Source organism: Lachnospira multipara LB2003 (genome assembly GCF_000702205.1).
Lineage (GTDB): Bacteria > Bacillota > Clostridia > Lachnospirales > Lachnospiraceae > Lachnospira > Lachnospira multipara_A.
The window spans coordinates 288357-346027 of the sequence record NZ_JNKW01000001.1; the positions used below are offsets into that span (position 1 = coordinate 288357).

Annotated in this window: 54 protein-coding genes and 1 tRNA gene (2 of these 55 cut by a window edge); 53 read left to right on the top strand and 2 right to left on the bottom strand. The window is 32.7% G+C overall.

What is annotated here, in order from left to right:
- From T537_RS0101320 to T537_RS0101440, 25 genes are all read left to right on the top strand, one after another.
- On the top strand, nucleotides 1-600 hold the 3' portion of the coding sequence (locus T537_RS0101320; protein ID WP_027437564.1) for an FIST N-terminal domain-containing protein. 492 nt of this gene lie to the left of the window's left edge; the window shows 600 of its 1092 coding nt (coding positions 493-1092); its start codon lies beyond the left edge, outside the window; the stop codon is at nucleotides 598-600.
- Nucleotides 601-615: 15 nt separating this feature from the next.
- Entirely contained in the window at nucleotides 616-1581 is a 966-nt protein-coding gene (locus tag T537_RS0101325) for a methyl-accepting chemotaxis protein (protein ID WP_027437563.1), read from the top strand.
- Between the two features lie 136 nt (nucleotides 1582-1717).
- Nucleotides 1718-2587, top strand: coding sequence for a polysaccharide deacetylase family protein (locus T537_RS0101330; RefSeq protein WP_027437562.1), 870 nt, complete (start codon nucleotides 1718-1720; stop codon nucleotides 2585-2587).
- Between the two features lie 21 nt (nucleotides 2588-2608).
- Entirely contained in the window at nucleotides 2609-3310 is a 702-nt protein-coding gene (locus tag T537_RS0101335) for an ABC transporter ATP-binding protein (protein WP_027437561.1), read from the top strand.
- Nucleotides 3311-3319: 9 nt separating this feature from the next.
- Nucleotides 3320-6004: an ABC transporter permease gene (locus tag T537_RS12270; protein ID WP_027437560.1), complete on the top strand. Its 2685-nt coding sequence runs from the start codon at nucleotides 3320-3322 to the stop codon at nucleotides 6002-6004.
- A 127-nt stretch (nucleotides 6005-6131) separates the two neighbouring features.
- The gene (locus T537_RS0101345) at nucleotides 6132-6518 is read left to right on the top strand and encodes an Asp23/Gls24 family envelope stress response protein (RefSeq protein ID WP_027437559.1); all 387 of its coding nucleotides are present in this window, start codon (nucleotides 6132-6134) and stop codon (nucleotides 6516-6518) included.
- A 40-nt stretch (nucleotides 6519-6558) separates the two neighbouring features.
- Nucleotides 6559-6984, top strand: coding sequence for a transcription antitermination factor NusB (gene nusB, locus T537_RS0101350; RefSeq protein WP_027437558.1), 426 nt, complete (start codon nucleotides 6559-6561; stop codon nucleotides 6982-6984).
- A 17-nt stretch (nucleotides 6985-7001) separates the two neighbouring features.
- Nucleotides 7002-8207 (top strand): exodeoxyribonuclease VII large subunit, encoded by a 1206-nt coding sequence (gene xseA / locus T537_RS0101355; protein ID WP_031555807.1) that lies wholly within the window; start codon nucleotides 7002-7004, stop codon nucleotides 8205-8207.
- The gene (gene xseB, locus T537_RS0101360; RefSeq protein WP_027437556.1) at nucleotides 8188-8418 is read left to right on the top strand and encodes an exodeoxyribonuclease VII small subunit; all 231 of its coding nucleotides are present in this window, start codon (nucleotides 8188-8190) and stop codon (nucleotides 8416-8418) included. The genes xseA and xseB overlap by 20 nt, the downstream gene beginning before the upstream one ends.
- The gene (locus T537_RS0101365) at nucleotides 8405-9379 is read left to right on the top strand and encodes a polyprenyl synthetase family protein (RefSeq protein WP_027437555.1); all 975 of its coding nucleotides are present in this window, start codon (nucleotides 8405-8407) and stop codon (nucleotides 9377-9379) included. Before xseB ends, T537_RS0101365 begins: the two co-directional genes overlap by 14 nt.
- A gap of 46 nt (nucleotides 9380-9425) precedes the next feature.
- The gene (dxs, locus tag T537_RS0101370; RefSeq protein WP_031555810.1) at nucleotides 9426-11309 is read left to right on the top strand and encodes a 1-deoxy-D-xylulose-5-phosphate synthase; all 1884 of its coding nucleotides are present in this window, start codon (nucleotides 9426-9428) and stop codon (nucleotides 11307-11309) included.
- Entirely contained in the window at nucleotides 11291-12100 is an 810-nt protein-coding gene (locus T537_RS0101375; protein ID WP_027437553.1) for a TlyA family RNA methyltransferase, read from the top strand. The genes dxs and T537_RS0101375 overlap by 19 nt, the downstream gene beginning before the upstream one ends.
- Nucleotides 12101-12120: 20 nt before the next feature.
- A complete protein-coding gene (locus T537_RS0101380; protein WP_031555812.1) occupies nucleotides 12121-12966 on the top strand; it encodes an NAD(+)/NADH kinase in 846 nt (281 codons plus the stop codon).
- A 78-nt stretch (nucleotides 12967-13044) separates the two neighbouring features.
- Nucleotides 13045-13527 carry an arginine repressor gene (gene argR / locus T537_RS0101385; RefSeq protein WP_027437551.1) on the top strand — a complete coding sequence of 161 codons (483 nt, stop codon included), beginning with the start codon at nucleotides 13045-13047 and terminating at the stop codon, nucleotides 13525-13527.
- 14 nt (nucleotides 13528-13541) lie between these two features.
- Nucleotides 13542-15221 (top strand): DNA repair protein RecN, encoded by a 1680-nt coding sequence (recN, locus tag T537_RS0101390; RefSeq protein WP_027437550.1) that lies wholly within the window; start codon nucleotides 13542-13544, stop codon nucleotides 15219-15221.
- A 70-nt stretch (nucleotides 15222-15291) separates the two neighbouring features.
- Nucleotides 15292-16347 carry a C40 family peptidase gene (locus tag T537_RS0101395; protein ID WP_051554925.1) on the top strand — a complete coding sequence of 352 codons (1056 nt, stop codon included), beginning with the start codon at nucleotides 15292-15294 and terminating at the stop codon, nucleotides 16345-16347.
- A gap of 180 nt (nucleotides 16348-16527) precedes the next feature.
- Entirely contained in the window at nucleotides 16528-17970 is a 1443-nt protein-coding gene (gene glgA, locus T537_RS0101400) for a glycogen synthase GlgA (protein ID WP_031555818.1), read from the top strand.
- 142 nt (nucleotides 17971-18112) lie between these two features.
- Nucleotides 18113-18195, top strand: a tRNA-Leu gene (locus T537_RS0101405).
- 87 nt (nucleotides 18196-18282) lie between these two features.
- A complete protein-coding gene (locus tag T537_RS11890) occupies nucleotides 18283-18675 on the top strand; it encodes a zf-HC2 domain-containing protein (protein ID WP_034210238.1) in 393 nt (130 codons plus the stop codon).
- A gap of 9 nt (nucleotides 18676-18684) precedes the next feature.
- Nucleotides 18685-21360, top strand: coding sequence for a DNA polymerase I (gene polA / locus T537_RS0101415; RefSeq protein ID WP_031555823.1), 2676 nt, complete (start codon nucleotides 18685-18687; stop codon nucleotides 21358-21360).
- A gap of 51 nt (nucleotides 21361-21411) precedes the next feature.
- The gene (gene coaE, locus T537_RS0101420; protein ID WP_034244090.1) at nucleotides 21412-22005 is read left to right on the top strand and encodes a dephospho-CoA kinase; all 594 of its coding nucleotides are present in this window, start codon (nucleotides 21412-21414) and stop codon (nucleotides 22003-22005) included.
- Between the two features lie 69 nt (nucleotides 22006-22074).
- Nucleotides 22075-24444 carry a cell division FtsA domain-containing protein gene (locus T537_RS0101425; protein ID WP_031555828.1) on the top strand — a complete coding sequence of 790 codons (2370 nt, stop codon included), beginning with the start codon at nucleotides 22075-22077 and terminating at the stop codon, nucleotides 24442-24444.
- The gene (locus tag T537_RS0101430; protein WP_031555830.1) at nucleotides 24441-25238 is read left to right on the top strand and encodes an MBL fold metallo-hydrolase; all 798 of its coding nucleotides are present in this window, start codon (nucleotides 24441-24443) and stop codon (nucleotides 25236-25238) included. The genes T537_RS0101425 and T537_RS0101430 overlap by 4 nt, the downstream gene beginning before the upstream one ends.
- A gap of 215 nt (nucleotides 25239-25453) precedes the next feature.
- Nucleotides 25454-25726 carry an ACT domain-containing protein gene (locus T537_RS0101435; protein ID WP_027437544.1) on the top strand — a complete coding sequence of 91 codons (273 nt, stop codon included), beginning with the start codon at nucleotides 25454-25456 and terminating at the stop codon, nucleotides 25724-25726.
- Between the two features lie 69 nt (nucleotides 25727-25795).
- The gene (locus T537_RS0101440) at nucleotides 25796-27160 is read left to right on the top strand and encodes a PFL family protein (protein ID WP_027437543.1); all 1365 of its coding nucleotides are present in this window, start codon (nucleotides 25796-25798) and stop codon (nucleotides 27158-27160) included.
- A 138-nt stretch (nucleotides 27161-27298) separates the two neighbouring features.
- Here T537_RS0101440 and T537_RS0101445 read toward each other — a convergent pair whose 3' ends face one another.
- Nucleotides 27299-28528: a tRNA(Met) cytidine acetate ligase gene (locus T537_RS0101445; protein ID WP_027437542.1), complete on the bottom strand. Its 1230-nt coding sequence runs from the start codon at nucleotides 28526-28528 to the stop codon at nucleotides 27299-27301.
- Between the two features lie 223 nt (nucleotides 28529-28751).
- On the opposite strand from T537_RS0101445, the gene pta reads away from it, so the two are divergent.
- The 27 genes from pta (at nucleotide 28752) to pgeF (ending at nucleotide 56474) form a co-directional block, all read left to right on the top strand.
- Nucleotides 28752-29753 (top strand): phosphate acetyltransferase, encoded by a 1002-nt coding sequence (pta, locus tag T537_RS0101450; RefSeq protein WP_027437541.1) that lies wholly within the window; start codon nucleotides 28752-28754, stop codon nucleotides 29751-29753.
- A 112-nt stretch (nucleotides 29754-29865) separates the two neighbouring features.
- Entirely contained in the window at nucleotides 29866-31062 is a 1197-nt protein-coding gene (locus T537_RS0101455) for an acetate/propionate family kinase (RefSeq protein WP_027437540.1), read from the top strand.
- A 180-nt stretch (nucleotides 31063-31242) separates the two neighbouring features.
- Nucleotides 31243-31767, top strand: a complete 525-nt coding sequence (locus T537_RS0101460; RefSeq protein ID WP_027437539.1) for a YceD family protein — start codon at nucleotides 31243-31245, stop codon at nucleotides 31765-31767.
- A 4-nt stretch (nucleotides 31768-31771) separates the two neighbouring features.
- A complete protein-coding gene (gene rpmF, locus T537_RS0101465; protein ID WP_027437538.1) occupies nucleotides 31772-31954 on the top strand; it encodes a 50S ribosomal protein L32 in 183 nt (60 codons plus the stop codon).
- A 132-nt stretch (nucleotides 31955-32086) separates the two neighbouring features.
- A complete protein-coding gene (gene plsX / locus T537_RS0101470; protein ID WP_027437537.1) occupies nucleotides 32087-33094 on the top strand; it encodes a phosphate acyltransferase PlsX in 1008 nt (335 codons plus the stop codon).
- Nucleotides 33095-33166: 72 nt separating this feature from the next.
- Nucleotides 33167-33400, top strand: coding sequence for an acyl carrier protein (locus tag T537_RS0101475; RefSeq protein ID WP_027437536.1), 234 nt, complete (start codon nucleotides 33167-33169; stop codon nucleotides 33398-33400).
- Between the two features lie 81 nt (nucleotides 33401-33481).
- Nucleotides 33482-34189 (top strand): ribonuclease III, encoded by a 708-nt coding sequence (gene rnc / locus T537_RS0101480; protein ID WP_031555835.1) that lies wholly within the window; start codon nucleotides 33482-33484, stop codon nucleotides 34187-34189.
- A 14-nt stretch (nucleotides 34190-34203) separates the two neighbouring features.
- Nucleotides 34204-37794, top strand: coding sequence for a chromosome segregation protein SMC (gene smc, locus T537_RS0101485; RefSeq protein WP_031555838.1), 3591 nt, complete (start codon nucleotides 34204-34206; stop codon nucleotides 37792-37794).
- Nucleotides 37795-37816: 22 nt separating this feature from the next.
- Nucleotides 37817-38731 carry a signal recognition particle-docking protein FtsY gene (gene ftsY, locus T537_RS0101490; protein ID WP_027437533.1) on the top strand — a complete coding sequence of 305 codons (915 nt, stop codon included), beginning with the start codon at nucleotides 37817-37819 and terminating at the stop codon, nucleotides 38729-38731.
- A gap of 106 nt (nucleotides 38732-38837) precedes the next feature.
- A complete protein-coding gene (gene ilvA, locus T537_RS0101495) occupies nucleotides 38838-40055 on the top strand; it encodes a threonine ammonia-lyase (protein ID WP_027437532.1) in 1218 nt (405 codons plus the stop codon).
- Nucleotides 40056-40879: 824 nt separating this feature from the next.
- Nucleotides 40880-42877: a carbohydrate-binding domain-containing protein gene (locus T537_RS11895; protein ID WP_051554924.1), complete on the top strand. Its 1998-nt coding sequence runs from the start codon at nucleotides 40880-40882 to the stop codon at nucleotides 42875-42877.
- A gap of 92 nt (nucleotides 42878-42969) precedes the next feature.
- The gene (locus tag T537_RS0101510) at nucleotides 42970-44292 is read left to right on the top strand and encodes an AI-2E family transporter (RefSeq protein WP_027437531.1); all 1323 of its coding nucleotides are present in this window, start codon (nucleotides 42970-42972) and stop codon (nucleotides 44290-44292) included.
- A 107-nt stretch (nucleotides 44293-44399) separates the two neighbouring features.
- Complete coding sequence (gene ylxM, locus T537_RS0101515; RefSeq protein WP_027437530.1) at nucleotides 44400-44744, top strand: YlxM family DNA-binding protein; 345 nt, start codon at nucleotides 44400-44402, stop codon at nucleotides 44742-44744.
- 9 nt (nucleotides 44745-44753) lie between these two features.
- Nucleotides 44754-46106 carry a signal recognition particle protein gene (ffh, locus tag T537_RS0101520; protein ID WP_027437529.1) on the top strand — a complete coding sequence of 451 codons (1353 nt, stop codon included), beginning with the start codon at nucleotides 44754-44756 and terminating at the stop codon, nucleotides 46104-46106.
- A 36-nt stretch (nucleotides 46107-46142) separates the two neighbouring features.
- A complete protein-coding gene (rpsP, locus tag T537_RS0101525; RefSeq protein ID WP_027430724.1) occupies nucleotides 46143-46385 on the top strand; it encodes a 30S ribosomal protein S16 in 243 nt (80 codons plus the stop codon).
- Between the two features lie 25 nt (nucleotides 46386-46410).
- Complete coding sequence (locus T537_RS0101530) at nucleotides 46411-46641, top strand: KH domain-containing protein (protein ID WP_027437528.1); 231 nt, start codon at nucleotides 46411-46413, stop codon at nucleotides 46639-46641.
- A gap of 132 nt (nucleotides 46642-46773) precedes the next feature.
- Nucleotides 46774-47901 carry a metallophosphoesterase family protein gene (locus T537_RS0101535; protein ID WP_027437527.1) on the top strand — a complete coding sequence of 376 codons (1128 nt, stop codon included), beginning with the start codon at nucleotides 46774-46776 and terminating at the stop codon, nucleotides 47899-47901.
- Entirely contained in the window at nucleotides 47888-49627 is a 1740-nt protein-coding gene (locus T537_RS0101540; RefSeq protein WP_031555845.1) for an ATP-binding protein, read from the top strand. Before T537_RS0101535 ends, T537_RS0101540 begins: the two co-directional genes overlap by 14 nt.
- A 41-nt stretch (nucleotides 49628-49668) precedes the next feature.
- Nucleotides 49669-50193 carry a ribosome maturation factor RimM gene (gene rimM, locus T537_RS0101545; RefSeq protein WP_031555847.1) on the top strand — a complete coding sequence of 175 codons (525 nt, stop codon included), beginning with the start codon at nucleotides 49669-49671 and terminating at the stop codon, nucleotides 50191-50193.
- Between the two features lie 111 nt (nucleotides 50194-50304).
- Entirely contained in the window at nucleotides 50305-50655 is a 351-nt protein-coding gene (gene rplS / locus T537_RS0101550; RefSeq protein WP_031555850.1) for a 50S ribosomal protein L19, read from the top strand.
- A 111-nt stretch (nucleotides 50656-50766) separates the two neighbouring features.
- The gene (lepB, locus tag T537_RS0101555; protein WP_031555853.1) at nucleotides 50767-51327 is read left to right on the top strand and encodes a signal peptidase I; all 561 of its coding nucleotides are present in this window, start codon (nucleotides 50767-50769) and stop codon (nucleotides 51325-51327) included.
- Between the two features lie 271 nt (nucleotides 51328-51598).
- The gene (ylqF, locus tag T537_RS0101560) at nucleotides 51599-52483 is read left to right on the top strand and encodes a ribosome biogenesis GTPase YlqF (RefSeq protein ID WP_278244457.1); all 885 of its coding nucleotides are present in this window, start codon (nucleotides 51599-51601) and stop codon (nucleotides 52481-52483) included.
- Between the two features lie 15 nt (nucleotides 52484-52498).
- Entirely contained in the window at nucleotides 52499-53158 is a 660-nt protein-coding gene (locus T537_RS0101565) for a ribonuclease HII (RefSeq protein WP_031555859.1), read from the top strand.
- 40 nt (nucleotides 53159-53198) lie between these two features.
- Nucleotides 53199-54875, top strand: coding sequence for a flagellar hook-length control protein FliK (locus tag T537_RS0101570; protein WP_031555862.1), 1677 nt, complete (start codon nucleotides 53199-53201; stop codon nucleotides 54873-54875).
- Nucleotides 54876-54896: 21 nt separating this feature from the next.
- Nucleotides 54897-55232: an EscU/YscU/HrcU family type III secretion system export apparatus switch protein gene (locus tag T537_RS0101575; RefSeq protein ID WP_081823227.1), complete on the top strand. Its 336-nt coding sequence runs from the start codon at nucleotides 54897-54899 to the stop codon at nucleotides 55230-55232.
- Between the two features lie 3 nt (nucleotides 55233-55235).
- Nucleotides 55236-55577 (top strand): YraN family protein, encoded by a 342-nt coding sequence (locus tag T537_RS0101580; protein ID WP_027437518.1) that lies wholly within the window; start codon nucleotides 55236-55238, stop codon nucleotides 55575-55577.
- 3 nt (nucleotides 55578-55580) lie between these two features.
- A complete protein-coding gene (gene pgeF / locus T537_RS0101585) occupies nucleotides 55581-56474 on the top strand; it encodes a peptidoglycan editing factor PgeF (RefSeq protein WP_031555868.1) in 894 nt (297 codons plus the stop codon).
- Between the two features lie 53 nt (nucleotides 56475-56527).
- Here pgeF and T537_RS0101590 read toward each other — a convergent pair whose 3' ends face one another.
- The gene (locus T537_RS0101590; protein WP_031555871.1) at nucleotides 56528-57364 is read right to left on the bottom strand and encodes a hypothetical protein; all 837 of its coding nucleotides are present in this window, start codon (nucleotides 57362-57364) and stop codon (nucleotides 56528-56530) included.
- A 135-nt stretch (nucleotides 57365-57499) separates the two neighbouring features.
- On the opposite strand from T537_RS0101590, the gene der reads away from it, so the two are divergent.
- On the top strand, nucleotides 57500-57671 hold the beginning of the coding sequence (gene der, locus T537_RS0101595; protein WP_027437515.1) for a ribosome biogenesis GTPase Der. Its footprint extends 1157 nt past the window's final position; only the first 172 of its 1329 coding nucleotides appear in the window; the start codon lies at nucleotides 57500-57502; its stop codon lies beyond the right edge, outside the window.

The following is a 57671-nucleotide window of genomic DNA, read 5'->3' on the forward strand; positions in this document are numbered from 1 at the left end:
GGCACAGCTTATAAAAACACATTGGGATATATTGTAATTAAGAATACAGAGGGTAAAGTAGCATTATTTAAGGAAAATATCTATGGACCAGGTAATGGAGCTCTTCATATAGCTACTAAGGTAGACTTAAAGAAGAGAGAATTGATTTGCTTAGATGGAAAGCCAGCTGCTCAAGTTTATTCAGAAGAGACTGGTATTCCTGTAAATAAAGTATGTGAAAATGTATTATCACAGCCATTTGGACGTATCGTTGGCAGCGAAGTATATATTGCTTCAATGAAAGAGCCAGGAACTAATGGTGGCTTAATTAATTACAAAAAGATATATGAAAACGATGCTATTAGTATCCTAAACGTTCTTGATTACAAAGAAGTTGTGGAAGACACTAAGCGTGAGATTAGAGCTAAAATTAGTAAACCTTCGTGTATTATTTCATTTAATTGTATTTTTAGATACCTATTCTTTAATAATGAAAATTACACTATTGAATACCTTAAAAACATGGCAAGTGTAGCACCAAACTTTGGCTTTATTGCTGGTGGAGAGCAGTATATGAATCAGCATGTAAATCAGACAATGGTATGCGCAGTATTTGAGTAAAGGAGGAGGTTTACAATGTTTGGTTTTAAAAGCAATAAACAGGAAGAAAAAGAAGTTAAGACAAATAAGAAAATAGATCTTAATAAAGCATTTTGGCCAATTGCTCAGTCTTCAAATCATATTATGGCTTTAAAGAATAATTTGGTAAATGAAGAATTAGTAACATCTAGTAGTTTACATGATGTTACAGAAAGTTTCGTAGAAGTAAAAAAACAGTCAGATGAAATCAATGATTCAGTAGTACATTTCAAAGATGAATTTGATGATGTAAGAAAGGTATTAAACCACTTCGAAGAAATCATTGACAAAATGCTTGGAACAGTTAATGAAACTCATTCAAGTATGAACAATGTAAGAGAGTCATCACAGTCTGTAAATGAAACAATTAGAGCTGTACAGGAAGTTTTTGAGGAATTCCAGAAGAGTTTTGATGAAATCCTTGAGAAGGTTAATGCAATTAATGGTATTGCAAACCAGACAAACTTACTTGCTCTTAATGCTTCTATTGAAGCTGCACGTGCTGGTGAATCAGGACGTGGATTCGCAGTTGTTGCTGATCAGGTAAATAAGTTATCTTCAGATATTAAGACCTTAGTTGGATCAATTGGCGATAGTATGGATAAATTAAACCAGAACAATAGCCGATTAATGGATTCAATCGATGATACACGTTCAGCCATGAATGATTCTATGAATCATATCAATAAGACAGAAGAAGTTGTTGATAATATCAAGGTTGTAGCTGATGAAATTGAAGAAGGTAATAAGGGAATTGAAAGTGTAATTAATTCTTGTTCAGACCACATTGATGAAATTACAAATACAATTCTTTCTTCAGAAAAATACTATGATTCAGTTTCGCAAAATATTGAGTCAATGCAATTAAAAATTACTCAGAAGAGTTTCATTTTTGAGGAACTTACAAATATCTTAGATCAGTATCCTGAGATGATTAATATTATTAAGAAACGTATCGAATAGTTTTTATTGTACTCCTTTCTCGCGCCCTAATCTCTTAGGGCGCATTTATTTTCCTTAAAATATTCTATTATTTTCTTTTTTAGTTTAAATTATTATTGTATAATATAGAAGATTAAACTTAAATTAGGAGGCTTATATGAATAGAGTATATAAGGCATTTAAAGATGGTAAACATAAGTGCCTAACACTTAGTTATGATGATGGAAAAATAGAGGATTACAGGCTATTAGAACTTTTTAAAAAATATAATATAAAAGCAACTTTTAACTTAAATTCTAGTATAAAAGATTCAAAACACATTCCACAAAATGAATGGAGAGAGCTTTATAAAGATCACGAGGTGGCAGTTCATACAATGACTCATCCTACAATGGAGAGATGTTCAACTTACCAGATTTGTGAAGAATTAATAGAAGATAAGAATAATTTAGAACATATAATGGGAAGACCAGTTAGAGGCCTTGCTTTCCCAAATGGTTCATATAACGAAGAAATAATAAATATGGCTAAATCACTTGGCTTTAAATATGCAAGAGTAGCAGGGGATAAATACGCTAATATTTGTAGTGCTAAGTTTTTTGCTAAAGAAGCAGAAGGCCCTATTTTACTAGGGGATGAAACAGGCTTTGGTATGCCACAGGATTTCATGCATTGGTTACCAACATGCCACCACAATCATCATTTAGTATCTTTAGGAAAAGATTTTACCGAATTAACTAAGAAACAGTATCTATACATGATGTATGTATGGGGTCACAGTTTCGAATTTGAAAGAAATAATAATTGGGAAGTTATGGAAGAATTCTGTAAGATAATAAGTAACAGGGATGATATCTGGTACGCAACTAATTTAGAGGTAGTTGAATACGACGAAGCCTTTAAAAACTTACAGTTCTTTGATAGAAATGAATATGTATATAATCCTAGTGCGCAATCAGTATGGGTAGTAATAAATAACGAAAAAATAGTTGAGCTAAAAGGTGGTACAACTACAAAGCTTTCGTAACAGAATATAAAGGAGAAAAATATGAGTTTTATAGAGTTTAACAATGTAAAAAAAATCTATAAAATGGGCAATGTTAAAATTAAAGCCCTAAACGGAACTTCATTTTCAATAGACGAAGGTGAATTTGTAATTGTTGCAGGACCATCAGGGGCTGGAAAAAGTACAATTCTTAACTTACTTGGTGGTATGGATAGTCAAACAACAGGAACAATTATTGTAGATGATAAAAGAGTGGATCAATTTAATAATAGACAGCTCACAACATATAGACGTAACGATATAGGTTTTGTATTTCAGTTTTATAACCTGGTACAAAATCTAACAGTTAGGGAAAATGTTGAACTTGCAACACAAATTGTTAAGGATCCTCTAGATATTGATGAAACAATTAAAGCTGTAGGGCTTGAAGATAGAATCTCTAATTTTCCATCTCAGATTTCTGGTGGAGAACAGCAAAGAGTTGCCATAGCTAGAGCCTTAGCTAAAAATCCAAAGATTTTATTATGCGATGAACCAACAGGTGCACTTGACTATAACACCGGAAAGCAGATTTTAAAGCTTCTTTATGATACTTGTAAGCAAAGAAAGGTTACAGTTATTGTAATCACACATAACCTAGCAATTACAAGCATGGGAGATAAGGTCATTAAGGTAAAAAACGGTACTGTAGAATCCGTAACCATTAATGAAAATCCTGTTCCTATTGAAGAAATTGAATGGTAGGAGGAGCTTATGGGATTGATATTAATAAAGGACCTTTTAAGAGAAATCAGAAAAAGTTTTAGTCGCTTTTTTGCAATTTTTGCCATATGCCTAATTGGAGTTGCATTCTTTGCAGGTGTATCAGCATCCTCAGGAGATATGAAGGAATCAGCTAATACATACTATAAAAACACTAATTTATATGATTTAAGAATTGTATCATCCATTGGCTTTGATGATGTGGATGTTGAAAGAATCGGACAAATAGATGGCGTTAAAGATACCTTTGCCACAGTAAATTTAGATGCCTTAACTTATGTAACAGACTTAGAATCTGTTGTTAGGGTTTCTGAATTACCAAAGGAAGATGGCATTAATAAATTAACTCTAATAAAGGGACGTATGCCAGAAAATCCTGATGAATGTGTAATAAGAGTTGAAATGTCACAGCAAATGCCAGAACTAAATTCAGAAATTACAATAAAAGCTAGTGAAGGGGATATTACAGAGGATTTAGTAAATCAAACCTTTAAGGTAGTAGGTTATGTATATACACCTCTTTATATTTCTTATTATCTAGATCAAACTAACATAGGCAACGGTAACGTAGCTTATCAGATTTTTACTGATGGATCTAACTTTAAAAGCGAATATTATACTGATGTGTATGTAACTTTAAATGATTCTAAAAAATATAATACATACGATAAGGATTATTTTGACTATGTGGATTCCTTTAAAGATGAGATATTAAGTGTTGGTGAGGCTAGATTTGGTGAGAGAATCGAGAGCTTAATAGGAGAAGTTGAACAAAAAAGACAAGAAAGATTATCAACTGTTAATGATGAGATTAGGCTTCAAGTTGTTTCTAATTTAACAGACATATATCAGTCTTATTATCCTGATACAGATGTTTCTTCAATGATTGCACCATACATTGAGCAAAACTATCAAAACGCACTTCAAAGCTTTGATTATTCTCTAGTAAATGAGCCTTTTGATAAGGCAATAGAAGATATATATGATAGGGCTCAAAACTTTACCTGGAAGAGTTTAACAAGAAATGAGTTATATTCCTTTGTAGATTATAAGCAAAGTTCTAATAGAATGGGAGCTATTGCAACTGTATTTCCATTATTTTTTGTATTAGTTGCAGGCCTTGTAAGTCTAACAACCATTGCAAGATTAATTGATGAGCAAAGAGGTTTAATAGGAACATATAAAGCCCTAGGCTATTCAAAATCAGTTATTACGGCAAAATATGTATTATATGCCTTAATCGCATCAGTGCTTGGTGGAGTAATAGGCTGTGCCTTTGGCCTTAAATTTTTCCCATTTATAATTATTAATGCATGGAATATAATTTACCAAATACCAAAAATTGTATATGCAAGTCATGGATTACTTTCTGTAATATCCGTGCTTTCTCTTGCTCTTACAACAGTGGTTGTTACAGTTTATGTATGTATAAATGAGACAAGCGAAGTACCATCAGAACTTTTAAGACCTAAGTCTCCAGTAACAGGTAAGAAAATCTTACTTGAAAGAATAACTCCAATCTGGAACAGGCTTTCCTTTACAATGAAGGTAACTTTAAGAAATATCTTTTTATACAAAAAAAGACTGTTTATGACAATTCTTGGAATTGGAGGTTGCGGTGCTTTAATACTTGCTGGATTTGGCATAAAGGATAGTGTTCAAAGTATAATAGATAGACAGTTTAATGATATTCTTCACTATGATTTAGTAGTGACTTTAAATGAAGGCATAGAAGATGAGCAAAGAATAGAACTTGATAATGATATGTCCACAAATTTAGTTTACACAGACTACATTAAGGACTATAGTTATTCAGGCAATATTAAGGGCAGTAAAAAAAGTGAAAAATGTAATATTTCCGTTATAGGAGATGCTAAGGAATTTAATAATTACTATACATTTAGAGATAGAAAAAGCGGTAAAAAATACGACCTTAATGATTCGGGAGTAATCCTATCAGAAAAACTAGCCAAAGATCTAGATTTAGAGGTAGGCGATACCTTTATAATGCCAGATGCCAATGGAGTAGCTATTAATGTAAAGGTATCAAATATATGCGAAACATATGTAGGTCATTATCTTTATATTTCATCTTCTTATTATGAAAAACTTACAGGTGAGCACCTAAATCCTAATACTTTACTTGTAAAGCTACCAGATTCAGGAGATGACACCGTTTCTGTTGTGGGAAATGACCTTTTAAAGAGAGATTACATAAAGGGTCTATCCTTTGTAAAAACTAATAGGGAGCGATTTGAAAAAACTATACAGTCTATTGATTTAGTAACAGTTATTTTAATAATATCAGCAGCCCTATTATCCTTTGTTGTTGTATTTAATCTAATTGATATTAATGTATCAGAAAGATTAAGAGAAATTGCTACCATAAAAGTATTAGGTTTTTATGATCACGAAGTTGCTATGTATGTTTACAGAGAAATAACCATTTTAACCCTAATTGGTGGTTTACTTGGATTAGGACTTGGCGTATTATTACATAGCTACATAATGACTACTATTGAACTAGAGGATGTTATGTTTGGTACATATAGAAGCCTGTCATCCTTTATAGATGCTTATTTGATTACAATAGTCTTCTCTTTTGTAATAAGCTTAGTGATGTATCCTAGATTATCTAAGATAAAAATGGTAGAATCATTAAAGTCTATAGAATAAGTTTAAATTAATGGATGGTTTATTTTATATACAAAAAATCAAATTTTTTATAGCAATTGCAAGCTTTTCTTTGTTATGTTATAATGTTTGAAAAATAATAACTGCAATATCGATGGAGGTTAACGAAATGACTAAAGAGTTTGAGGATAGAGGAGCTAATTACACAGTTTCAGAGAATAACAACATAGGTGAAGTTAAGATTTCTGACGAGGTAGTAGCAATTGTTGCAGGTCTTGCAGCAACAGAAGTAGAGGGAGTTGTAAGCCTTGGTGGTAACATCGTTAATGAATCAGTTGCCAAACTTGGTATTAAGAACCTTTCAAAGGGCGTTAAGGTTTATGTAAATGAGCAGACAGTGTCTGTTAATTTAAATGTTAATATTAAATATGGTACATCAATTCCAGCTGTTTCTGAAAATATTCAGGACAAGGTTAAGACTGCTGTTGAAACTATGACTGGACTAGATGTAACAGAAGTTAATATCAAAATTTCAGGGATAAATATTGAGGGTTAATCAATATTTAACTAGATGTTAGGAGTTATATATGTCTAAGATGAAGAGAGCAGAAATCAGAGAACACATTTTTAAGATTCTTTTTAGAGTTGAATTTCATGATTCTGTAGAATTTGAACAGCAAATCGCATTATATATGCAGAATTTAAGAGAAGGTACTAAAGAAGAAAAGGGTATAGATGTAAGCGAGCAGGATTACAACTACATTCACGATAAGGCTGTAGCTATTAAGAATAACATTGAAGATATTGATGCTAAGATAAATGAAATATCTAGTGGATGGCCAACTACACGTCTTGGTAAAGCTGAATTATCAATTATGAGACTTGCAGTGTATGAAATAATTTATGATGAAGATATTCCAAGAAATGTAGCAATTAATGAAGCTGTTGAACTTGCTAAGAAATATGGTTCTGACAGTGCGCCATCATTCATTAATGGTGTTCTTGCAAAACTTGATAACTAATTTGGAGATAATATATTATGACCGGAGTATATACTGTAACTCAGATCAATTCCTATATTAAGAACTTGTTTAGGCAAGATTTCGTTCTAAAGAATGTTAAGATTAGGGGTGAGATATGGAATTGCAAGTATCATACCTCTGGTCATATTTATTTTACACTTAAGGACGAAGATTCAGCCCTAAACGCAATAATGTTTAAAACTAATGCAAATAATCTTTCATTTCGTCTTGAAGACGGTTTAGCTGTGGAAGTAACTGGACGAATTGATATTTATGAAAGAGATGGTAAATATCAGATTTATGCAGAAAGTATTGAAAAAACTGGAATTGGCGATTTAAATAAAAAATATCAAGAGCTTTTTAATATGTATGAGGAAATGGGATATTTTGATCAAGGATATAAGCGTCCTATTTCTAAATACGCTAAAAGAATTGGTATTGTAACAGCAAGCACAGGTGCTGCAATACGAGATATTATTACAGTTTCAAAAAGACGTAATAAATATGTTGATTTAATTCTTTTTCCAGCCCTTGTACAGGGAGACAAGGCAAAATATTCAATAGTAGATGGAATTAATACACTAGATAAACTAGGCCTTGATTGTATTATTGTTGGTCGAGGCGGTGGTTCAATGGAGGATTTATGGGCTTTTAATGAGCCAGAAGTTGTGGAGGCAATTTTTAATGCCAATACACCAATAATTTCAGCTGTTGGACATGAGGTAGACTTTACCCTTGCTGACTGGGTAGCTGATTTAAGAGCTCCCACACCATCAGCTGCTGCAGAGCTTGCAGTATGTGATATAAGTGAAGTGATTAACAAAATCGACTCAATGAATAGGCGAATTAATCTAGCTTTTAATAATACCCTTAGAGCTTATAAAGATAATTTAGACAAGTTAAGCATTAGATTAAAAACTAATGATCCCGCTGCTAAATTAGATAAAAATCGGGAAGATTTAATAAAACTAGAAGATGAGCTTAATCTAATTATGAATAACAAACTTAAGGAATATACTAATAATCTAAAGGTTCTTGCCACTAAGCTTGAAGGTCAAAGTCCACTAAAAAAGCTAAGTAGCGGATATTCATATGTTGATAATAATGGATTAAATGTATCATCAATAGATGATGTAGAAATAAATGATACAATAAATATCTATGTAAAGGATGGTACAATTAGTGCCGTTGTTGGAGGTAAACATGGACGAGAATATAAATAACAATAACAATATTGATGATGCTTTTGCTAGATTAGAAGAGATAATAGAAAGTATGGAAAAAAGAGACACATCTTTAGAAGAATCTTTTAATCTATACAAAGAGGGCGTTCTTTTGGTTAAGGAATGTAATGATAAATTAGATAAAGTTGAAAAAGAAATTAGTATTATAAATTCAAATGGAGAGATAATAGAAAGCGATGGAACATTTTAAAGAAGACTTAAATGCAGAAATAGATTTTGTAAATGATATATTACAAGAACGACTTCCAGAACTTGGCAAACTAAATGAAAGAGTTGTTGAGGCTATGAATTATAGTGTAAATGCTGGAGGTAAGAGAATAAGACCAATTATTATGCTAGAAAGTTTCAAGCTTTGTGGCGGTAATGATTTTACAGAAACTTATGACTTTTTAACTGCTCTAGAGTGCATACACACATATTCTTTAGTGCATGATGACTTACCAGCAATGGATAATGATGATTTTAGACGTGGTAAGCCAACTACTCACAAAGCCTATGGTGAAGATATGGCCATTCTTTCTGGGGATGGCTTACTAAATTTAGCAGCTGAGCTTATTCTTAATAGAATTAATGAGGTAAGCACTAACGCAAACTCTACAATTAATAACCTTTTACAGGGAGAAATTACAGATTCTGTTAAGGAGCAAATCAGTGCCCTAACAAAGAGAGTAGCTAATAACACCAATGCTGGCGCAATTATTTTAAAAAAAGCTGGTATAGATGGCATGGTTGGCGGACAATGCCTAGATGTATATTTAACTAACAAGGCTGTTAATGAAGATGAATTAAATTATATTTTTCTTAATAAGACTGCTGCCCTTATTGAATGCGCATTTATGGCAGGTGGTTATTTAGCAGGAGCAAGTAAAGAAACCATTGATAAGCTAGAAATGGCCGGAAGATACATTGGTCTAGCTTTCCAAATTCAAGATGATATTCTTGATATTACAAGTACTAAAGAAGAACTTGGAAAACCAATAGGTTCAGATGAGAAGAATAACAAGACAACATATGTTACTCTTTACGGAATGGAAAAAGCCATAAAAGATGTTAGCGATTACACTAACAAAGGCATAAAAATCCTTGAAGAAATAGGAAATAATGACTTTTTAATTGAACTTGCCGTTGTATTAATTGGCAGAAAAAAGTAGAATACTATAGATAATAAACTTTAAATGAAAGAGGACAAGATATATTATGATCCTTGAGAAGATTAATAAACCAGGTGATATCAAAAAATTATCACCGATTGAATATAATCAATTGGCTGAAGAAATTAGAGCCTTTCTTATTAACAACATTAGTAAGACAGGCGGTCATCTTGCGTCCAATTTAGGGGTAGTTGAGCTAACTATAGCCCTTCATGTTGCCCTTGATTTACCAAAGGATAAAATTATCTGGGATGTAGGACATCAATCATATACACATAAGATCCTAACAGGAAGAAAAAACAGGTTTGACCAATTGCGTAAATTTGGTGGAATGAGTGGTTTCCCTAAGCGTAATGAAAGTGATTATGACGCTTTTGATACAGGACATTCATCAACATCAATTTCTGCAGGACTAGGCTATGTGCAAGCAAGAGACTGCCAAGGTCAATCCTATAGCGTTGTTTCTGTAATAGGAGATGGAGCATTAACCGGTGGAATGGCCTATGAAGCCCTTAATAATGCCTCTTCCCTAAAGACTAATTTCATAATTTGTTTAAATGATAATGCTATGTCTATATCTAAGAATATTGGTGGTGTTTCTTATATGCTAAGTGATATAAGATCATCTGATTCTTACATAGATTTTAAGGAGAATTTAGCTAATAACCTATATAAGATTCCTGGTGGATCAAAGATGGTTAATGCCCTTAAAAAGACAAAGAATAACCTAAAGCAAATCATACTTCCAAATCAATTATTTGAAAGCATGGGAATTGCTTATTTAGGACCTGTTAATGGTCATGATACAGAAAAACTTATAAAGACTTTTAAGGTTGCCAAAAGAATAAACGGGGCTGTTATAGTACATGTTGTAACACAAAAGGGTCGTGGTTATAAAATGGCAGAAAGAAACCCTAGCAAATATCACGGAATTGCACCTTTTGATATAAAGACAGGAAAGGTTTTAAAGACACCTACTAATCCTACATATTCAAGTCTTTTTTCAGAATATATCTGCAGTTTAGCTAAAAAAGACAACAAAATATGTGCCATTACAGCAGCTATGCCAGATGGAACTGGGCTATCAAAGTTTTCAAAATGGTTCCCTGGTAGATTTTTTGATGTGGGAATTGCTGAAGAGCATGCCACAACCTTTGCTGCAGGCCTTGCTGCTGGTGGTATGAAACCAGTTTTTGCTGTATATTCATCATTTTTACAAAGAGCCTATGATCAGGTTTTACATGATGTTTGTATCCAGCAATTACATGTTGTTTTTGCAATTGATAGAGCAGGACTTGTAGGTGCTGATGGTGAAACTCACCAGGGAATTTTTGATTTGTCTTTCCTATCATCAATTCCTAATATGGTGATTTTTGCGCCAAAGAATGGAGTTGAATTAGGTGATGCCCTTTACTTTGCCCTTGAAAAACACAATGGTCCTATTGCAATTCGTTATCCAAGAGGGGAGGCATGTGTTGACTTTGCTGAATTTAGAGAGCCTATTCTTCTCGGAAAATCAGAAGTTTTATATAAAGAAAAAGATATTGCTATTCTAGCAGTGGGCAGCATGGTTAAAATTGCTAATAATGTGCGTTTACGCCTTAAAAATAAGGGCTATAACGTAACTTTAGTTAATGCAAGATTTGTTAAACCTATTGATGAAAAACTAATTTTAGAATTAAATAAGGATCACGATTTAGTAGTTACTCTTGAAGAAAATGTGGCAAGCGGCGGATTTGGTAGAGCTGTCTGTCAAATGATTAATGATACTAGATTGGATTTAGCATGTCTTGAAATTGCACTTCCAGATGATTATATAGAGCATGGAAGCGTAGATATATTATTAAAAGAAGCAGGAATGGATGAAGATTCTGTAGAAGAAAGAATTGAATCAGTTTATAAGGAGATAAAATGGCAAAAGAAAGATTAGATGTTTTATTAGTAAAAAGAAATCTAGCTACATCAAGAGAAAAAGCTAAAAGTATTATTATGTCTGGAATTGTCTATGTAGATGGACAAAAGGAAGATAAGGCTGGAACTACATTTGCAGATACAGTAAATATCGAGGTTAGAGGCAATACATTAAAGTATGTTAGCCGTGGAGGTCTTAAATTAGAGAAGGCCATGGAAAATTTCGATGTTACACCAAATGGCAAGGTCTGTATGGATATTGGTTCTTCAACAGGTGGTTTTACTGACTGTATGTTACAAAATGGCGCAGTTAAGGTTTATGCAGTTGATGTAGGACATGGTCAGCTTGACTGGAAATTACGTAATGATGAAAGAGTAGTTTGTATGGAAAAAACTAATATTCGTTATGTAACACCTGATGATATTGACGATAAAATAGAGCTTGCAAGTTGTGATGTATCCTTTATTTCACTTACTAAGGTTTTAGGTCCTGCAAAGGCTCTACTTACACCAGATGGACAAATGGTCTGTCTTATTAAGCCTCAGTTTGAAGCTGGAAGAGAACAGGTTGGTAAGCATGGTGTAGTAAGAGATAAATCTGTTCATGAAAGTGTAATTAAGATGGTTGCTGAATTTGCTATATCTATTGGATTTGAATGTTTAGACCTTGATTTTTCACCAGTTAAGGGTCCAGAAGGAAATATTGAATACTTAATTCACCTTCAAAATCACTTAGAAGGTAGCTATGAATCAATGCCTTTTGATATAGAAGAAGTAGTAAATAATGCCCACAATTCACTAGATAAATAGCTTAAAGGGAGATTTTTATAATGGATAGATTTTATGTTGTTGCCAACCCACAAAAAGATAAAGACGGAATTTATTCAAAAAAGATAAAAGACTATATAAATAACTTAGGCAGAAGCTGCGGTATATACACAATTAATGCAGAGAGAAACAAAAAGATATATACTGATTCAACTGCAATTCCAAAGGATGTTGAATGTGTAATTGTACTTGGTGGGGATGGTACCCTAATTCAAGCAGCAGATAATCTATTAAATTTAGATGTTCCCTTACTTGGAGTTAATATAGGTACTTTAGGATACCTTGCAGATACAGATATGGAGCATGTTTTTTCAACTATTGATTTACTTGTTAAAGATGAGTATTTAATTGATGAAAGAATGATGCTAACAGGAACTATTACAAGAGATAATAAGGTCCTTTGTCAAAAGACAGCACTAAATGATGTTGTAATTAACCGTAATGGAATTCTTAGCATTATGGAATTTGATGTATATGTCAATAATAAATACCTTACAACATACAATGCAGATGGTGTTATTATTTCAACTGCCACAGGCTCAACAGCCTACAGTTTATCAGCAGGAGGTCCAATTATTCAACCAACTGCCAAACTTTTATTAATGACACCAATTTGCCCACATAGTCTTAATTCAAGAAGCATAATTTTTGATGAAGATGATATGGTTTCAATTGTGATAAAAGATAGTAAAAAACTAAATGAGAAAAGAATAGTAACCTTTGATGGAGAGCATTTCTTTGAGGTTGTATCAGGAGATGTTATAAATATATGTAAAGCCAAAGAGGTATCTAAATTTATCAAAACAAATAAAGCGTCATTTCTTGAAAGAATCAGAAATAAATTGTAAAATAGGATTTGTGATTTATTTAGTGCAAATAGTTAAATTTTTATATAGAAACTAGATGTGTAAAAAGGAGAAAAAGAAATGAAAAACGCAAGACAACAAAAGATAGTGGAATTAATTAATTCATATGATATTTCTACTCAGGATGAATTAGCTAAGGCATTGTCTGATGCTGGCTTTAATGCAACTCAAGCTACTATTTCAAGAGATATTAGAGAACTTAACTTAACTAAGGTGGCAGCAGGGAATAAGTCTCAAAAATATGCCATTCCAACAAGTGATAATGTTCTTTTAAACGAAAGATTTGAGGGGGTATTAAGACAGGGATTTTTATCTTGTGATGTTGCAGGTAACATTCTTGTAGTTAAGACTGTATCAGGTATGGCTATGGCTGTTGGTGCAGCTTTTGACTCTCTTAAATGGCCAGAGATTATTGGAGCTGTAGCAGGAGATGATACAATCATTTGCGTAATTAGAACCGAAAAAGAAGCAATTGAGGTAATGAGCCGCATTAGAAAATTTGTTTCTGAGGCACCATCAAGAGATGGAAGAGATGCAAAGTAAAGAGAGGTAGTTGGGTGTTAGTAAATTTACATGTGAAGAATTTAGCACTTATTGAAGAAGAAAATATTGATTTTAGCGAAGGCCTTAATATTCTTACAGGTGAAACTGGTGCCGGTAAATCTATTATTCTTGGTTCAATAAGTGCAGCACTTGGCGCCAAGTGTAGCCCAGAATTTATACGAACTGGCTGCGAATATGGCTTGGCAGAGGTGACCTTTAGTATTGAAGATAATGCTAGTAAAGAGCTAATTAAGGATTTGGGCGTTCTTGATATTGATGAAGGTGAATTAGTAATTTCAAGAAAAATATCAGCTCAAAGATCACAATTTAAGGTAAATGGTCAATCATTTACAGCAAGTCAAACAAGACAATTAGCTAATCTGCTAATTAATATCCATGGTCAAAGAGACAATTTAATTCTAATAGATGAGAATAATCAGTTAAATGTAATAGATGAATACTGCATGGATTATATTAAAGATACATTGATTGATTTTAAAGAAGCCTATAAAAATTATAAATCCTTAAAGGCTGAACTTGATGAATTAGACATAAACGAAGATGAAAGACAAAGACAGATTTCCTTTCTAGAATATGAAATCAACGAAATTGAATCAGCAACTCTTACTATAAACGAAGATGAAGAAGTAGAGAAAAAATATAACAAAATGCGTAACTTCCAAAAAATTATGGAAGAATTAGACACAAGTTCTAATTTACTCTATTTAGGGGAAGATAATATTTCTGACATGATTTCTGAGATTTTTAGAGCGGTAACTAAGGCAAGCGAATATGATGAAAGCCTAGTTGATGCTAAAAACACTTTATCCTCTATTGAAGATTTAATAGGAGATGTGTCTCATCAGATTTCAAACTACATATCAGATCTAGAATTTAACGAAGAAGAATTTAATCAGTTAGAACAGCGTCTAGACCTAATAAATAACTTAAAAATGAAATACGGAAAGACTATTGAACAAATTCTTTTATCTCTAGAGGAAAAGCAAAACAAGCTAGAGGAGTTAGAAAATCTAAATTCTGTAGTAGAAAGAAAAAAGGAAGAGCTAGAAAAGGCTAAAGATAAGGCATTAAGTCTTGCCAGTACTTTAAGTGACACAAGAAAAGAAAAGGCAATGGCCCTTAAAAAAGAATTTATAAAAGCCCTTAAAGAGCTAAATTTCTTAGATGTTAAATTTGAAATTGAATTTAATAGTAAAGAAATGGGCACAAATGGTATTGATGAAATTACATTTATGATTAGTACTAATCCAGGAGAGGAATTAAAACCTTTAGCTAAAGTTTCATCTGGTGGTGAATTATCAAGAATTATGCTTGCAATTAAGAGCGTAATGGCATCTAAAAATGACCAAAAAACATATATATTTGATGAAATTGATGCAGGTATTAGTGGTAAGACAGCTTCCCTTGTGGCAACAAAACTTGCCAAATTATCTAATCATAATCAAATTATATGTATTACTCACTTACCACAAATCGCAGCCATGGCAAGTAAACATTTTATAATTGAAAAATCCCTAGCTAATAATAGAACTATAAGTAATATTAGAGGCTTAAATGAAGAGGATTCATTAAAGGAATTAGCTAGATTATTAGGCGATGGCGAAATAACAAAAGCAACTCTATTAAATGCCACAGAACTAAAAAGGAAAGCTAAAGACTTGATATTATTATAATATTAGAGTATACTGTTATGGTGTTAACGGAATTGTAATAATTCTGTAATAAATAATGGAGAGGAAGAGTATGCGCAAGAAGATTTTAAGATCAATGGCCGCTGCTTTAATAATTACATCAGTAGCTTCAACAACAGTTTTCCCTGTTTTAGCTGATGATGATGTTAATACTCTCAAAAATCAAAAGAACACAGAACAAAGCGAATTATCTCAATTAGAGAACGAATTATCATATGTTCTTGTTCAAATTGATAATTTAGAGAAGCAGGCCGCAAGTCTTACAGAAGAGATTGAAACAGTTAATACGCAGTTATCTGAAGCTGAAGAAAAGCAAAATCAGCAGTATGAAGATATGAAGCTTAGAATTAAGTATATGTATGAAGATAGAACAGCATCAATATCAGATGTATTCCTTTCTTCAGCTGACATGAGTGAAGTCCTTAATAAGACTGTATACTTACAATCAGTATATACTTATGATAGAGATAAGCTTCAGGAAATGGCTGATACAGCTAAAGAGATTTCTGATCTAAAGACTAAATTAGATGATGATAAAAAGGCTCTTGATACTGCACAGACTTCTTTAACAGAGAAACAGGCTGCGTTATATACTTCAATTGATAGTAAGAAGGCATCTATTGCAAACTACGATAGCTTAATTGCATCGGCTGCTGAAAAGGCTGCTGCGGCAGTTGCTGCTAAACAGCCAGCTACAAGTTCATCATCAAATAATAAAGCTGCAACAACAACAGTAGCAGCTGCAAAGGGTGATAATGCAACAGCTAACAGAATCGTAAGCTTAGCTTACAACTACATAGGTTATAACTATGTAACTGGTGGTGCTTCACCATCATCAGGATTTGACTGTTCTGGTTTAATATATTATGTATTTGGTCAGGCAGGAGTTTCAGTTGCAAGAACATCTTCAGCACAGGCTGCAGGCGGTACTAGAATTTCAAGTATTAGCGAAGCTCAGCCAGGTGATGTTATTTGTTATCCTGGACACGTAGGAATCTATATTGGTAACAATATGATGATTCATGCACCAGTTCCTGGTAAGCAGGTAACAACTATTAATGTTTATGGACTTGGAATGTCGATTACATCAATTAGAAGATATTGGTAATTTTTAAAGAATATCTTGTATTTAGCTAGTTTTGTTAAATTAAATATGTTACAATAAGTGTGGTTTGTTGCCACACTTATTTTTTGCAATAAACCTAGACTTTTTTATAGGAGAAGTATTAAAGTCTGGCCTTGGGGAAAGGCTTATATAACATATTTTATATGTTTTTAGGAGGGAAGGATGAAAAACGTATTGTTTATAGCATCAGAGGCTGTACCATTTATTAAGACTGGAGGATTAGCTGATGTTGTAGGATCTCTACCAAAGTATTTTGATAAGTCAGAATACGATGTTAGAGTTATGCTCCCTAAATATACATGCATACCTTGGGAGTATCGAGAAAAAATGGTATATAAGACACACTTCTATATTGATTTAGCTTGGAGAACTCAATATGTTGGTGTTTTTGAATTAGAATGGGATGGAGTTAAATTCTATTTTATCGACAACGAATTTTATTTTGGTGGACCAAAGCCATATAGCTGGATTCACGAAGATATCGAGAAATTCGCATTCTTTAGTAAGGCTGCACTTTCAGCAATTCCTGTAATTGGATTTAATCCTGATATTATTCATTGCCACGATTGGCAGACTGGCTTAATTCCAGTTTATCTAAAGGAGAGATTCTCAACTGGAGAATTCTATTCTGGAGTTAAATCAATAATGACAATTCATAACCTTAAATTCCAGGGAATTTGGGACTTAAAGAAGGTTAAGGATATAACAGGCCTTCCAGATGAATTTTTCACACCAGATAAGCTAGAGGCTTATGAGGATGCCAACTACTTAAAGGGCGGTATTGTATATGCTGACAGAATAACAACTGTTAGTGAAACTTATGCTGAAGAAATTAAGACTCCATTCTATGGTGAGAACTTAGATGGTCTTATGAATGCTAGATCAAATTGTCTTAGCGGAATTGTTAATGGTATTGACTATGAAACATATAATCCAGAGACAGATTCTAATTTAGTAGCTAACTATAATCAGATTACATTCCGCAAAGAAAAATGGAAGAACAAAGTAGCCCTACAAAAGGAATTAGGCTTAGTAGAAGATAAATCTAAATTTATGATTGGTATTGTTTCAAGACTAACAGACCAGAAAGGCTTAGATTTAATTGCCTATGTAATGGATGAGCTATGTAGTCATGAAGATGTGGAATTAGTTGTTCTTGGTACTGGTGAAGAAAGATACGAGAACATGTTTAGACACTTTGATTGGAAATATAACAACAGAGTATCAGCTAATATTTATTATTCAGAGGCTATGTCTCATAAGATTTATGCAGCATGTGATGCATTTCTTATGCCATCACTATTTGAGCCATGTGGCCTAAGCCAGTTAATGGCTCTAAGATATGGTACAGTTCCAATTGTACGTGAAACAGGTGGCTTAAAGGATACTGTAGAGGCATATAACGAATATGAAAGCAAGGGAACAGGTTTTTCATTTGCTAACTACAACGCACATGAAATGCTTGGAATTATTAATTATGCTAAGGATGTTTACTACAATCACAAAAGAGAATGGAATAAGATTGTAGATAGAGGAATGAAGGCTGATTTCTCTTGGAAGACATCAGCTAAAAAATACGAAGAATTATATAAGTCATTATATTAATTTTAGAATTTATCTTAGGCAATCTTAAATTAGATTTAGGATTGCCTATTGATAAAAATGGACATTTATTAAGAAACAAATTAAAAAGTGTTTAGAGTTTTCCTTGATTTATGTGTTAAAGTATGATATTCTAGTTAAGCACGCGGATGTGGCGGAATGGCAGACGCAGCAGACTCAAAATCTGCCGGTGGTGACATCGTGCGGGTTCAAGTCCCGCCATCCGCATTTGCTATCCACTTAAGTCTTAGGGCTTAGGTGGATTTTTTGTTTTTAAAAACCGTATGGATAAATGAGACAAAAAGAGGAATTAATATGGAATGCAAAGAAATTCAAAAACAAATTGAAGATTTCGATTTTTCAAGATTATCCTTAAAAGATAACGAGGAATTTCTTCGTCATTTAGAAACTTGTAAGGATTGTAGAGAAGAATTAGAAATTTATTACATTGTAAAATATGGACTTACAGACGATAAAATAATTCCTAATCAAGTATTTGGTTATGATGATAAAGAAGTTAAAGATGAAATGAGTCATTTATTTGATCGACTAGACTTTGAAGGCGTTGTAAATTATCGAATTAAAATCGAGAAAGAAAAAATTGACAAAATTAAACGTCTAATAAAGTATTCAAAATATAGTTTATTAGCTACTGACGCAATAATGATTTTGACAATTATTGCCCTTACAGTAATTAAATATCTATAGGAGGTTATAATGAGTAAGATAATGTTAATAGATGGTCATAGTATACTTAATAGAGCTTTTTATGGTGTGCCTGACCTAACTAATAGCGAAGGAATTCATACTAATGCCATGTATGGATTCCTTAATATTATGTTTAGATTCTTAGATGAGGAAAAGCCAGATTATTTAACTGTAGCTTTTGACTTAGCTAAGCCAACCTTTAGACATATTATGTATAAAGAATATAAGGGAACAAGAAAAGCTGCTGCTCGTGAATTTAGAGAGCAAGTGCCACTAATGCAGGATTTACTTAAAGCCATGGGCATTAATGTGGTAACCATGGAAGGCTTTGAAGCAGATGATGTAATTGGTACAATTGCAAAACAAAGTGCAAGAGAAGGCCTTGATGTAGTAGTTATATCTGGTGATAGAGATTTATTGCAGCTTTGCGAAGATCATATTAAGCTAAGAATCCCTAAGACTAAAAAGGGTGGCACAGAAGTAGAAGACTACTACCCAGGAGACGTAGTTGAAAAATACGGTGTTTCACCTCTTGAATTTATTGATGTTAAGGCTCTAATGGGTGATACATCAGATAATATTCCAGGGGCTCCAGGTATTGGTGAAAAGACAGCAACAAAGCTTATTAGTACTTATAAGACCTTAGAGAATGTCTTTGCTCATACTGATGAATTAAAGCCAAAGCAAAAGGAGAATATTGAAGCTAATATTGATCTTTTAAAGCAAAGCAAAATCCTTGTTACAATAAAGACTGATGTAACTTTAGGCTTTAAATTAGAAGATGCTAGTTTTGATAATATGTTTAATGCAGACTCCTTTGAGCTTTTTAAGCGCTACAACTTTAAAAACATGTTATCTAAATTTGATGGAAATATGGAAACTAAGGAGATAGAGGCAGTACAAAATTTCAAGATGATCTCTGATTTTTCTTTAGTAGAAGAGATTTTTAATAAAGTAACTGATAAGCTTGGGGACAATCAAAGAATCGCTTTAAGTGTAATTGCAGATAAAGAGCTTGTGGGAATTTCTATTTGCTTATCAGAAGAGGAAATTTATTATATTCCTTGCATGGGCTTTATTACTAGTGACTATTTAGTTAATAGACTAAATACTGCTATTAAATCCTGCAATAATCACTTAATTGTAACTTCAGAACTTAAATCTAGCTTAAGATTTTTAGATACAACCAGTCTTTACGAATATACAGATTTAAATGAGGATGCATTCCTTGATTTATCTGTGGGAGATTATTTATTATCCCCTAATAACGAAAGCTACGACTATGTAGCCCTTGCCCTAGCAAAGCTTGGAGTGAATGTAGCAACAAAAGAAGAGTTAATAGGTAAGGAGGATTTCGTAGCTGCTAGTGATAAGAATATTGATAATGTCACTAAATATGCCTGTTTACAGTCTTATGTATATTTTAAATCCGTTGATAAGATAATTGATGAATTAAAGGCAGCTAATATGTATGACTTATATAGTCAAATCGAAATGCCACTAATTTTTGTATTATATGAAATGGAAAAACAAGGCATTAGAGTTGATAAGCAAGAATTAATCGACTATTCTAAAGTCTTACAAAGTAAGATAGAAGTCCTTGAAGAAGAAATCTATGGCGAGGCGGGAGAAAAATTTAATATTAATTCTCCAAAGCAATTAGGTGTAATTCTTTTTGAAAAATTAGGACTTCCTGTAAAGAAAAAAACAAAGAGTGGTTACTCTACAGCAGCAGATGTATTAGAAGAACTTGCAAAGGATTATCCAATTGTAAATTCTATTCTAGAATATAGACAGTTAGCTAAATTAAAATCAACTTATGCTGATGGCTTAACTGAATATATCTTAGATGATGGTAGAATTCACTCTACATTTAACCAGACAATTACAGCTACTGGAAGAATTAGTAGTACTAACCCTAATTTACAGAATATCCCTATTAGAATGGATATGGGAAAATTATTTAGAAAAGTATTTATACCAAGAGATAATTTTAGCTTTATTGATTCAGATTATTCACAGATTGAGCTTAGAATACTTGCACATATGTCAGCTGATGAAAAACTGATTGAAAGCTATAACTCTGATATTGATATTCATAGAGCTACAGCTTCACAAGTTTTTAACACTCCACTTGAAGAGGTAACAGATCTTCAAAGAAGAAATGCTAAGGCTGTAAACTTTGGAATTATTTACGGCATTAGTGCTTTTGGATTAAGTAAGGACCTTAATATTTCTAAAAAAGAAGCAAGTGAATATATTGATAACTACTTTAAATCCTTCCCATCAATTAAGGATTATATTGATGGTTTAGTTGAATTTGCTAAAGAGCATGGCTATTCAATTACTATGTTTAATAGACGTAGACCAATTCCTGAACTTTCTTCATCTAACTTTATGCAAAGAAGCTTTGGTGAAAGAATCGCAATGAATGCGCCAATTCAGGGTAGTGCTGCAGATATTATAAAAATAGCTATGATTAATGTTTACAAAGAACTTAAGCAAAGAAAACTTAAGTCACACCTATGTTTACAGGTTCATGATGAATTATTAGTAGAAGTTGCCAATGATGAAATTGACATTGTTAAGGAAATTATTGAAAAGGGCATGAAATCTGCTGCTAATTTAAAGGTTTCACTAGAAGTTGATTTAAACGTTGGTAAAAACTGGCTTGAATGCCATTAATATATTATAAAGGGCCATAGATTTGGTCCTTTTTTTTAAGGAAAGGTTAATATGAAAGTAATAGGTATAACAGGAGGCGTTGGTGCCGGCAAATCTTTAGTTTTATCCCTACTAAAGGAAATGACAAATTGCGATATTATTATGGCAGATGACGTGGCTAAATCCATGTATCAAAAGGGATTTAAGGCATATGATGAATTAGTTGAATTTTTTGGAGAAACAATTCTTAATGAAAATCATTCTAAAATTGATTTAGAAAAATTATCAAAGCTTATTTATAAGGAGCCAAATAAACGAATGCTAGTAAATAGCATTGTTCATCCCCTTACTAAGGAATTAATTATTGAAAGAATCACTAAGCATAAAATTGAGGAAGATGTTGATTACTGCTTTGTGGAAGCTGCTCTTTTACTTGAAGATCACTATGATAATTTTTGTGACGAAGTTTGGTATATACATGCAAGCAAGGAAACTAGAAGACAGCGCCTTAAAAGCACACGCGGCTATAGTGACGAGAAAATTGATGCAATTTTTAATGCCCAGCTAAGTGAAGAGGAATTTAAAAGTAAGGCCCAACATGTAATCAATAACGAAGAATCTATTGATCTAGTCAAAGGAAAACTTGCGACTTTACTTAATTTGTGATATATTAAAAGAAATTTAAACGTGAAATTTAATACTAGTTGGCCTTAATAATCTTAGGGGGTAGAGAGGATGGAAGCACAAATTAATGTAGACAGCCTTGTGTTTGGTTTGGATATCGGCACAAGAAACGTTGTAGGCGTAGTAGGCTGCATGGAAAATGGTAATTTTAAAGTAGTTGCTATGTGTGAAAGGGAACATGAAAGCCGCTCAATGCTTGATGGTCAAATTCATGATATTTACAAGGTAGGAGAAAAAATCCTAGAGGTTAAGACAGAACTTGAAGCTCAACTTGATATTAAGCTTAAGGATGTATGTATAGCTGCTGCCGGACGTGTATTAAAAACAGTTAATACAAAGGGAGTTATGGAATTTGATGAAGAAACAAGAGTTAATAAAGACCATATTTTTTCTATGGAATTGTCAGCAGTTGAAAGCGCACATAAGAAGATAAATGAAGAGGATTCTAATGCAAAATTCTTTTGCGTAGGCCATTGTGCCGTTAGATATCTTCTTAATGGATTTGAGATTTGTAACCTAGATGGTCATAAGGCTAAAAAAATCGAAGTAGATTTAATTGCAACATTCCTTCCTGAAGAAGTTGTTGATAGCTTATATATGGCTGTTGAACACGCAGGATTAAAAGTTGCTAGTTTAACTCTAGAACCAATTGCTGCAATTAATCTTGCAGTTCCTGAGGATTTTAGATTATTAAACCTAGGACTTGTAGATGTGGGTGCCGGTACTTCTGATATTTGTCTTACAAAAGATGGCAGTATTATTGCCTTTGGCATGATTCCAGTGGCAGGGGATGAAATAACTGAAGCCATTGCAAAGCACTACTTAGTTGATTTTAAAACAGCTGAACAAATCAAGATGATTGCTAGTTCAAAACAAAAGGGCCAGGTTAAATTTAAAGATGTCCTTGGTTTTGAACATAAAGTCAATGTTAACGAAATAAATAAAATTGCCCTTGAGCCTATTAGTGAAATGGCTAAGGAAACTGCTAAACAAATTAAAGAATTAAATGGCGGTAAGAGTTGCAACGCTGTATTTGTTGTTGGTGGCGGTGGCAAAATGTCTGGCTATACAGAAACCCTTGCTAAGGAACTTGGTCTTCCTAAGGAAAGAGTTGCGATTAGAGGTAAAGACGTACTTGAGTCCATTGATTTTTCAGCTGTTCCATATAAAAAAGATTCCCTTTATGTTACACCTGTGGGAATTTGCACAAATTTCTTTAATCAAAAGAACAATTTTGTATTTATCACTGTTAATGACCAGAGAGTTAAGCTATATGACAATAATCACTTAAAAGTTAGTGATGCTTTAATTCAAATGAATTACCCTAACAAGGATATTTTCCCTAAGAGAGGTAAATCCCTTAATTTCTCTATTAACGGTGTTACAAGGCTTGTTAAGGGCAAATTAGGAGAGGGCGCAGTTATTAAGATTAATGGTAAGGTAGCAGGCCTTAATGCTAAGGTTTTACAAAATGACAATATTACTATTACTAAGTCAACAACTGGTAGCAATGCTAATCTTACCTTAAATCAACTTGAGGAACTATCAAGCCAGATTACAATTACACTTAATAATGACACTATTAGTCTACCAAAAATTGTTTATGTCAATGGCGAAATAAAGCCAGAAGACTACGACATTATTGAAGGCGATCACGTTAGAGTTGAAAGTTTTTACACTGTTAAACAGCTCTGCGATAGCCTTGGTATGAAGGCCCTTGATAACGAGATTTTTATTAATGGAGAAGAGGCAAATCCAATTAGTAAGATTTTTTCAGGAGATAATCTAACTGCATCTAAATATGAAAAGCTATCAAATGAAGTGGTTGCTAATCCTGATGATAAATATATTACAAAGACTAACGGCCTAGAAGTTTATAATCTCGAAGAAGATCTTGAAGAACTTGAAAAGGCTAAAGAACGTGGCAGAAAGAAAGCTATGGAAGAAGAGGAGGCTAAACTAAAGGAAGAGGAAGAAAATAAAATTGACCTCTCTAATATTAACGAGTCTGAAATTGGCAAGTTAACAGCCCACTTTTCTAAGAAAAATATTATTGCAAACAATGTTTTTATGCAGGAAGCTATGAAAAATCCTGCTATAAATAGTCTTAAATTTAACTCAGAAGATAATCTAGCACAGGTGGCAGCAGATACTACAGTTGTTTCAAAGCCAGACATTTCACAGACTTTAAAGCCTAGTCAAATGCCACATGGCATTACAATTTTTGTTAATGGCTCCCCTGTAAAATTATCTGGAAAAAGTGAGTATATTTTGGTAGACTTATTTCAGTTCTACGAATTCGACCTTTCAAAGCCAAAGGGAGTCGTAGTTCTAAAATTAAATGGTAATAAAGGTGAATATACTGCTCCAATTAAAGAAGGAGATAAGGTTGACCTTTATTGGGAGGATATTAAACAATGAGAATGATGCCAATTGCTAGTGGAAGTAGTGGAAATTGCGTATATATTGGCTCTGGTGATACACATATTTTAATAGATGCTGGTATAACAAGGAAAAAAATCGAAGAGGGCCTAAATAGCATAGACCTTTCCATTAAGGATTTAAGCGGAATTTTTATTACCCACGAGCACATTGATCACATTAAAGGTATTGGAGTTATAAGCAGAAAAGAAGGAATCCCTATTTATGCAACTTCTGGCACAATTAAGGGAATTAAAGAAACTTCTAGTCTTGGAAAAGTCGATGAAAGTCTTCTAAATAATATTGAGAAGGACATTCCATTTGTCTTAAAAGATTTATGCATTAAACCTTTCTCAATATCCCATGATGCTTATGATCCATGTGCCTATACTGTAACTAATGTTAACAAAAAAATAAGCGTATGTACTGACCTTGGTAAATATGATGATTACATCGTAGACAATTTGAAAAATTCGGACATAATGTTAATTGAGGCCAACCACGATATTAATCTATTGCAGGTTGGAAGTTATCCTTATTATCTAAAGCAGCGTATTCTTGGAGAAAAAGGACATTTATGTAACGAAGCCTCAGGCCAGTTAATAAGCAAAGTATTACATCCTAATCTTAAGAAGATTATTCTTGGTCACTTAAGTAAAGAAAACAACTACGAAAAACTTGCTTACGAAACAGTTAAACTAGAAATTGATTCATCAAATAATGAATTTAGTGCCAAGGATTTTGAGCTAGAAGTAGCCAAAAGATCTTGCCCATCTTTACTAAATGTAATATAAAAATGTAATATAAACTAAGCCCGTATAAGCTTTCATTTATCAGTAAGTTTGTATGGGCTTTTTTAATTTGTTTTGTAGTTGTTTTGTAGTTATTTTTTAGTTTGTTTTTTTCATAAAAGTTCTTAAAAGTGTCTAGTCTAAATTGACAGAGCCAAAGATTTAGAGTATTTTAAATAGGATTAAACCCTTTACGGGATAATAAGGAGAATGATTTTATGAAAAAATGTGTAATTACTGTTGTAGGAAAAGACACAGTTGGTATTATTGCTAAAGTATGTACTTACTTAGCTGAATCAAAGATTAATATTTTAGATATCTCACAGACTATCGTTTCTGGATATTTTAACATGATGATGATTGTGGATATTGCTAATACAAATAAAGAATACGATGATATTCTAGCTAACCTCGATAGCATTGGAAATGAAATTGGCGTTTCTATTAAATGTCAAAAGGAAGAAATCTTTGACATGATGCATAGAATCTAATTTTTAAACGCCTTATAAATTCTAAAACAGGAGGATAAATTAGGAACAACCTAATTTTTATATATATTTATGATTAATATAATGGAAGTCACTGAGACTAACAAAATGGTTGAAAAGGAAAACCTTGATGTAAGAACTATTACTATGGGTATCAACTTACTAGAATGTGCAAGTCCTGATTTAAAGACTACTTGTGACAACATCTATAACAAAATCACAACTCTTGCTAAGGACTTAGTAAAGACTGGTGAGGATATTGCTAAGGAATTTGGTGTGCCAATTGTTAACAAAAGAATTTCTATTACACCAATCGCCCTTGTTGGTGGTGCTTGCTGTAAGACAAGTGATGATTACGTTGAAATCGCAAAAACACTAGATAAGGCTGCACACACTGTTGGTGTTAATTTTATTGGCGGTTACTCAGCTATTGTATCTAAAGGTATGACAAGATCTGATGAATTACTTATTCGCTCAATTCCAAAGGCTCTTAGCTGCACTGAACTTATCTGTTCTTCAGTAAATGTTGGTTCTACAAAGACTGGTATTAATATGGATGCTGTTAGACTTATGGGTGAAATCGTTAAGGAAACAGCAGAACTTACTAAAGATCAGGACTCTATTGGATGTGCTAAATTAGTTGTTTTATGTAATGCACCAGATGATAATCCATTTATGGCAGGAGCATTCCACGGTGTAACAGAAGACGACGCTATTATTAATGTAGGTGTATCTGGTCCTGGTGTTGTTAAATATGCCCTTGAATCAGTTCGAGGCGAAAGCTTTGAAGTTCTTTGCGAAACAATTAAAAAGACTGCATTTAAGATCACTAGAGTGGGTCAATTAGTAGCACAGGAAGCTTCAAAAAGACTTGGTGTACCATTTGGTATCATTGATCTTTCACTTGCTCCAACACCTGCTATTGGTGATTCAGTTGCAGATATTTTAGAAGAAATTGGTCTTGAAAGAGCAGGCGCTCCAGGTACTACAGCAGCTCTAGCTCTCTTAAATGATCAGGTTAAAAAGGGTGGTGTTATGGCATCATCTTACGTTGGTGGTTTATCAGGTGCATTTATTCCTGTATCAGAAGATCAGGGTATGATTGATGCTGTTGAAGCTGGATGTCTTACAATTGAGAAGCTCGAAGCTATGACTTGTGTATGCTCTGTTGGTCTTGATATGATTGCAATTCCTGGAGATACAAAGGCTACAACTATCTCAGGTATTATTGCAGATGAATCAGCTATTGGTATGGTTAACCAGAAGACTACAGCTGTACGTATCATCCCAGTAATTGGTAAAAGCGTAGGAGACCAGGTTGAATTTGGTGGCTTACTTGGCTATGCTCCTGTAATGCCAGTTAATACATTTGACTGTTCAGCATTTGTTAATAGACAGGGACGAATCCCAGCTCCAATTCACAGCTTCAAAAACTAATATGCTTTTAGTAGATAAGGAATACAAATTTTAGGCTAATAATATAAAAGCTAATAATAGATAAGCAAATAATATAAAAGCAAAATAAGCGCCCGTTGCGGGCGCTTATTCTTTGTTTTTAATTTTTCACTATTGTTTTTAATTTTTCACAATTGATTTTTTAATATCACGTTTATATGCTTTCCCAATCTTTTTTGCCACAACAGAATTGTATAAATCAGACATATAACTTTCATCTAAGAATTCCTTTATATTCTTACCCTTTGAATTCTTACTAATTAAGGGAATGTCTAATTCTTTCTTTATATGGGATAATATATCCCTGCCTTTATTATCAAAGGATAGAAGATTAATAAAGTGTATTTCTTCTTTAAGGTCTTTTTTTCTAATTCCTAGAATTATGCTAAATAAACATCTAGATATACGCGAATATGTATAATTCTTAGATTTAAGAGAATTAATAAAACTAGTGATTTTAAAATCTTCTTCCCAGTTTATAAATTTAGTATATATACTTGCTGCTAAGAATTCTGACATATCGTTATAAAATAATAGTTTATCAATAGCATCTTGCTTTTGATATTTACATATATCTAGAAGCTTATAAAAAAGAATATCACTAAAATCATCAGTAAATACTAGGCTATTCTCATTATAAGCCTCCATAAGAAGCTTATAAGAAAAACTAGTGGTGCAATCCTTAAGTTTTGAAATATTATTATTAGATAAAGCATTTCTAATAGCCCTTGCACTTGTAAGCTTATTTGAAATTTCAGAATCATTATAGTTTTGACCTTGTCTTATAATTCCTTCATATGTGATTTTTTTATTAGATGATTCATTGTAAAGAAGGATATGTCTAATATATTCAATAGCTAATATATTATTAGATGAATTCATTTCTTCTATAAAGCTATTATTATAACAATCCTTAATTGCAAGCATCCTAGCCTTTGGATAAGATAGGCCATCTAAAAGATATGCCTTAATAAGCTCTTTAAATTCATCAGTTTCATGGTTTAAGAAAGTTGCGATTGCTGTAAGGTCTTCTAAATTGTTAGCTTCCATTCCAAAGATAATTTTATCAACCCCTAGCTTTATAAGGGTATTAATAGCCCCAAAAGCAAAATAATTTGCACTTGAAAGGGCAAAAACCGTTGGAATTTGGACAACCATGTTAACCCCAGCATCTATTGCCATGCTTGCTCTTTTATATTTATCAAGAATTGCCCCTTCACCTCTTTGAACAAAATCGCCACTCATTGCAATAATAATTGTGGCGTCTTTATATTTGTTTCTAATAGTATCAATTAGATATTTATGTCCATTATGAAGAGGATTAAACTCAGTAATAATTCCTATAGTCATGATATACCTCTTGTTAAAATTTAATATAAAATACAAGTTTATAATATATTTTTTCCTAAATCCTGTCAAAACTCTGCTTTTTAAGAAAAAATGTTAAAATCTTTTCTTGTATTCAAAAAAGAAAAGTCGTATAATTTTTAATAGTGTTCGAATTGTGTTTAAATAACTTGGAAATCATCGAACTAACATTAAAACAATTTAATCTAAGGAGGAGTCAGTAATCATGGCATTTATTGACGAAATTAAAGCAAAGGCTAAAGCTGATAAGAAGACTATCGTTTTACCTGAATCTATGGATAAGAGAACATTCGCTGCTGCTGAGCAGATTTTAAAGGAAGGTATCGCTAACTTAATCATTATCGGTACTAAGGAAGAAATCGAAGCTAATAGCGAAGGATATGATATTACAGGTGCAACTATCGTTGATCCTTTCAACGATCCTAACAAGCAGAAGTACATCGACAAATTCGTTGAACTTAGAGCTAAGAAGGGTGTTACACCAGAGCAGGCTAAGGAAATGATGGAAAAGGATTATATGTACTATGCTTGCCTTATGTGTAAGTGTGGAGATGCTGATGGTGCTGTTTCAGGTGCTTGCCACTCAACAGGTAACACAATCAGACCAGCTCTTCAGTTATTAAAGACAAAGCCAGGTATCTCTTCAGTTTCTGGTTTCTTCCTTATGGAAGTTCCTAACTGCGAACTTGGTGAAAATGGTTTATTTGTATTTGCTGACTGTGCTGTTAACCCAGATGTTGATTCTGAGAAGTTAGCTGAAATCGCTAAGTTATCTGCTGAATCATTTGAAACATTTGTTGGTAAGGAAGCTAAGGTTGCTATGCTTTCATTCTCTACAAAGGGATCTGCTAAGCATGACAACGTAGATAAGGTTGCTAACGCTGTAGCTATCGCTCACGAGAAGTATCCTGAACTTACACTTGATGGTGAATTACAGTTAGATGCTGCATTAGTTCCAGAAGTTGGTGAATTAAAGGCTCCAGGTTCTAAGGTTGCAGGTCATGCTAATACATTAGTATTCCCTTCACTTGAAGCTGGTAACATCGGTTATAAGTTAGTTCAGAGACTTGCTAAGGCTGGTGCTTACGGTCCTATCTTACAGGGTCTTTCACTTCCAGTTAACGATCTTTCAAGAGGTTGTTATGCAGAAGATATCGTTGGTACAGTAGCTTTAACAGCTGTTCAGGCTCAGAACGCTGCTAAGTAATTAACCAATTTTTATAGTGTTACATTTACAATCTAATTAATCACCGGGAGTTTTTTGCCTCCGGTGATTAGTTGAGTTTATAAAGAATTTTTTTAATTAAGGAGATTATCTAATGAATATTTTAGTTTTAAACTGCGGTAGTTCATCACTTAAGTATCAGTTAATCAACATGGATGACGAAAGCGTTATCGCTAAGGGTCTTGTTGAAAGAATTGGTATTGAAGGTTCAATTCTTACTCATAAGCCAACAGGTAAGGATAAGTATGTTGTAGAAACACCTATGAAGGATCACAAGATTGCTGTTAAGTTAGTTCTTGACGCTTTAGTAGATCCAGAACACGGTGTAATTAAGTCTACAGATGAAATCGGTGCTGTAGGTCATAGAGTACTTCACGCTGGTGAAGCTTACAAGGAATCTTGCCTTGTAACAGAAGATGTTAAGAGAGTTATTAAGGAATGCTTCGATTTAGGTCCTTTACATAACCCAGCTAACTTAATCGGTATTGAAGCTGTTGAAGCTGCTATGCCTGGTAAGAAGAATATCGCAGTTTGGGATACAGCATTTGGTGGAACAATGGAACCAAAGGCTTACCTTTACGCTATTCCAAGAGAATACTATGAGAAGTATCATGTAAGAAGATACGGTTTCCACGGAACATCTCATATGTTCGTTTCTGGTGAAACAATTAAGTTTGCAGGCCTTAATAAGGACAACGCTAAGGTTATCGTTTGCCACTTAGGTAATGGTGCTTCAATTTCTGCATCAATCGGTGGTAAGTGTGTAGATACTTCAATGGGTCTTACTCCACTTGAAGGTTTAATCATGGGTACACGTTCAGGTGATCTTGATCCAGCTATCCTTGAATACCTTTGCAACCATGAAAATATGACAATTTCTGAGATGTTAAACGTTCTTAATAAGAAGTCTGGTATCTTAGGTATGTCAGGTATCTCTTCAGATTTCCGTGACTTAATCGCTGAAGTTGATAATGGTAACCAGATTGCTAAGGATACATTAGATGCTTATGCTTACAGAGTTGCTAAGTACATCGGTTCTTATGTAGCAGCTATGAACGGTGTAGATGCTATTGCATTTACAGCTGGTGTTGGTGAAAATAACGCTAGAATCCGTAAGATGATCTTAAGCTACTTCAACTACTTAGGAATTGAAGTTGATGATGCAGCTAACGAAGAAGCAGTTGGTGTAACAAAGATGATTTCTACAGCTGATTCTAAGGTTAAGGTAGTAGTATTACCAACTAACGAAGAATTAGCAATCGCTAGAGATACATTAGCATTAGTTAAGTAATTATTATTTAGATAAATTATTATACGCTGTAAAGTATTTTTCCTTTACATTTTTAAAAAATTTGTTGACAAAAACCAAACATATGCGTATAATTGACAAAGTGTGAAAAGGCAAGTTATTTCCCTTCACGCCTAGTATATAGGATCGGGTCGTAACTAAAGTTTCGATAGGAGATTGTGTATGCTAATTGATTTAAGAGAACTTTTATCCGGTTCATCACAAGATTTAAATAAAACAGTTAAGCTTGAAGCTTCTGTTTTTGATAATGGTGTTGTAAGTTATGATATTACTAATAAAGAGGAGTTTACAGTAGTTATTACTAAGCTAGGCTCATCTAAGATATCTATTAAGGCTAACACATCTGTTACTTTGGATATTCCTTGTGATAGATGTCTTACTATGGTAAGTACACCAATTGATATAACAATTGATGAAATTGTTGACTTTGCTGATGGAGCTTCGGAAGAAGAGACTCAGTTAGAAAAAGACTACATTGATGGATACAACCTCGACGCGGATAAGTTATTATTTAGCGAATTGCTTGTTTCCATGCCAGGCAAGACCTTATGTAAGGATGACTGCAAGGGCTTATGCTTAATTTGTGGTAATAATCTTAATATTAAGGAATGCGGGTGTGACCGCGAAGTTCTGGATCCAAGAATGTCTGTTTTCAAAGATATTTTAAATGAGTTTAAGGAGGTGTAATAGTATGTCAATTTGTCCAAAGAATAAATCATCTAAGGCTAGAAGAGATAAGAGAAGAGCTAATTGGAAGATGAGCGCTCCTAATCTTGTTAAGTGTTCAAAGTGTGGTGCTTTAATGCTCCCTCATAGAGTTTGCAAGGCTTGTGGTTCCTACAACAAGAAGCAGATCGTTGAAGTTGAAGCTTAATATTTATTTAAGTTTAAGTATATGAAGAGTCCCTTTTAGGGGCTCTTTTTTACGTTTAAAGCTAAAATACTTGAAAAAAACACGTTTTCGTGGTACTTTAATTAAAGTTATATTTTTTAGACGGAGGATAATATGATTAAAGTAGCATTAGATGCAATGGGCGGAGATAATGCACCAAAGGAAGTTGTTAAGGGTGCCATCGAAGCTATTAATATTAGCAATGAAACTTTTATATATCTTGTAGGTAAGCAAGAGGAAATTAACAAGGAATTAAGTCAATACACATATAATAAAGAGCAACTTGAAGTAGTTGATGCAAGAGATGTTATTGAAACAGGGGAACCACCTGTAATGGCCATTAGAAAAAAGAAAGATTCATCTTTAGTTAAAGCTTTATATATGGTTAAAGAAAAGAAAGCCGATGCTTTTGTTTCAGCTGGAAGTTCAGGTGCAATTCTTGTTGGCGGACAGACTATTGTGGGAAGATTAAAGGGGGTTCAAAGACCACCACTTGCTCCTTTAGTACCAACAATGGATGGCGTTTTTTTACTTGCAGATAGCGGTGCTAACGTGGATTCAAGACCAGATTTCCTAGTTCAATGGGCTAAGATGGGATCAATCTATATGGAGAATGTAGTAGGTATTAAAAATCCAAGAGTAGCTATTGTTAACGTAGGTTTAGAAGAGGAAAAGGGTAACCAGCTTGTTAAAGAGACATATCCTCTTCTTAAGGCATGTGACGACATTAACTTTATTGGCAGTATTGAAGCAAGAGAAATTCCATATGGCGGTGCAGATGTTGTTATTTGCGATGCATTTGTAGGTAATGTTATCCTAAAGCTTTACGAAGGTTTAGCTGGGGGCTTATTAAAGAAGGTTAAGGGAGTATTAATGACTAATCTTAAGACTAAGATTGGAGCTCTTTTAATTAAGAAAAACCTTAAAAATACCCTTAAGACAATGGATGCCACAGAATATGGTGGAGCTCCATTAATTGGCTTAAATGGCCTAGTTGTTAAGACACATGGTAATGCAAAATCTAAAGAAATTAAAAACTCAATTCTACAATGTGTTAAGTTTACAAAAATGAATATTAATGATAAGATTGTAAAGTCATTAGAAAATATGCCAAATGCCTAATTTAGGCGTTTAATATGAATTTGCTATAAGCTTTATGCTATAGAGGGATAAATTTAAAGAAGGAGGCTTATTATGGAATTCGAGAAACTACAAAAAATAATAGTAGATGTATTAAATGTGGATCCTGAAAAAGTAACACTCGAAACAACATTCATCGATGATTTAGGTGCTGATTCATTAGATGTATTCCAGATTATTATGGGAATTGAAGATGAATTTGATATTCAGATAGCTGATGATGCTGCTGAAACAATCACAACAGTTGCTGATGCAGTAGAAGCTATTAAAAAAGCAACAAATAACTAATTTTTAATCAACCATATTAGGACTACTTATTGTTTAAGTAAGTAGTCTTATTTATTTGTACAGAGTTAAAGGAAGTAAACAATGAATAATAATTTAAATGAATTAATGGACAAAATTGGATACAGATTTAAAGATATTTCGCTTCTAAAAAATGCCTTAACTCACAGTTCTTATGCTAACGAAAAGAAGTCATTAAAGGTTAAGGATAACGAAAGATTAGAATTTTTAGGAGATGCAGTCCTTGAATTATCTAGTAGTGACTTTATCTTTAAGAATTACAAGATGGACGAAGGTAGAATGACTAGATTACGTGCAAGTATTGTATGTGAACCTACACTAGCATTATGCGCTAGAGAATTTGGTTTTGAACAATACATTAAACTTGGTAAAGGTGAAGAATTAACTGGCGGAAGAAAAAGAGATTCTATAGTTTCAGATGCCCTAGAAGCCCTTATTGGTGCAATTTACCTTGATAGTGATTTTGCTAATGCAAAAGAGTTTGTCTTAAAATTTATCCTAAATGATTTAGACAATAAACAGCTCTTTTTTGATAGCAAGACCATTTTACAGGAAGTGGTTCAAGGAATTGGTAAAGAAGTAACATATTCTCTAATAAGAGAAGAGGGTCCTGAACATGACAAGACATTTATTGTAGAAGTAAGTGTTGATGGTTTAATAAAAATTGAAGGTTCTGGACATAATAAGAAAAATGCCCAGGCTAATGCAGCATACGCTGCACTAGTCGAGCTAAAAAGCAAAGGGATAGAAATTATAGATAGATTAAAGTAACTAAGGGAGAATTTATGTATTTAAAGAGTATTGAGGTACAAGGTTTTAAATCTTTTGCTAACAAAATCGTCTTTGATTTTGAGAACGGTATTACAGGTATTGTAGGACCAAATGGATCAGGTAAAAGTAATGTCGCAGATGCTGTTAGATGGGTTCTTGGTGAACAATCAGCTAAACAGCTTCGTGGATCTAAGATGGAAGATGTAATTTTTGCAGGTACACAAAACAGAAAACCAGTAGGTTTCGCGTTTGTATCCATTACCCTTGATAATTCTGATCATGCACTAGCAGTGGATTATGATGAGGTAACTGTAAGTCGAAGAGTATATAGATCAGGAGAAAGTGAATACTTAATTAATGGTAATGCATGCCGTTTAAAGGATGTAACTGAGCTTTTTTATGATACAGGTATTGGTAAAGAAGGATATTCAATTATCGGTCAGGGCCAGATAGATAAGATTTTATCAGGAAAGCCAGAAGAGCGAAGAGAATTATTTGACGAGGCTGCAGGTATTGTAAAATTCAAAAGAAGAAAAGCTGCTGCCATTAAAAAATTAGATAATGAACGTGCCAATTTAGTACGTGTAAATGATATTTTATCAGAATTAGAAAAACAGGTTGGTCCATTAAAGATACAATCAGATAAGGCAAAGGAATATCTTAACTTAAAGTCAGATTTGAAAAAATACGACGTAAATGCCTTTTTATTAGAAACTGATAGAATTAGGGGAGAATTAGAGACCCTTGATGGAAAAATAAATATTGCAGATACTGATTTAGAGACAGCAAAAAAAGAATACGACACAATAAAATCAGAATATGAAATTGCTGAAAGCGAACTTGAAAATGTCAATTCATCAATTGAAAATTATAATAACGAAAAGAATGAATCTGAGCTTGAAAATCAACGTTTAGAAGGTACAATAAATGTTTATCAGGAACAGATTAAGACTTATGAGAATAATAATACAATTCATAAAGAGAGATTAAATACAATCACAGAAGAAATCGCATCTAAGAATGCTGCTATAACAAAGCAAGAGGGCGATTTAGCTGAGATTAAAGAAGATTTAGAAACTCACGATGAAAGACTAGATAGTGTTAATAAAGAAAGCGATGAAATCAAGGAAAAAATAGCATCAGTTCAGGAAAAAATCGATGAAAAGAATAAATCCATAATTGATGCCTTAAATGAAAAATCATCGATTAATGCTGAAAATCAGAAATATGTCACAATGCTTGAAAACTTAAGCATTAAAAAGGCAGAACTTAGTAGCAAAGTTATTAAGGATAAATCAGATGAAGCAGCACAGCAAAAGCTTATAAATACACTTAATGAAAGCCTTTTAGAAGCTGAAACAGAAGTTAATGATATAAACAAAGAATTAGTTAAAAACAACGAAGAAGTTACAAATCTTAAGGGCGAAAATGCCACAATTAACGCATCTATTGATAAGATTACAAGTAAGTATCATAGAGAAAAATCAAGACTTGAATCTTTAATTAATATTACAGAGCGTTATGATGGTTATGGAAACAGTATTAGAGAGATAATGAAACTAAAGGATAGCAATTCTGGAATCCTTGGTGTAATTGCTGATATTGTTAAGGTAGAACGCTCCTATGAAGTGGCAATTGAAACAGCCCTTGGTGGTACAATTCAAAATATTGTAACTGATAAAGAAGAGACTGCCAAAGACCTTATTGCCTACTTAAAGGAAAATAAACTTGGTAGAGCAACATTTTTACCATTAAATGCTATTAAGCCAAGAGAAACTCTCGAAAAGGATAATTGTATTAAAGAAGCAGGTGTAATTGGCGTAGCTTCAAACCTTGTTAAGGTGTCATACGAATACGAGAACTTGGCTAAATATTTGCTTGGTAGAATTCTTGTAGTAGATAATATTAACAACGCTTTACAGATTGCTAGAAAATATAGATATTCTCTTCGAATCGTAACTCTTGAAGGTGAACAGCTAAATCCAGGCGGTTCAATGACTGGTGGTGCCTTTAAGAATTCAAGTAACTTACTTGGTAGAAGAAGAGAAATCGAAGAATTAAAAAAGAGTGTATCAGAGACTTCTAAAGAAGCTAATGAACTTAAAAAGAGCATAAGCGATAATAGAGCTAAGATTGCAAGCATTAGAGAAGTTAATGAAGAACTTACAAAGCAATTAAGAGAGAGCTCATTAAGAAAAAATACAATTCAGGTTAACTTAAATCAGGAACAGAATAAATTAAAAGCTATTACTGAATTAGTGGCAAAGGATGCTCTTGAAATAAAGATTGCTGATGAAGAAATCAATAAGATAACTCAGAGTAAATCATTAGTATCTGATAACCTTGATGAATTAGATGTTCAAAATGAAAAGACAAAGGCTGAAATTGAGAGCTTAACAAAATATCTTGATGAATTAAAGGATGACGAAGTTAAAATTAGCGTTAACCAGGAAAACATCAAATTGTTATATAACTCATATACTCAAAAAATCACTTTCATTGAAGAGAATATCAAGCGACTAAATGAAGAAGTTAAGAAATTAGTTATGGAAGAATCGGACATTAAAGCTAAGATTCAAACAACTAAGACTGAAATCATTAATAAAAATAAGGATATATCAGATGTTAAAAAATCAATTAATCTAGCTAACTTTAGAATTAAAGAATGCCAAGAAAAAATTGAGGCTCTTAGAATTAAGAAGGATGAAATCTCTAAGAATCATAAATCATCATTTGATAAAAGAGACAAAATCAACAATACAATTGTTTCACTTGAAAAGGAAAGCATGCGTCTTCATACACAACACGAAAAACTCGATGAAGCTAATGACAGCTTAGTAGATTATATGTGGAATGAATATGAATTAACTTATAGTTATGCCCTTGAGTTAAAAAATGAAGACCTTACTAACCTAAATGATATTAGAAAGCAGATTAATATCTTAAAATCATCAATTAAAAAACTCGGTGATGTTAATGTTAATGCCATTGAAGAATACAAGGGCGTTTCTGAAAGATATGAATTCTTAAAGGGACAGCATGATGACATGATAGAAGCTGAAAATGCTCTTATGCAGGTAATTGATGAATTAGATACTGGTATGAGAACTCAGTTTAGTGCTAAATTTGAAGAAATCAAAAAAGAATTTGATCAGGTATTTAAAGAATTATTTGGCGGTGGTAAGGGTACAATTGAGTTAGTAGAAGGAGAAGATATTCTAGAAGCTGGAATTACAATTATTTCTCAGCCACCTGGAAAGAAGCTTCAAAATATGATGCAGTTATCCGGTGGTGAAAAAGCACTTACAGCAATAGCACTTCTTTTTGCTATACAGAACTTAAAGCCATCACCATTCTGTCTACTTGATGAAATTGAGGCTGCACTTGATGATTCTAACGTAGGAAGATATGCAAATTATCTTCATAAATTAACTAAACATACACAGTTTATTGTTATTACGCATAGACGAGGAACAATGGCAGCAGCAGATAGATTGTTTGGTATTACAATGCAAGAAAAGGGTGTATCAACACTTGTATCTGTTGACTTAATTGATAAGGAACTAGAGAAAGAGAAAAATCAAAAGAAAGAAAAAACAGCTTAAAATTATATTGTGAGGATTTTTTATGGGATTATTTGACAAATTAAAAGCCGGTCTTAATAAGACAAGAGAAAATATCGTTTCAGGAATAGACTATATTTTTAACGGATTTACAAACATTAACGATGACTTTTATGACGAACTCTACGAAACTTTAATTATGGGAGATATCGGTGTTAGAACAACCGATGAAATAATAGAGAATCTTAAAGAGAAGGTTAAGGAACAGTCAATTAAAGATCCTAAAGATTGTAAAAACTTACTTATACAATTAATAAAAGAGCAGATGGACTTAGGTCCAAATGCCTACGATTTTGAAACTAAGAATTCAATCGTGTTATTAATTGGGGTAAATGGTGTAGGTAAGACAACATCAGTTGGTAAATTAGCAGGACTTTTAAAGAGCCAAAATAAAAAGGTTATTATGGCTGCAGCAGATACATTTAGAGCTGCAGCTATAGAGCAATTAACTGAATGGTCTAATAGAAACGGATGCGATATTATTGCACAAAACGAAGGTTCAGATCCGGCAGCAGTTATTTTTGATTCAATTCAGGCTGCAAAAGCTAGAAAAGCTGATGTTTTACTTTGCGATACAGCAGGAAGATTACAAAACAAAAAGAATCTTATGGAAGAATTAAGAAAGATTGATAAGGTAATCTCTAGAGAGTATCCAGAAGCCTACAGAGAAAATTTAATAGTACTAGATGCAACAACAGGACAAAACGCCTTATCACAGTTAAGAGAATTCAAGGATGTAACTGATATAACAGGTATTATCCTAACCAAAATGGATGGTACAGCAAAGGGAGGAATTGCCGTAGCTATTCAATCTGAGTTTGGTATTCCAGTTAAGTATATTGGAGTTGGAGAACAAATTGAGGATCTACAGAAATTCAACTCTGAAGAATTTGTTAATGCATTATTTGATGTGAATTAAGTTAAAGGCTTGCAAATAAAAATAAAGCGGACTATAATTATTTTCAACTTGTCAGACAACATTTGTAGTTGGCATGACAAATTCAAAGGACTTAAGGAGAAGGAAAATGGAAGAATTAACACTTAAATGCTTTGAAGAGGCAGCTGAAAAAGTTAAAGAAGCTACCCTTCCAACTAATTTGGTTTATAGTGAATTTTTTAGTGCAAGATCAGGTAATAAAGTTTATTTAAAGCCAGAAAATATGCAGTACACAGGTGCTTATAAGGTTAGAGGAGCCTATTATAAGATAAGCACAATGTCAGAAGAAGCAAGAAAAAAGGGCTTAATCACTGCATCAGCAGGTAATCATGCACAGGGTGTTGCCTTTGCTGCTAAGAAATATAACGTACCTGCAACAGTTGTAATGCCTACAACAACACCGCTTATTAAAGTAAATCGTACCAAGGGATATGGCGCCGAGGTTATACTTTATGGCAATGTATATGATGAGGCATGTGAATATGCAATGAAGCTAGCTAAAGAAAAGGGACTAACATTTGTACACCCATTTGATGACTTAGAAGTAGCTACAGGACAGGGCTCAATTGCAATGGAAATTATTAAAGAGCTACCAACAGTTGATTATATCTTAGTTCCAGTAGGTGGTGGCGGACTTGCAACAGGTGTTTCTACACTTGCTAAGTTACTTAATCCTAACATTAAGGTAATTGGTGTAGAGCCAGCAGGTGCTAACTGTTTACAAGAATCAATTAAGGCAGGTAAGGTAGTTACATTACCAGGTGTTAATACTATTGCTGATGGTACAGCAGTTAAGACACCAGGTTCAAAGCTATTCCCTTACTTAGTTAAGAACTTAGATGATATTATTACAGTTCCAGATGAAGACTTAATCGTATCATTCCTTGATATGGTAGAAAATCATAAGATGGTTGTAGAAAACTCTGGACTTCTTACTGTAGCCGCACTTAATCAATTAAATGTAAAGGATAAGAAAGTTGTTTCTATTCTTTCAGGCGGTAACATGGATGTCATTACAATGTCTTCAGTCGTACAACAAGGCTTAGTTCAAAGAAGCAGAATCTTTACAGTATCTGTTCTTTTACCAGATAAGCCAGGTGAATTAGTAAAGGTTGCAAGTATCATAGCAGATGCTAATGGTAACGTAATTAAACTAGAACATAACCAGTTTGTTTCAATCAACAGACAGACAACTGTAGAACTTAGAATAACAATTGAAGCTTATGGACACGAACATAAGAATGAAATCGTTGACAAACTAGAAAAAGCAGGTTTAAGACCTAGAATAGTAAAAGTAAATATTTAGTCTACACCCCCTATACTACGCAATTTAAACATTGCGTAGTATAGTTTTTTTATTTAAACCTTACTTTTCATGTTTTGCCTACGTCAGAAATGTGGGGAAATTGAGGGGGAAGCTTATAAAATGTGGGGTAAAGCATATAAAATTGAGGGGGAAGCTTATAAAAACGTGTGGAACTTTATAAAATTGTGGGAGGAAGCTTATAATCTTCTAGAATTACAGAATATAGTATCTTAATCTGTGTTTTACCGTAAGGAGCGGTTTGGAAAATAATACAAGTAATTTAAGCTTACGGTAAAACACAACAAAACATAACTTTTTTCTGTAAAGCTTCCTTTCTAAATTCAAACATGAAAATATACTTTACAGAAAAAGTCCTAAAATAGCCTCATTTTCTGTAACAAAAATAAGCATCTAAATAATTAGAAATTTACTACTACGGTAATTCCACTACAATACAACAATTATACCGTAGTACAAAGAATTCAATAAAAGAAAAGAAGATAATGATTACGGAAATTCTAGTATTATATGACAATTTTACCGTAATGTTAAAATTCTTGTACAATTTTAGCAATTAATAATTACAGAAAATCTACTGGAATATAAGGATTTTACCGTAAGACCTTATGTTTAATCAAAATTTCCAACCAAAGTAACACCTTATGTCCAATCAAATTTTCCTATCAAATTTCCAATAATAATCCCAATTCACCAAAAAAACACAAGAATTACATAAATACGACACCTTTTTAAAATATATTTTTATTATTAGCAATTGCATTTTAATACCCATTGTAATCTCAATATTTTAAGGAGGATCGCATATGATTAACTATAATAAAAGAGGAACTTTATATGTGGCTGTATTAAGTATGAGCCTTGTACTTACAGCCTGTAGCTCCAAGACAAAAACAGCTACTAGTCAAACAGCAGAAGCTACAACAGCTTCAAGTTCAACAAACACTACATCTGTAGCTGATACTGATTTAAATTCCCTAATATCAACTCTAGAGTCAGGGGTTAGTCTTGCATTGAATGAAAATGATACTAATACAAGTTTCGATGATTCAAGTGTAAATATAGATTTAGCAAATGTAAGCTCTAATTTAAATGGTGTAAGCTATAGCAACAATACCTTAACAATAACTAAGAAGGGAAGCTATTGTTTAAGTGGAAGTATAAATGGTCAAATTGTTATTAATCTAGAAGATAATACAGATGAGGTTCATTTAATCTTTAATGGTGTCACAATTACTAATAACGAAAGTGCACCTGTACTTATTCTTAGCGCAGATAAGGTAACAATTACACTTGCTGATAATACAGTTAACACAATTACTGATGGAGAAAGATCTAGTGATAACGAAGACTATAGTGCAGCAATTTATTCAAAAGAAGATTTAACATTTAATGGTAATGGTACATTAAATGTTAATGGAAATTATAAAGATGGCATTACAAGTAAGGATGATTTAATCTTTGTAAGTGGAATTATAAATGTAACAGCAACTGATGATGGCATTGTTGGTAAAGATTTAGTTGGAATTAATAATGGCGAATTTAATATTAGTGCTGGCGGAGATGGTATTAAATCAACAAATGATACAGATTCTACAAGGGGTTATATAATAATTGAAAATGGTAATATTGATATTACTGCTGGTAATGATGGAATCCAAGGCGAGAATTATGTAGCAATTAACAACGGTAACATCAATATAAAAACAGGCAATGGAGCAAGTAATTCAAGTGTAAGCCATTCATCTACTGATTTTGGATTTAGGGCTGCTATGGGAAATAGTCAAAATGCTATGGGAAATAATCAAGCAGCTATGGGACATGGTCAAAATGCAGCAAGTGCAAATACAGGAAATAACTCTAATGCAAACTCTGCTAGCACAGACACAAACACAAACACAGATACAAACACAGACACAAGCACAGATACTGAAAGCTTAAAGGGTATAAAGGCAACTAATGTAGTTATTTGCTTTTCTGGTACAATAAATATAGATTCTGAAGATGATGGAGTTCATACAGATGGTGCAGTAATAATTAAAGATGGGACATTTAATATAGCTTCAGGCGACGATGGAATTCACGCTGATTCATTAATAAAAGTAGATGGTGGAAACATTAATATTACAAAATCTTACGAAGGACTTGAAAGTACTGCAATTGAAATAAATGGCGGCAGCGTAAAAATCACATCAGAAGACGATGGTATGAATGCATCCGATGGTCAAACAAATACAATCGGATATGGAAATACCTCAAATAGCCAATCAACTGCTGTATCATTAGTTATTAATGCTGGTAATGTATATGTAAATTCAACAGGCGATGGTTTAGATTCTAATGGAACAATGACAATAAATGGTGGCGAAATAATAGTTGAGGGACCAACAAGCAATGATAATACAGCACTTGATTTTGATTCCTCACTTACAATAAATGGCGGAACTTTAATGGCCTTTGGCTCGAACGGAATGATTGAAACCCCTACTAGTGCAACAAATGGAGCCGCATTAATTCTTACAGGTTCAGGCTCAAGTAACCAGGAATTTAGCTTAAAAGACTCAAGTGGAAATACAATACTTAACTACACACCAAGCAAATCTTATCAGGCAGTAATCTGCTACTCACAAAATATAAGTCAGGGAAGTACATACACATACACAATAGGCCAGGGCTCTGAAAGTGTAACAGTTACTAGTGCAGTAACATCAACAGCAAATACATCTGGCTTTGGTGCTCAAAAAGGTGGTAACATGGGTCAAATGCCTGAAAGTGCTAATCAAGGAAGAAACGCTTATAAATAAAAAAACTTAAAACAGCTTCTAAATATATAAAAAATGTTATATACTTTAAGGGATGGCAATTTGCCATCCCAATTTTTATATTAGGGGGAAACATGAAAAACAAAGAAAATATTGACGTTAGAAAATATTTAGGCATGTCCTTTGCTTTAGCACTTGCACTAATAATAGCAATGATCTTCTTTTTTGCCATTGATAAAATAAGTGCTGTATCTAAATTTTTTAATGGTATAGTTAAAACCTTAATGCCATTTTTAATCGGAGGATGTCTAGCCTATATAATATGCCCGATGGTAAATATATTATATAAGCTATATTTAAAGCTATTTTCTAAAGTCTTTAAAAAAGCATCTGAAGAAAAAAGAAATTCCTATGCTAATTCCTTTAGCATATATTCAGGAATAATAATTGCCATATTAACTTTGCTATTTATTGTAATTATGATTATTCCAAACCTAGCAAAAAGTGTAATTAGAATTATACAGTTAATGCCAGATGCAATACAAAGACTAATCAATTTTTTAGAGCACACCATAAAGTCCAATGATTATATTGCAAAAAACTCAGAATTAATCATTAATAAAGGCTATGATTATGCTATGGATTTTCTTAATACTAACGTAATAGGAAATATAAATAATATCATAACTAACCTAACATCAGGATTTTTAGGTGTATTTAGCCTTATTTTTAATATATTAATTGGCTTTATAGTTGCAATTTACCTTCTCTTTATGAGAAAAAAACTTGCAAGACAAGGCAAAATGATAATTTATAGCATAGCCAATGAAAAAGAAGCTGATTCAATTATGGATGAAATTGAATTTGTAGATAAGATTTTTTCAGGCTTTATAACAGGTAAAATATTAGATGCTGTTGTAATAGCCATAATATGCTACTTTTTATTGTTGCTTTACAGACTATTTAATCCAAATGTTGAGGTCATGAACGAAGTAATGATAGCTGTAATTGTTGGTATTTTTAATGTAATACCATTCTTTGGCTGGTACGTAGCGTGGATCATCGGATTTTTACTATGTTTAATTGTAAATCCTGGACAGGCAATATATTTCCTAATATTTAATTTCATCCTACAACAAGTAGATGGTAATATAATAGGACCACGTATTCTAGGTGATAACACCGGTATCTCAGGATTTTGGGTATTGTTTGCAATCCTTTTGTTTGGCCATATATGGGGATTTTTTGGAATGTTAATAGGAGTACCTGTATTTGCCGTAGCATATCACTTTATTAAAAAAGCTATATTTAGAGGCCTTTTAAAGAAGGGCCAGTTTAAAATGGCAGTGGACTATGAAAAGGATTACGCCAAAAAGGAAAGTGAAAAATTCACAGAAAAAATGAAGGCAACATACGAAAGAATAAAAGAAGAACGTCAAAAAGACGATTCTGAATAAAAAAAATATCCTGTCAAGCTTTTTTACTTGACAGAAAAAAAGCTATATGATATTCTATTTGAGGTTTGATTTTTAGAACCTAGATTTGTACATAAAGGTAAGGAATTATGGAGAAGATAGTCGAGCAAGCTCTTCTATATGACTTTTATGGAGAGTTACTAAATGAACATCAGAAACAAGTTTACGAAGATGCAATTTTTAATGATTTATCATTTAGTGAGATTGCTGATGAATATGGTATCTCTAGACAGGGAGTTTTTGATTTAATTAAGAGAGTTAATAAGACCCTTCTTAATTATGAATCCAAACTTCACCTTATTGAAAAATTTCAAGAGACAAAAACAAAGGTTGCAAGAATAGATTCTTTAGCTGACTCTTATCTTGAATCTAAAGATGAGAGATTAATTAATGATATTAAGCAAATATCAAAAGAAATACTAGAAGAATTTTAGAGGTGTTACATGGCATTTGATAGTCTTTCAGATAAACTACAGAATGTATTTAAGAACCTTAGAAGTAAAGGTCGCTTAACAGAAAGTGATGTTAAGGCAGCACTTAAAGAAGTTAAGATGGCATTGCTTGAAGCAGATGTTAACTTCAAGGTAGTTAAAAATTTTATTAAGTCTGTTGAAGAAAGAGCAGTTGGACAGGATGTTTTAACAAGCTTAACTCCTGGTCAGATGGTAATTAAGATAGTTAACGAAGAAATGGTTAACTTAATGGGTTCTGAAACAACAGAAATTAAACTAAATAGCGGCAATGAATTAACTGTTATTATGATGGTTGGTTTACAGGGTGCTGGTAAGACAACAACAACTGCTAAACTAGCAGGTAAATTCAAGGCTAAGGGCAAGAAGCCACTCCTTGTAGCTTGTGATGTGTATAGACCAGCAGCTGTTGAACAGTTAACAGTTAATGCTAAGAAACAGGATGTTCCAATTTTTTCAATGGGAACTAATGTAAAGCCTGTGGATATTGCTAAAGCTGCTATTAATCATGCTAAAGATAATAACTTAAATGTTGTTATTTTAGATACAGCCGGTAGACTTCATGTTGATGAAGACATGATGAACGAATTAGTAGAGATTAAAGAGAACGTAAGCGTTGATCAGACAATCTTAGTTGTTGATGCAATGACAGGTCAGGATGCTGTTAATGTTTCTTCTTCATTTGATGAAAAGATTGGTATTGACGGTGTTATTCTTACTAAATTAGACGGCGATACAAGAGGTGGTGCTGCTCTTTCAATTAAGGCAGTTACTGGAAAGCCTATCCTTTATGCAGGTATGGGCGAGAAGCTTTCTGATCTAGAGCAATTTTATCCAGACAGAATGGCTAGTAGAATCCTAGGAATGGGCGATGTGCTTACTTTAATCGAGAAGGCAGAAGCACAGATAGATGCCACAAAGGCTAAGGAGATGGAGAATAAAATCAAAAAAGCCGAATTTGACTTTAATGATTTCCTTGATTCCATGGACCAGATTAGTAACTTAGGAGGTATCTCTTCGATTCTTGGAATGCTACCTGGAATGGGTCTTGGCAGTAAGATGAAAGATGTTTCAATCGATGAGAATGAAGCAGAAGCTAACTTAAAAAAGACCAGGGCAATTATACAATCAATGACTGAGAAGGAAAGAAAGAATCCAGATATTCTTAATCCTTCAAGAAAGAACAGAATCGCTAAGGGCGCAGGCGTTAACATTGCAGAAGTCAATCGTCTTGTTAAGCAATTTGAGCAGATGAAGAAGATGATGAAGCAGATGCCTGGAATGATGAAAGGTGGTAAAAAGGGTCGATTTAGATTACCTTTTTAACATATATCAGCAATTAATTTAGGAGGTGAAATTTAAATGGTAAAGATTAGATTAAAGAGATTAGGTGAGAAGAAGTCTCCTTTCTATAGAGTAATCGTAGCAGATTCAAGATCTCCAAGAAACGGTAGATTCATTGATCAGATTGGTACTTATGATCCTAATTATGAACCAGCTAAGATTAACATCGATGCTGAAGCTGCTAAGAAGTGGTTAGCTAACGGCGCTCAGCCAACAGAAGTAGTTAGCAAGCTTTTCAAGGCTGCTGGCATCGAAAAGTAATTGACTAGTAGTGGAGGTGTGGTCTATGAAAGAATTAGTAGAAATTATCGCTAAAGCGCTAGTTGATAATCCAGATGAGGTTGTAGTAACTGAAACAGAAAAAGATAAGGCTATTATAGTTGATTTAAAGGTTGCTTCATCTGATATGGGTAAAGTAATCGGTAAGTCAGGCAGAATAGCTAAGTCTATTAGAGCTGTTGTATCAGCTGCTGCACAGAAAACCGACAAAAAGGTTATAGTCGAAATTGACAACTAGTTAATGGAGAACTTTTGAGAGAAGTTGGGAATTCCCTAATTTCTCTCTTTTTTTATAGTTATCATATTGTAAACTATTTAATTTTTTATTAAAATTAGACTTGTTATTTTTATTAAAAAATGGAGGCTTAACTTGAAAATTATACACTGTGCTGACTTGCATTTGGATTCATCCCTTAATACTAATTTCGATGAACGCCAAAGCAAGGAGAGAAAGCTAGAACTTATAAATACATTTGAGAGGTTGCTTCGTTACGCAGATGAAAACCTAGTTGATGCAATAATTATAGCCGGTGATTTATTTGATACACCTAATGTTAGCAAAAGCGTTAAAAATATTGTTATTGACGGAATAACACGTTTAAAAGATATTGATTTTTACTATCTTAAGGGTAATCACGACGAATATAATATCTTTGATGAAATGAGAAATATACCAGAGAATTTGCATCTGTTTGATGATAAATGGAAGACTTACACAGCCTTTACTACTAAGGATTTTGATATTACCATAACTGGTAAGGAGCTTAATTCTAAGAAAATTTCCTTTAATGCAGATAAACTTGAACTTGATCAATTTGATATAAATATTGTAACCCTTCATGGACAAATCTCTGATTATGAGCAAAAGGCAGACCCTACAGTAATCCCATTAAATAAGCTAATGGGGAAAAATATTGATTATCTAGCTCTAGGACACATTCATTCCTACCAAGAAGGAAAACTTGGAGCACGAGGCGAATATGCCTATTGTGGAGCCCTTGAAGGACGAGGATTTGACGAAATTGGTCCTAAGGGCTTTGTATTACTAAATATAAACGAGGAAAACAAAGAGATAACAAAGACCTTTGTTCCCTTTGCTAAGAGAGTTATTGAGGAAATCTGGGTAGACATAACAGATGCGAGTACTACTCTAGAAGTGATTGATTTAATAAATGAGGGAATTAATGAAACTACAGTAACAGAGAACAATATATTAAAAATAGTTCTTGCGGGAGAAATCCTTGTGGAATCAGATATTAATTTAGAGGTAATAAGTAGGCATTTTAACAATTGCTATTACTGCGTAAAAATAGTAAATGATACTAGATTTAAGCTTAATTATAGCGACTATGCCCATGAAGAATCACTAAAAGGGGAATTTGTAAGAGAAGTTGCTAACGACAGCAGCCTTTCAAACGAAGAAAAACTAAACATTATAAACATTGGCATAAAAGCGCTAAGTAACGAATTAGGAAGGCAAGATTATGAGATTAATTAAGTGTCATATAGAAAATTTTGGTAAATTATCTCAATTTGATTATGAATTTAATGAAACAAAAAATGTAATTCTAAAGGACAATGGCTGGGGAAAATCCACCTTTGCAGCATTTATAAAGGTCATGTTTTACGGCTTTGAGAACCCAAAAAAGACTAATGCTTACGAAAATGAAAGAAAAAGATTTAGCCCATGGAATGGGGGAGTATATGGAGGAACTATAAGTTTTGAAATTGGAGAGAAGTCCTATATACTAACAAGAACTTTTGGCCAAAAAGAAAGGGACGATAGTTTTACATTGCTTGATGCATCTACAATGCTTGAAAGCCTTGATTACACTACAAATATTGGAGAAGAAATTTTTAATATTAATAGAGAATCCTTTAAAAACACAATTTTTGTAGGCCAAGATGCCTGTGAAACAAGAAGTACAGGGGATATTGAAAATCTTCTTGGTAATGTAACGCTAGAAAGCCTAGATATAAATAACTACGACAATGCAATAAATACCCTAAATGACTACATAAATAAATATTCCCCAACAAGAAAAACTGGTGAATTAAATAAAATAAAAAGGCAATTAGACGACTTAGAATTTGAGAATTTAACCATAAATTCTAATAAGCAAAGAGTAGAAAAACTCATAAATAGAAGCAAAGTCCTTGAAGATTATTTAAATTTAGAGCGCAAGAAAAAGGACAAATACCAAAATAGAATTTTTATCGAATTAGATAAGAAAAAGGATGAAAAAGAAAATACGGAAAAAGAGGAGAAAAAGCCGGAAAAAGAAGAAATATCTCTTGATAAATATGACCCTAATGCAAAAACAGATGTTGTAGGTTTATTTATACTTCTCTTTGGATTTTTCTTAACAGTACTTGGAGTTTTTTTACAAAACAACGGAAAATACAGCACTTTTGCCTATCCAATAACAGGTATTGGTTTACTTGTTATGGTTTATTACGTTTCTAAGACATTTTTTAAAGTAAAGGAGAAGGAAGCTAATAAAAAACAAGAAGACGAGAAAAAAAAGAAGGAAGAAGCTCTTAAAAAAGAGCAGGAAGAAAAGGAAGAAGCTCTTAAAAACGCCCCTTATGATCCTTTTAAAGAACCTGAGGATGCAGAATTTGCCAACGCCCCAAATAAGTATAGGGAATATGTGCGAAATCTAAAGCTTTCTGAATCTCGAATTGACGATTATACAGGAGAGCTAAATAGAATCAATAGAGAAATTGATGAGTTAAATAAAGAAATTGCAAAACAAGAAGAAAACGACTATAAAAGAGCCAAGTTACAAGAATACTATAATGAGCTTACAATTAAATACGACTATACTAAAAAAGCCAAGGATTTTTTAACTAGGGCAAAGGAAAATTTTGGTAAAAAATATAACGAGCCAGTTAAAAAGACTTTTGATAAATATTTATCCATGATGCTAGACTCCACAGATGATTTTGTATTAAATGTAAATAATGAGCTAGCTATTAAAAATGCCAGTGGAATAAAAGATGTTAAAATGCTAAGCAAAGCCTTTCGTGATGTTATAGGACTTTCCCTTAGATTAGCCTTTATTGAGTGCTCCTTTAAAAAGGAAAAGCCATTTATTATACTTGATGACTGCTTTGTAAATGTTGATGATAACACCCTTGCACCATGTATGAACATGCTAAACACCATATCAAAGGAATATCAGATAATATATTTTACTTGCTCAATAAGTCGTACCTAGTTTATAATCATTGAGATTAACATAAGAAATGGAGTAATTATATGAATAATGATTTATTAAGAGTAGGTGTTATTACACAAACTCATGGAATAAGAGGAGAAGTTAAGGTTTTCCCTACAACTGATGATCCTAATCGTTTTAAAGACTTAAAGGAATGTATCATTATGGGAAAACGTGAACAAATAAATGTTACAGTTGAAAGTGTTAAGTTTTTCAAGCAATATGTAATCCTTAAATTCAAGGAATTCTCTAATATTAATGATATTGAGATCTATACTAAATGCGATTTATGTGTTACAAGGCAGAATGCAGTTCCACTTGAAGAAGGCGAATATTTTATTTGTGATTTAGTTGGACTTGATGTAATTACAGATGAAGGCGAGAATATCGGTAAATTAAAGGATGTATTAGAAACTGGAGCTAATAATGTTTATATCGTTGAAACTAAGGATGGAGACGAAGTCTTAATCCCTGTAATTGATCAGTGCATCCTTGCCCATGACCTAGATAAAGGAACAATCACTGTTCATTTACTTGATGGACTACTAGATTTAAATAAAAAATAAAGCTTGTCAAACATCTAATAATATGATAAATTAGTATAGTTGTGAGATAACGAGATGGTCCTCTGTTACAATTCCTGTATTAAGAACATCCAGATTAATAGGAGGTCACACATGGCTAATAGTATTATTAAGAGCATCGAAGATGCACAGCTTAAGGCTCAGGTTCCTGAGTTCAGAACAGGTGATACAGTTAAGGTATCAGCTAAGATTAAAGAAGGAAACCGTGAAAGAATTCAGGTTTTCGAAGGTACAGTAATTAAGAAGCAGGGTACAGGCGTACGTGCTACATTCACTGTAAGAAAGATTTCTAACGGAGTAGGCGTTGAAAAGACATGGCCACTTCATTCACCTATCGTAGAGAAGGTAGAAGTTACTAGACATGGTAAGGCTAGACGTGCTAAGCTTTATTACTTAAGACAGAGAACAGGTAAGGCTGCTAAGGTTAAGGAATTAGTTAGATAATTAACCTACGTTAGTAGATCCTTTAAAGTCCACAACTTATGTTGTGGACTTTTTTTTAACTAGAAAATATGTTAAAATTTATTTTGATTTTTATATAGAGAGGCTTAAATTATGGTTGCATATAGAAGAAGATATTATGAGAATAAAAGACTATTATTTATTTGCAAATACATAGTAGACGTAATTATGGTAATTACAGCCGCATATGTGTTAGTAAGCTTTATAGCTCTTAGAAATACTAACGTTGGTAATTCCATGAATCCTACACTAAAGGATAATGACACAGTTCTTATTAATCGTTTTGCGTATTCAATAACAGGTCCTAAGAGATTTGATATAATTGCATTTAAGGTGGATGGCGTTAATTCAAGTAAGATTTATATAAAGCGAGTTATTGGCCTTCCTGGCGAAACTGTTCAGATAAAGGACAACAAGATTTTTATTAATGGCGAAGAAATTAAAGAAGACGTAGTGGATACAGCAATTCTTACAGCTGGACTTGCAAATTCAAGCCTAACACTTGATAAGAACGAATATTTTGTATTAGGCGATAACAGAAACAATAGTGAAGATAGTCGTTTCTCTTCAATTGGAACAGTAAAGTCTAAAAATATAATTGGAAAGACCTGGTTTATATTAAGCCCATTTAAGCGACTTAAGTTCATATCATAAAGTAAAAAAGGAATAATATATGAAAAAAATTACAAAAAAACCAATGGGAAAAGCAACAAAGAGCAGTAAAAATACTAAAGCTGCTAAGCTTACTAAAAATTCCTTTGGCCAAAAGAAGAACAACAAAGAAATAAATAAGACTTTTAAAAAGGATACTAATTCTTTTAAGAAAAATGCTAAAGATGCAAAAATAGAAGAAAAGAAAAAAATAGCCAAGATTAAAAAAGCTAGTAAAGAAGCTAAGAAAAACGCATCAAATGATAATAATAAAATTGCCACATTTAACTGGTATCCAGGCCACATGACTAAGGCAAAAAGACAGATGCAAGAGGATATTAAGCTTATAGACCTTGTTATTGAAATAGTTGATGCAAGAGTTCCACTAAGCTCAAGAAACCCTGATATTGACGAGTTAGCAGATAAGAAAGCTAGGGTTGTAATTCTTAATAAGTCTGATTTAGCAGATGATAAAATAACTAACCTTTGGATAACATACTTTAAATCCAAGGGATTTTATTGTGTAAAGATGGATTCAAGAAAGAATAATGGTTTTAAGGCCCTAAATGAAATCATCTATGAAGCTTGCGAAGATAAAATTCAAAAAGATTTAGCCAAGGGAATTAAAAATCGCCCTATTAGAGCTATGGTAGTAGGTATTCCAAACGTTGGTAAATCTACTTTTGTAAATGCTTATTCAGGCAAAGCTAGTGCAAAAACTGGTAATAAGCCAGGTGTAACAAAGGGTAAGCAGTGGATTAAGATTAAGGGTAATATTGAATTACTTGATACACCAGGTATTCTATGGCCTAAATTCGAAGATCAGACAACAGGTTTAAGACTAGCTATGATAGGCTCTATTAACGACAACATTCTAAATAAGAGTGATTTAGCCCTTGATGTAATTAAATTCCTATATAAAAATTACAAGGATAATCTATATACAAGATACGAAATTACAACTAGTGAATTTGCCCCAAGTGATAACGATTTAATTGATGAACAGACACAGATTGCTTTAGTAATTATGGATCATATAGCAGCAAAAAGAGGTTGTTTAAAAAAGGGTGCACAAACAGATTATGATAAGGTTTCAGGTATAATCCTAGATGATTTTAGAAGTGCTAAGCTTGGATGCGTAACACTTGAGAGACCTTAATTGAAAGGATATAAAATGACACTTAAAGAAGAGCGCGAATTAAGAAAAAAGCAAAAACTAGAAGCAGAATATGCCAGACTTGAGACAATGTTTGAATATGAGAAGGAATATTCTGACTGTGAATATATTGCAGGAATTGATGAGGTAGGAAGAGGTCCCCTTGCAGGACCTGTGGTTACAGCCTGTGTAATAATGCCAAAGGATGTAAGAATTCCATATGTTAACGATTCTAAAAAAGTAACAGAAAAAAGAAGAGAAGAATTATATGATATAATAAAAGAAAAAGCATTAACTATCGGTATAGGAATTGCTTCAGAAAAAAGAATCGATGAAATTAACATTTTACAAGCTACATATGAAGCTATGAGAGAAGCTATTAACAATTTAGAAATAAAACCCGATATATTATTAAATGATGCAGTTAATATACCAGGAGTGGATATTAAGCAGGTTCCTATAATTAAGGGAGATGCTAAGAGTTTTACAATAGCTTGTGCAAGCATAATTGCAAAAGTAACTAGAGATAGAATGATGGTAGAACTTGATAAGAAATATCCTAATTACGGATTTGCCAAAAATAAGGGATATGGTACAAAACAACATACAGATGCCCTAAGAGAATTTGGCCCATGTGAAATACATCGAAGAACATTTATTGGTAATTTTATTAAATAAAAAAGCAACTTAGAATTTACGTTTAGTTAAAGGGGAAACTATGGCGATAAATCTTTCAAGCTTATTTAACAATCAGAATATAAATCCAAATCTTAAGGCTGAGGTTAATGGAGAGGGAAATAAGACCCAAACTAATAATCTATCAAATGAAATTAATAACCTTAAGGAAGTTATAACTAGTGATATCACTAAAAATAGTGGTATCACTATGCTTAAAAATATGCTTGTGGGTGATACCTTTACAGGAAAAATTACTAATATTAATAATAACGCTATTTCTATTTTGCTAAATTCCAATACCACAATTAATGCCACATTAAAGGGAGATGTTCCCTTAACTCGTGGAAGTGTAGTTACTTTTATGGTGGAGGATAATAATAATGGACAAATTCAAATAAAGCCCCTAACAAAGGATGTTCAAGCAGACGCTGTTGTAAATAAAGCCTTAGAGGCTGCTAATTTGCCAGTAAATGAGAAAAATATAAATATAGTTAAAGAACTACTTAATCTAAATATGCCTATTAACGCTAAGCAGATTACTGAGCTTGCAAAGCAATGGGCAAGATATCCAGATACTAATATAAATACATTAGCTAATCTTAATCGACTAAATATTCCAATAAATAAAGAAAATATAGGACAATTTGAAGCATACAAACAATTCGATGCCAAACTAGAAAAAAGTTTGGAAAAATTTGAAAGCAATTTAATAGAAGACTTAAATACTATTCTAAATGAGTCAGACAATAATAAAGGACAAACTAGTAAGACTACTAACACAACTGATACTAATTTTTCCAATATTGAAAACCCTGAAATTATAAAAAGCAATCCTGAAACACAGGCAAGCAAAATGTTAAAGTCTGTAGTAAATAACCTATATAATGACCCTACAAATGAAATCAAACAAAAACCTATAAAAGAGCTTATTGATAAAAAAGACATAGAAGCCCTAATAAATACAGTAGATAATAAGGAATTAAAGGCAGAGCTTAAAAAAGGCGATGTGAATATAAAAGACTTTTTTACAAAGTTACTTGAAAATGGAAACCTTAATAAAGACGACTTGTCTAAGCTTATTAACCATAAGGGATTTAAGGAGCTTTTCCATGAAATGATTAATGAAACAATGAAACTAAGCCCAAGAGAATTTCAAGAATCCGAAGAGCAAATTAAAAACTTCTATAAGCGAATCAAAAAAAACATTGAAGGCATAGAAAATGAAACTAAGGAGAATATAACTCCTAACTTTAATAAGACAGTAACTAGTATTAAAGAGAATATTAATTTTATGAATGAGTTAAATAAGAACTTACTTTTTATGCAAATGCCTATTAAATTTAGTGACAGTGAGGGCAATGGAGAATTATATGTTTTTACTAACAAGAAAAATGTGGCCTATGATCCAGATAACATAACCGCCTTACTTCACTTAGATATGGAACATCTTGGTCCTGTAGATATTTTTGTAAAACTAACTAATGGAACTAATCTTAATACTAATTTTGTATTAGAGTCAGATGAAATGTTAGATTTTGTATACTCTAATATCGACAAATTAGAAAAACGCCTATCAGAGCTTGGTTACGAGACGCATTTTGAAATGAAGGTAAGTACACCAGAGGACGAGCCCTTTGATTTTGTAAGGGATTTCATTGAAAAGGACATTAATAAAGATAATAGCTTTGGCCAGTATATATTTGATATAAAGGCTTAGAGGATATGGAGGAATTTGTTTATGCCAGATAAAAATAAGACAAATAATAATGATAAATCAAAAGCTATAAAATCAGACAAAGATAATAAACCCACCATAGCCGTTGCCCTTGAATACGTACCAGGCGAGGAAGCACCTAAGGTAATTGCCAGTGGTAAGGGTCATTTAGCTGATACAATTATTGAAAAAGCCAAAGAGGCTGATGTTCCTACCTATGAGGATGCAAGCCTTGCAAAGACTTTATCCAAACTTGAAATTGGAGATATGATACCTCCGGAATTATATACTATAGTGGCTGAAATACTTGTATTTGTGGATGACTGTGATAGAATTAAAGGCAAAATAAAGAAAGGATAAGCCATGAACAAAAGAAAAATAGGTGAAGAAAAGGAATTTCTTGCCCTAAAATACCTAACTGATAGAGGGTATAAGATAATTAAGAGAAATTACAGATGTAAATTAGGAGAGATAGATTTAATCGCTAAAAAGGATAATCGCATAATCTTTATAGAGGTTAAATATAGAAGCACATCTAAGTATGGCAGTGCAATTGAAGCGGTAAATTATAAAAAGCAAATGATAATTAGGCGGGTTGCTAGGCACTTTCTTTTAACAAATTATCACACTCTTGAAATCCCTGTTAGTTTTGATGTAATAGGAATAGATAATAACAAAATAACTCATATAGAAAATGGCTTTTAAAAAATGGAATTTAAAAAAATAGACAACAAAAAATTTTTTAACGGATTAGAAACAGGAACAATAATTGACTCAACTTTTTTTGAAGAGGTTAAAGTAGAAGATAAAAACGTGGGTATTATTAGATTTAAGCCCTTTAAAGATCTTGATTTTATAGAATGCGGCTTTTCAACTCGCCTTGGTGGTGTAAGCACTGGCGTATCAGAAAGCATGAATTTTTGCCTTGATAGGGGAGATAGTAGAGAAAATGTCTTAGAAAATTTTAGAATTTTTTCTACTGCAATTAACACAGATATAAACCATCTTGTCATTTCAAAACAAACTCATACAACTAACGTATTATACGTAGATGAATCAAATGCTGGAATGGGATTAGTTTCCCAAAGAAACTATGATAACATTGATGGCCTTATAACAGATAAGAAGGGTTTATGCTTAGTAACAGCCTTTGCAGATTGTGTCCCTGTAATTTTTATTGATAAAAAAAGACATGTAATAGGATCTGCTCACAGTGGTTGGAGAGGAACTGTTGGCAATATAACTAAAAACGTAATTGAACAAATGGGACAAAAATTTGGCACTAAAGCAGAAGATTTAATTACATTTATCGGTCCTTCAATTTGTATGGATTGTTATGAAATAAGTGAAGATGTGGCAGATGAATTTAAAAAGGCCTATTCTAGTAAAGAACAAGAATATATCCTTTATGATAAAAAGAATGGTCACTATCAGTTAAACCTTCAAATTGCCAACTACTTTAATATGTTAAATGCAGGAGTTAAGGCAAGTAATATTAACGTTACTGATATATGCACATGTTGTAATAAGGATTTATTATTCTCCCATAGAGCAACAAATGGGAAGCGTGGAGTACTTTGTAACTTCATTTATCTAAAATAACAAATAAAAATTCCCACAGGCTATCTATTTTACTTAGCTGTGGGAATTTTTATTTATAAACCGCGTTTCTTTTTTAATTCTAATTCTTCTTTAATTAACTGATTTTGCTTTTTCTTATTACCGATTCTTATAAAATAAACGATTAGGGCAAGTATAATTATAGGAATGGCAGCAGTAATAACTATTGATATTGTCTCTGAAACAATTCCATTATCAAGAATTGATGAAGCCACAGGTGTGTATTTTGCTGAATTTAAAAGTAAATCCATATTATCTGTCATTTCAGTTGTTATAGATGATGTATTAGTCTGAACTGCAAAGTTATATATATAACCCCTATTTACAGTGAAATATTTAGTAGCATATACTAAAACTCCATCATCTGTTAATGACTTAATATCAGTCTTAAAGTAAGCTAAGTCATTATAATAAACAATTTCACTGCCTAGAATTTCTTCTGTTTTTTGATCTGGTGTTAGATTTTTTTGTGATTCCACATATTCATTATATAAATCATTTAATTCTGTATCATTTAATGTATTAAAATCATGTAGAGTTTCATTGGCTTTTTGACCTGTAATTGCGATTTCATATGTCATATCCTTATCTACAGCTTCTAAATAACAGTTACTATTAACCATAGCTGTTCTAACTTCAGCTGCATCACTTGCGCCAATAAGCTCTAAATAAGAATTATTATTAGTAGTGCTTCTTGTAAAGCTAATTAAAGAATCAGGAACCTCTACAACAAGGTCAATATCTGCAAATTTATATTTATTAGTATTAGTGGCAGCTTGTGTATTAACGCACTGAGTCACCATTAAAATTCCTGTCATAATAGATGTTAAAAACACAGCTAAAAAAGCTTTTTTATATTTAGATAAATACATACTAAACCTCCCAAAAATCAAGTATTTACAATATTTCGTATAATATCATAGACCTTTACAAAAAGCAATTAAACTGATATTATAAATCAGTATATTTACATTAAAATTTTATTATTTAGATTAGGATGATTGATTATGAGTAAACCTATTGTAGCTGTTGTCGGAAGACCTAATGTTGGTAAATCAACATTATTTAACTGTCTTTGTGGGCAACAGATTTCTATTGTAAAGGATACTCCTGGTGTTACAAGAGATAGAATATATGCCGAAGTTACTTGGCTTGATAAGGCATTTACTCTTATTGACA

Excerpts from the sequence above, each read along its gene's own strand:
- T537_RS0101325 (WP_027437563.1), top strand. The coding sequence starts at position 616 with ATGTTTGGTTTTAAAAGCAATAAACAGGAAGAAAAAGAAGTTAAGACA.
- T537_RS0101330 (WP_027437562.1), top strand. The coding sequence starts at position 1,718 with ATGAATAGAGTATATAAGGCATTTAAAGATGGTAAACATAAGTGCCTA.
- T537_RS0101335 (WP_027437561.1), top strand. The coding sequence starts at position 2,609 with ATGAGTTTTATAGAGTTTAACAATGTAAAAAAAATCTATAAAATGGGC.
- T537_RS12270 (WP_027437560.1), top strand. The coding sequence starts at position 3,320 with ATGGGATTGATATTAATAAAGGACCTTTTAAGAGAAATCAGAAAAAGT.
- T537_RS0101345 (WP_027437559.1), top strand. The coding sequence starts at position 6,132 with ATGACTAAAGAGTTTGAGGATAGAGGAGCTAATTACACAGTTTCAGAG.
- nusB (WP_027437558.1), top strand. The coding sequence starts at position 6,559 with ATGAAGAGAGCAGAAATCAGAGAACACATTTTTAAGATTCTTTTTAGA.
- xseA (WP_031555807.1), top strand. The coding sequence starts at position 7,002 with ATGACCGGAGTATATACTGTAACTCAGATCAATTCCTATATTAAGAAC.
- xseB (WP_027437556.1), top strand. The coding sequence starts at position 8,188 with ATGGACGAGAATATAAATAACAATAACAATATTGATGATGCTTTTGCT.
- T537_RS0101365 (WP_027437555.1), top strand. The coding sequence starts at position 8,405 with ATGGAACATTTTAAAGAAGACTTAAATGCAGAAATAGATTTTGTAAAT.
- dxs (WP_031555810.1), top strand. The coding sequence starts at position 9,426 with ATGATCCTTGAGAAGATTAATAAACCAGGTGATATCAAAAAATTATCA.
- T537_RS0101375 (WP_027437553.1), top strand. The coding sequence starts at position 11,291 with ATGGCAAAAGAAAGATTAGATGTTTTATTAGTAAAAAGAAATCTAGCT.
- T537_RS0101380 (WP_031555812.1), top strand. The coding sequence starts at position 12,121 with ATGGATAGATTTTATGTTGTTGCCAACCCACAAAAAGATAAAGACGGA.
- argR (WP_027437551.1), top strand. The coding sequence starts at position 13,045 with ATGAAAAACGCAAGACAACAAAAGATAGTGGAATTAATTAATTCATAT.
- T537_RS0101395 (WP_051554925.1), top strand. The coding sequence starts at position 15,292 with ATGCGCAAGAAGATTTTAAGATCAATGGCCGCTGCTTTAATAATTACA.
- glgA (WP_031555818.1), top strand. The coding sequence starts at position 16,528 with ATGAAAAACGTATTGTTTATAGCATCAGAGGCTGTACCATTTATTAAG.
- T537_RS11890 (WP_034210238.1), top strand. The coding sequence starts at position 18,283 with ATGGAATGCAAAGAAATTCAAAAACAAATTGAAGATTTCGATTTTTCA.
- polA (WP_031555823.1), top strand. The coding sequence starts at position 18,685 with ATGAGTAAGATAATGTTAATAGATGGTCATAGTATACTTAATAGAGCT.
- coaE (WP_034244090.1), top strand. The coding sequence starts at position 21,412 with ATGAAAGTAATAGGTATAACAGGAGGCGTTGGTGCCGGCAAATCTTTA.
- T537_RS0101425 (WP_031555828.1), top strand. The coding sequence starts at position 22,075 with ATGGAAGCACAAATTAATGTAGACAGCCTTGTGTTTGGTTTGGATATC.
- T537_RS0101430 (WP_031555830.1), top strand. The coding sequence starts at position 24,441 with ATGAGAATGATGCCAATTGCTAGTGGAAGTAGTGGAAATTGCGTATAT.
- T537_RS0101435 (WP_027437544.1), top strand. The coding sequence starts at position 25,454 with ATGAAAAAATGTGTAATTACTGTTGTAGGAAAAGACACAGTTGGTATT.
- T537_RS0101440 (WP_027437543.1), top strand. The coding sequence starts at position 25,796 with ATGATTAATATAATGGAAGTCACTGAGACTAACAAAATGGTTGAAAAG.
- T537_RS0101445 (WP_027437542.1), bottom strand. The coding sequence starts at position 28,528 with ATGACTATAGGAATTATTACTGAGTTTAATCCTCTTCATAATGGACAT.
- pta (WP_027437541.1), top strand. The coding sequence starts at position 28,752 with ATGGCATTTATTGACGAAATTAAAGCAAAGGCTAAAGCTGATAAGAAG.
- T537_RS0101455 (WP_027437540.1), top strand. The coding sequence starts at position 29,866 with ATGAATATTTTAGTTTTAAACTGCGGTAGTTCATCACTTAAGTATCAG.
- T537_RS0101460 (WP_027437539.1), top strand. The coding sequence starts at position 31,243 with ATGCTAATTGATTTAAGAGAACTTTTATCCGGTTCATCACAAGATTTA.
- rpmF (WP_027437538.1), top strand. The coding sequence starts at position 31,772 with ATGTCAATTTGTCCAAAGAATAAATCATCTAAGGCTAGAAGAGATAAG.
- plsX (WP_027437537.1), top strand. The coding sequence starts at position 32,087 with ATGATTAAAGTAGCATTAGATGCAATGGGCGGAGATAATGCACCAAAG.
- T537_RS0101475 (WP_027437536.1), top strand. The coding sequence starts at position 33,167 with ATGGAATTCGAGAAACTACAAAAAATAATAGTAGATGTATTAAATGTG.
- rnc (WP_031555835.1), top strand. The coding sequence starts at position 33,482 with ATGAATAATAATTTAAATGAATTAATGGACAAAATTGGATACAGATTT.
- smc (WP_031555838.1), top strand. The coding sequence starts at position 34,204 with ATGTATTTAAAGAGTATTGAGGTACAAGGTTTTAAATCTTTTGCTAAC.
- ftsY (WP_027437533.1), top strand. The coding sequence starts at position 37,817 with ATGGGATTATTTGACAAATTAAAAGCCGGTCTTAATAAGACAAGAGAA.
- ilvA (WP_027437532.1), top strand. The coding sequence starts at position 38,838 with ATGGAAGAATTAACACTTAAATGCTTTGAAGAGGCAGCTGAAAAAGTT.
- T537_RS11895 (WP_051554924.1), top strand. The coding sequence starts at position 40,880 with ATGATTAACTATAATAAAAGAGGAACTTTATATGTGGCTGTATTAAGT.
- T537_RS0101510 (WP_027437531.1), top strand. The coding sequence starts at position 42,970 with ATGAAAAACAAAGAAAATATTGACGTTAGAAAATATTTAGGCATGTCC.
- ylxM (WP_027437530.1), top strand. The coding sequence starts at position 44,400 with ATGGAGAAGATAGTCGAGCAAGCTCTTCTATATGACTTTTATGGAGAG.
- ffh (WP_027437529.1), top strand. The coding sequence starts at position 44,754 with ATGGCATTTGATAGTCTTTCAGATAAACTACAGAATGTATTTAAGAAC.
- rpsP (WP_027430724.1), top strand. The coding sequence starts at position 46,143 with ATGGTAAAGATTAGATTAAAGAGATTAGGTGAGAAGAAGTCTCCTTTC.
- T537_RS0101530 (WP_027437528.1), top strand. The coding sequence starts at position 46,411 with ATGAAAGAATTAGTAGAAATTATCGCTAAAGCGCTAGTTGATAATCCA.
- T537_RS0101540 (WP_031555845.1), top strand. The coding sequence starts at position 47,888 with ATGAGATTAATTAAGTGTCATATAGAAAATTTTGGTAAATTATCTCAA.
- rimM (WP_031555847.1), top strand. The coding sequence starts at position 49,669 with ATGAATAATGATTTATTAAGAGTAGGTGTTATTACACAAACTCATGGA.
- rplS (WP_031555850.1), top strand. The coding sequence starts at position 50,305 with ATGGCTAATAGTATTATTAAGAGCATCGAAGATGCACAGCTTAAGGCT.
- lepB (WP_031555853.1), top strand. The coding sequence starts at position 50,767 with ATGGTTGCATATAGAAGAAGATATTATGAGAATAAAAGACTATTATTT.
- T537_RS0101565 (WP_031555859.1), top strand. The coding sequence starts at position 52,499 with ATGACACTTAAAGAAGAGCGCGAATTAAGAAAAAAGCAAAAACTAGAA.
- T537_RS0101570 (WP_031555862.1), top strand. The coding sequence starts at position 53,199 with ATGGCGATAAATCTTTCAAGCTTATTTAACAATCAGAATATAAATCCA.
- T537_RS0101575 (WP_081823227.1), top strand. The coding sequence starts at position 54,897 with ATGCCAGATAAAAATAAGACAAATAATAATGATAAATCAAAAGCTATA.
- T537_RS0101580 (WP_027437518.1), top strand. The coding sequence starts at position 55,236 with ATGAACAAAAGAAAAATAGGTGAAGAAAAGGAATTTCTTGCCCTAAAA.
- pgeF (WP_031555868.1), top strand. The coding sequence starts at position 55,581 with ATGGAATTTAAAAAAATAGACAACAAAAAATTTTTTAACGGATTAGAA.
- T537_RS0101590 (WP_031555871.1), bottom strand. The coding sequence starts at position 57,364 with ATGTATTTATCTAAATATAAAAAAGCTTTTTTAGCTGTGTTTTTAACA.